The sequence below is a fragment of the Geodermatophilus sp. URMC 60 genome (assembly GCF_053502585.1).
On record NZ_CP199958.1, the window covers coordinates 4504126 to 4559992 of the forward strand.

General features: G+C 75.5%; 56 protein-coding genes (1 of these 56 cut by a window edge). 24 read left to right on the forward strand and 32 right to left on the reverse strand.

Features of this window, described 5'->3' with window-relative positions:
• The 3 genes in view from ACWIX3_RS21220 to ACWIX3_RS21230 are tightly spaced (at most 37 nt apart) and all read right to left on the reverse strand, a layout consistent with a single transcriptional unit that may run on beyond the window.
• Positions 1–390 carry the start of an NAD-dependent succinate-semialdehyde dehydrogenase gene (locus ACWIX3_RS21220; RefSeq protein WP_448609328.1) on the reverse strand. 1023 nt of this gene lie to the left of the window's left edge, so only the first 390 of its 1413 coding nucleotides appear in the window; it begins with the start codon at positions 388–390; the stop codon falls past the left edge of the window.
• A gap of 37 nt (positions 391–427) precedes the next feature.
• Positions 428–874, reverse strand: coding sequence for a cupin domain-containing protein (locus ACWIX3_RS21225; protein ID WP_448609329.1), 447 nt, complete (start codon positions 872–874; stop codon positions 428–430).
• Positions 871–1182, reverse strand: a complete 312-nt coding sequence (locus tag ACWIX3_RS21230; protein ID WP_448609330.1) for a putative quinol monooxygenase — start codon at positions 1180–1182, stop codon at positions 871–873. The genes ACWIX3_RS21225 and ACWIX3_RS21230 overlap by 4 nt, the downstream gene beginning before the upstream one ends.
• A gap of 71 nt (positions 1183–1253) precedes the next feature.
• Between ACWIX3_RS21230 and ACWIX3_RS21235 the strand changes: the two genes are divergently transcribed.
• Positions 1254–2315, forward strand: coding sequence for an Ldh family oxidoreductase (locus ACWIX3_RS21235; protein ID WP_448609331.1), 1062 nt, complete (start codon positions 1254–1256; stop codon positions 2313–2315).
• The gene (locus ACWIX3_RS21240) at positions 2312–3019 is read left to right on the forward strand and encodes a GntR family transcriptional regulator (protein ID WP_448609332.1); all 708 of its coding nucleotides are present in this window, start codon (positions 2312–2314) and stop codon (positions 3017–3019) included. The genes ACWIX3_RS21235 and ACWIX3_RS21240 overlap by 4 nt, the downstream gene beginning before the upstream one ends.
• 80 nt (positions 3020–3099) lie before the next feature.
• On the opposite strand, the gene ACWIX3_RS21245 is transcribed toward ACWIX3_RS21240, so the two are convergent.
• From ACWIX3_RS21245 to ACWIX3_RS21255, 3 genes are all read right to left on the reverse strand, one after another.
• Positions 3100–3495 carry a universal stress protein gene (locus tag ACWIX3_RS21245; protein ID WP_448609333.1) on the reverse strand — a complete coding sequence of 132 codons (396 nt, stop codon included), beginning with the start codon at positions 3493–3495 and terminating at the stop codon, positions 3100–3102.
• An 80-nt stretch (positions 3496–3575) separates the two neighbouring features.
• Positions 3576–4271, reverse strand: coding sequence for a response regulator (locus ACWIX3_RS21250; protein WP_448609334.1), 696 nt, complete (start codon positions 4269–4271; stop codon positions 3576–3578).
• Positions 4268–5872: an ATP-binding protein gene (locus ACWIX3_RS21255; RefSeq protein ID WP_448609335.1), complete on the reverse strand. Its 1605-nt coding sequence runs from the start codon at positions 5870–5872 to the stop codon at positions 4268–4270. The genes ACWIX3_RS21250 and ACWIX3_RS21255 overlap by 4 nt, the downstream gene beginning before the upstream one ends.
• Before the next feature lie 181 nt (positions 5873–6053).
• Between ACWIX3_RS21255 and ACWIX3_RS21260 the strand changes: the two genes are divergently transcribed.
• Genes ACWIX3_RS21260 through ACWIX3_RS21270 form a run of 3 tightly spaced genes read left to right on the forward strand, consistent with a single transcriptional unit; the run spans position 6054 to position 9177 of the window.
• The gene (locus tag ACWIX3_RS21260) at positions 6054–7061 is read left to right on the forward strand and encodes a Bug family tripartite tricarboxylate transporter substrate binding protein (protein ID WP_448609336.1); all 1008 of its coding nucleotides are present in this window, start codon (positions 6054–6056) and stop codon (positions 7059–7061) included.
• On the forward strand, positions 7058–7573 hold the full coding sequence (locus ACWIX3_RS21265) for a tripartite tricarboxylate transporter TctB family protein (protein ID WP_448609337.1): 516 nt from the start codon (positions 7058–7060) through the stop codon (positions 7571–7573). The genes ACWIX3_RS21260 and ACWIX3_RS21265 overlap by 4 nt, the downstream gene beginning before the upstream one ends.
• Positions 7573–9177 (forward strand): tripartite tricarboxylate transporter permease, encoded by a 1605-nt coding sequence (locus tag ACWIX3_RS21270; RefSeq protein WP_448609338.1) that lies wholly within the window; start codon positions 7573–7575, stop codon positions 9175–9177. Before ACWIX3_RS21265 ends, ACWIX3_RS21270 begins: the two co-directional genes overlap by 1 nt.
• 376 nt (positions 9178–9553) lie before the next feature.
• Here ACWIX3_RS21270 and eutC read toward each other — a convergent pair whose 3' ends face one another.
• From eutC to eat, 3 genes are read right to left on the reverse strand one after another with little or no spacing between them, the layout of a single operon-like run.
• Positions 9554–10309, reverse strand: a complete 756-nt coding sequence (gene eutC, locus ACWIX3_RS21275) for an ethanolamine ammonia-lyase subunit EutC (RefSeq protein ID WP_448609339.1) — start codon at positions 10307–10309, stop codon at positions 9554–9556.
• Positions 10306–11718 carry an ethanolamine ammonia-lyase subunit EutB gene (locus ACWIX3_RS21280; RefSeq protein ID WP_448609340.1) on the reverse strand — a complete coding sequence of 471 codons (1413 nt, stop codon included), beginning with the start codon at positions 11716–11718 and terminating at the stop codon, positions 10306–10308. Before ACWIX3_RS21280 ends, eutC begins: the two co-directional genes overlap by 4 nt.
• Positions 11715–13181, reverse strand: a complete 1467-nt coding sequence (gene eat, locus ACWIX3_RS21285; RefSeq protein ID WP_448609341.1) for an ethanolamine permease — start codon at positions 13179–13181, stop codon at positions 11715–11717. The genes ACWIX3_RS21280 and eat overlap by 4 nt, the downstream gene beginning before the upstream one ends.
• A 200-nt stretch (positions 13182–13381) precedes the next feature.
• Here eat and ACWIX3_RS21290 point away from each other — a divergent pair, with 200 nt between their 5' ends.
• Positions 13382–14107 (forward strand): GAF and ANTAR domain-containing protein, encoded by a 726-nt coding sequence (locus tag ACWIX3_RS21290; protein WP_448609342.1) that lies wholly within the window; start codon positions 13382–13384, stop codon positions 14105–14107.
• Positions 14108–14120: 13 nt separating this feature from the next.
• Here ACWIX3_RS21290 and ACWIX3_RS21295 read toward each other — a convergent pair whose 3' ends face one another.
• Both ACWIX3_RS21295 and ACWIX3_RS21300 read right to left on the reverse strand, forming a co-directional pair.
• On the reverse strand, positions 14121–15020 hold the full coding sequence (locus tag ACWIX3_RS21295; protein WP_448609343.1) for an SDR family NAD(P)-dependent oxidoreductase: 900 nt from the start codon (positions 15018–15020) through the stop codon (positions 14121–14123).
• Between the two features lie 85 nt (positions 15021–15105).
• Positions 15106–15498 (reverse strand): hypothetical protein, encoded by a 393-nt coding sequence (locus tag ACWIX3_RS21300; protein WP_448609344.1) that lies wholly within the window; start codon positions 15496–15498, stop codon positions 15106–15108.
• A gap of 94 nt (positions 15499–15592) precedes the next feature.
• Here ACWIX3_RS21300 and ACWIX3_RS21305 point away from each other — a divergent pair, with 94 nt between their 5' ends.
• The 4 genes from ACWIX3_RS21305 (at position 15593) to ACWIX3_RS21320 (ending at position 17663) form a co-directional block, all read left to right on the forward strand.
• A complete protein-coding gene (locus tag ACWIX3_RS21305) occupies positions 15593–16174 on the forward strand; it encodes a hypothetical protein (protein WP_448609345.1) in 582 nt (193 codons plus the stop codon).
• 91 nt (positions 16175–16265) lie between these two features.
• A complete protein-coding gene (locus ACWIX3_RS21310) occupies positions 16266–16535 on the forward strand; it encodes a DUF2277 domain-containing protein (protein WP_448609346.1) in 270 nt (89 codons plus the stop codon).
• An 83-nt stretch (positions 16536–16618) separates the two neighbouring features.
• On the forward strand, positions 16619–17158 hold the full coding sequence (locus tag ACWIX3_RS21315; RefSeq protein ID WP_448609347.1) for a hypothetical protein: 540 nt from the start codon (positions 16619–16621) through the stop codon (positions 17156–17158).
• 40 nt (positions 17159–17198) lie between these two features.
• Positions 17199–17663, forward strand: coding sequence for a PGPGW domain-containing protein (locus ACWIX3_RS21320; RefSeq protein WP_448609348.1), 465 nt, complete (start codon positions 17199–17201; stop codon positions 17661–17663).
• A gap of 53 nt (positions 17664–17716) precedes the next feature.
• Here the strand turns inward: ACWIX3_RS21320 and ACWIX3_RS21325 are convergent, their stop codons facing one another.
• On the reverse strand, positions 17717–17950 hold the full coding sequence (locus ACWIX3_RS21325) for a hypothetical protein (protein WP_448612494.1): 234 nt from the start codon (positions 17948–17950) through the stop codon (positions 17717–17719).
• Positions 17951–18068: 118 nt separating this feature from the next.
• On the opposite strand from ACWIX3_RS21325, the gene ACWIX3_RS21330 reads away from it, so the two are divergent.
• From ACWIX3_RS21330 to srmL, 3 genes are all read left to right on the forward strand, one after another.
• Positions 18069–18587 (forward strand): DUF6328 family protein, encoded by a 519-nt coding sequence (locus ACWIX3_RS21330; RefSeq protein WP_448609349.1) that lies wholly within the window; start codon positions 18069–18071, stop codon positions 18585–18587.
• Positions 18588–18706: 119 nt separating this feature from the next.
• Positions 18707–20152 (forward strand): hypothetical protein, encoded by a 1446-nt coding sequence (locus tag ACWIX3_RS21335; RefSeq protein WP_448609350.1) that lies wholly within the window; start codon positions 18707–18709, stop codon positions 20150–20152.
• 228 nt (positions 20153–20380) lie between these two features.
• A complete protein-coding gene (gene srmL / locus ACWIX3_RS21340) occupies positions 20381–21511 on the forward strand; it encodes a PheS-related mystery ligase SrmL (protein WP_448609351.1) in 1131 nt (376 codons plus the stop codon).
• 30 nt (positions 21512–21541) lie between these two features.
• Here the strand turns inward: srmL and ACWIX3_RS21345 are convergent, their stop codons facing one another.
• Entirely contained in the window at positions 21542–22234 is a 693-nt protein-coding gene (locus ACWIX3_RS21345) for a response regulator transcription factor (protein WP_448609352.1), read from the reverse strand.
• The gene (locus ACWIX3_RS21350) at positions 22231–23487 is read right to left on the reverse strand and encodes a sensor histidine kinase (protein ID WP_448609353.1); all 1257 of its coding nucleotides are present in this window, start codon (positions 23485–23487) and stop codon (positions 22231–22233) included. The genes ACWIX3_RS21345 and ACWIX3_RS21350 overlap by 4 nt, the downstream gene beginning before the upstream one ends.
• Positions 23488–23757: 270 nt before the next feature.
• Here ACWIX3_RS21350 and ACWIX3_RS21355 point away from each other — a divergent pair, with 270 nt between their 5' ends.
• Positions 23758–24150, forward strand: coding sequence for a DUF6223 family protein (locus ACWIX3_RS21355; protein ID WP_448609354.1), 393 nt, complete (start codon positions 23758–23760; stop codon positions 24148–24150).
• A 68-nt stretch (positions 24151–24218) separates the two neighbouring features.
• Here the strand turns inward: ACWIX3_RS21355 and ACWIX3_RS21360 are convergent, their stop codons facing one another.
• From ACWIX3_RS21360 to ACWIX3_RS21385, 6 genes are read right to left on the reverse strand one after another with little or no spacing between them, the layout of a single operon-like run.
• The gene (locus tag ACWIX3_RS21360) at positions 24219–24884 is read right to left on the reverse strand and encodes a glycosyltransferase (protein ID WP_448609355.1); all 666 of its coding nucleotides are present in this window, start codon (positions 24882–24884) and stop codon (positions 24219–24221) included.
• Positions 24881–25735: an NAD-dependent epimerase/dehydratase family protein gene (locus ACWIX3_RS21365; protein ID WP_448609356.1), complete on the reverse strand. Its 855-nt coding sequence runs from the start codon at positions 25733–25735 to the stop codon at positions 24881–24883. The genes ACWIX3_RS21360 and ACWIX3_RS21365 overlap by 4 nt, the downstream gene beginning before the upstream one ends.
• The gene (locus ACWIX3_RS21370) at positions 25732–26517 is read right to left on the reverse strand and encodes an aldolase/citrate lyase family protein (protein WP_448609357.1); all 786 of its coding nucleotides are present in this window, start codon (positions 26515–26517) and stop codon (positions 25732–25734) included. Before ACWIX3_RS21370 ends, ACWIX3_RS21365 begins: the two co-directional genes overlap by 4 nt.
• A 38-nt stretch (positions 26518–26555) precedes the next feature.
• Complete coding sequence (locus tag ACWIX3_RS21375) at positions 26556–27611, reverse strand: ABC transporter ATP-binding protein (RefSeq protein ID WP_448609358.1); 1056 nt, start codon at positions 27609–27611, stop codon at positions 26556–26558.
• 34 nt (positions 27612–27645) lie between these two features.
• The gene (locus tag ACWIX3_RS21380) at positions 27646–29205 is read right to left on the reverse strand and encodes an ABC transporter permease (protein ID WP_448609359.1); all 1560 of its coding nucleotides are present in this window, start codon (positions 29203–29205) and stop codon (positions 27646–27648) included.
• 23 nt (positions 29206–29228) lie between these two features.
• Positions 29229–30260: an iron ABC transporter substrate-binding protein gene (locus ACWIX3_RS21385; protein ID WP_448609360.1), complete on the reverse strand. Its 1032-nt coding sequence runs from the start codon at positions 30258–30260 to the stop codon at positions 29229–29231.
• A gap of 153 nt (positions 30261–30413) precedes the next feature.
• Between ACWIX3_RS21385 and ACWIX3_RS21390 the strand changes: the two genes are divergently transcribed.
• Positions 30414–31238: a GNAT family N-acetyltransferase gene (locus ACWIX3_RS21390; RefSeq protein WP_448609361.1), complete on the forward strand. Its 825-nt coding sequence runs from the start codon at positions 30414–30416 to the stop codon at positions 31236–31238.
• A 75-nt stretch (positions 31239–31313) separates the two neighbouring features.
• Here the strand turns inward: ACWIX3_RS21390 and ACWIX3_RS21395 are convergent, their stop codons facing one another.
• The 4 genes from ACWIX3_RS21395 to ACWIX3_RS21410 all read right to left on the reverse strand — a co-directional run bounded on the left by ACWIX3_RS21395 (position 31314) and on the right by ACWIX3_RS21410 (position 35063).
• Positions 31314–32291: a bacteriorhodopsin gene (locus ACWIX3_RS21395; protein ID WP_448609362.1), complete on the reverse strand. Its 978-nt coding sequence runs from the start codon at positions 32289–32291 to the stop codon at positions 31314–31316.
• 260 nt (positions 32292–32551) lie between these two features.
• A complete protein-coding gene (locus tag ACWIX3_RS21400) occupies positions 32552–33811 on the reverse strand; it encodes an RNA polymerase sigma factor (RefSeq protein WP_448609363.1) in 1260 nt (419 codons plus the stop codon).
• A gap of 19 nt (positions 33812–33830) precedes the next feature.
• Positions 33831–34256, reverse strand: a complete 426-nt coding sequence (locus ACWIX3_RS21405) for a YciI family protein (protein WP_448609364.1) — start codon at positions 34254–34256, stop codon at positions 33831–33833.
• Positions 34257–34370: 114 nt separating this feature from the next.
• Complete coding sequence (locus tag ACWIX3_RS21410; protein WP_448609365.1) at positions 34371–35063, reverse strand: maleylpyruvate isomerase family mycothiol-dependent enzyme; 693 nt, start codon at positions 35061–35063, stop codon at positions 34371–34373.
• A 260-nt stretch (positions 35064–35323) separates the two neighbouring features.
• On the opposite strand from ACWIX3_RS21410, the gene ACWIX3_RS21415 reads away from it, so the two are divergent.
• Positions 35324–35707, forward strand: coding sequence for a PaaI family thioesterase (locus ACWIX3_RS21415; protein ID WP_448609366.1), 384 nt, complete (start codon positions 35324–35326; stop codon positions 35705–35707).
• 197 nt (positions 35708–35904) lie between these two features.
• Positions 35905–37275 carry an FAD-binding oxidoreductase gene (locus ACWIX3_RS21420; RefSeq protein WP_448609367.1) on the forward strand — a complete coding sequence of 457 codons (1371 nt, stop codon included), beginning with the start codon at positions 35905–35907 and terminating at the stop codon, positions 37273–37275.
• Between the two features lie 96 nt (positions 37276–37371).
• On the opposite strand, the gene ACWIX3_RS21425 is transcribed toward ACWIX3_RS21420, so the two are convergent.
• The 6 genes from ACWIX3_RS21425 to ACWIX3_RS21450 all read right to left on the reverse strand — a co-directional run bounded on the left by ACWIX3_RS21425 (position 37372) and on the right by ACWIX3_RS21450 (position 41466).
• On the reverse strand, positions 37372–37605 hold the full coding sequence (locus ACWIX3_RS21425; RefSeq protein ID WP_448609368.1) for a hypothetical protein: 234 nt from the start codon (positions 37603–37605) through the stop codon (positions 37372–37374).
• A 218-nt stretch (positions 37606–37823) separates the two neighbouring features.
• Positions 37824–38246, reverse strand: a complete 423-nt coding sequence (locus ACWIX3_RS21430; protein WP_448609369.1) for a hypothetical protein — start codon at positions 38244–38246, stop codon at positions 37824–37826.
• A 173-nt stretch (positions 38247–38419) separates the two neighbouring features.
• Positions 38420–39391, reverse strand: a complete 972-nt coding sequence (locus ACWIX3_RS21435; protein WP_448609370.1) for a ferritin-like domain-containing protein — start codon at positions 39389–39391, stop codon at positions 38420–38422.
• A gap of 171 nt (positions 39392–39562) precedes the next feature.
• Positions 39563–39745 carry a hypothetical protein gene (locus ACWIX3_RS21440; RefSeq protein ID WP_448609371.1) on the reverse strand — a complete coding sequence of 61 codons (183 nt, stop codon included), beginning with the start codon at positions 39743–39745 and terminating at the stop codon, positions 39563–39565.
• A 126-nt stretch (positions 39746–39871) separates the two neighbouring features.
• Positions 39872–40336, reverse strand: a complete 465-nt coding sequence (locus ACWIX3_RS21445; protein WP_448609372.1) for an NUDIX domain-containing protein — start codon at positions 40334–40336, stop codon at positions 39872–39874.
• Positions 40337–40671: 335 nt separating this feature from the next.
• Positions 40672–41466, reverse strand: coding sequence for an enoyl-CoA hydratase/isomerase family protein (locus tag ACWIX3_RS21450; protein ID WP_448609373.1), 795 nt, complete (start codon positions 41464–41466; stop codon positions 40672–40674).
• A 205-nt stretch (positions 41467–41671) separates the two neighbouring features.
• On the opposite strand from ACWIX3_RS21450, the gene ACWIX3_RS21455 reads away from it, so the two are divergent.
• From ACWIX3_RS21455 to ACWIX3_RS21485, 7 genes are all read left to right on the forward strand, one after another.
• On the forward strand, positions 41672–42043 hold the full coding sequence (locus ACWIX3_RS21455) for a helix-turn-helix transcriptional regulator (RefSeq protein ID WP_448609374.1): 372 nt from the start codon (positions 41672–41674) through the stop codon (positions 42041–42043).
• 185 nt (positions 42044–42228) lie between these two features.
• On the forward strand, positions 42229–48369 hold the full coding sequence (locus ACWIX3_RS21460; RefSeq protein WP_448609375.1) for a DUF4011 domain-containing protein: 6141 nt from the start codon (positions 42229–42231) through the stop codon (positions 48367–48369).
• 212 nt (positions 48370–48581) lie between these two features.
• Positions 48582–49685: a serine/threonine-protein kinase gene (locus ACWIX3_RS21465; RefSeq protein ID WP_448609376.1), complete on the forward strand. Its 1104-nt coding sequence runs from the start codon at positions 48582–48584 to the stop codon at positions 49683–49685.
• A gap of 25 nt (positions 49686–49710) precedes the next feature.
• Positions 49711–49848, forward strand: coding sequence for a hypothetical protein (locus tag ACWIX3_RS21470; protein WP_448609377.1), 138 nt, complete (start codon positions 49711–49713; stop codon positions 49846–49848).
• 50 nt (positions 49849–49898) lie between these two features.
• Positions 49899–51020 carry a TRAFAC clade GTPase domain-containing protein gene (locus ACWIX3_RS21475; RefSeq protein ID WP_448609378.1) on the forward strand — a complete coding sequence of 374 codons (1122 nt, stop codon included), beginning with the start codon at positions 49899–49901 and terminating at the stop codon, positions 51018–51020.
• Positions 51017–52684, forward strand: coding sequence for a GAP1-N2 domain-containing protein (locus tag ACWIX3_RS21480; protein WP_448609379.1), 1668 nt, complete (start codon positions 51017–51019; stop codon positions 52682–52684). Before ACWIX3_RS21475 ends, ACWIX3_RS21480 begins: the two co-directional genes overlap by 4 nt.
• A 114-nt stretch (positions 52685–52798) precedes the next feature.
• Positions 52799–52969 carry a hypothetical protein gene (locus ACWIX3_RS21485; RefSeq protein WP_448609380.1) on the forward strand — a complete coding sequence of 57 codons (171 nt, stop codon included), beginning with the start codon at positions 52799–52801 and terminating at the stop codon, positions 52967–52969.
• A gap of 292 nt (positions 52970–53261) precedes the next feature.
• Here the strand turns inward: ACWIX3_RS21485 and ACWIX3_RS21490 are convergent, their stop codons facing one another.
• Both ACWIX3_RS21490 and ACWIX3_RS21495 read right to left on the reverse strand, forming a co-directional pair.
• Positions 53262–55481: a SpoIIE family protein phosphatase gene (locus tag ACWIX3_RS21490; protein ID WP_448609381.1), complete on the reverse strand. Its 2220-nt coding sequence runs from the start codon at positions 55479–55481 to the stop codon at positions 53262–53264.
• A 12-nt stretch (positions 55482–55493) separates the two neighbouring features.
• On the reverse strand, positions 55494–55844 hold the full coding sequence (locus ACWIX3_RS21495; protein ID WP_448609382.1) for an STAS domain-containing protein: 351 nt from the start codon (positions 55842–55844) through the stop codon (positions 55494–55496).
• Between the last annotated feature and the right edge of the window lie 23 nt (positions 55845–55867).

A 55867-nucleotide genomic window follows, 5' to 3' on the forward strand; every position in this document is an offset into this window, starting at 1 on the left:
CGGCATGACGGCCAGCACCACGCCCACCGGCTCGTAGCCGATCCAGCTGCGGTCGGCGGAGGTGTCCACCGGCTCGTCCGCCAGGAAGGCGCCCGCGTGCTCGGCGTAGTAGTCGCACGCGAGTGCGCACTTCTCCACCTCCGCGCGGGACTCGGCCAGCGGCTTGCCCATCTCCCGGGTGACCAGCAGGGCCAGGTCGTCGACCTCGGCCCGCAGGACCTCGGCGGCGCGGCGGAGAACAGCGGCCCGCTCGGGGTACGGCCGGGCCGCCCAACCCTCCTGTGACGCCGCCGCCCGGTCCAGCGCGGCGTCGATGTCGGCGTCGGAGAACGTGGGGTGCTCGGCGAGGCGCTCGCCCGTTGCGGGATTGACGGTGACGACGGCGCTCATGCCAGCTCCCCTGCGGGATTGACGGTGACGACGGCGCTCATGCCACCTCCCCTGAGGACGGCACGGCCCTGCGATCGCTCTCGGACAGGTGCTCGAAGGTCTCGCCGGTGGCGGTGATGGTCCGGGTGACGTCGCGGCCGCCGTAGACCCAGTAGATGGTCATCGAGCCCTCGCCGCGGTTGCGAAAGCAGTGCGGGACGCCGGCGGGGACCCAGGTCGCCTGGCCGGCGACCAGGTCGAACTCGTCGTCGCCGACGACCGCGGTGGCCTCCCCCTCGAACACCAGCACCGTCTCCTCGACGTTGTGCGAGTGCAGCGGGATGCCGGTGCCGGGCGAGAAGACGGTCATGCCGGTGGTGACCCGGTTGCCCTCGCAGTTCCACTTGCCGACGAACGGGATGGTGACGACGCCGTTGCCGCGGTCGAAGCGCTCGATGTCGTCGGGGCGCAGCACCATCGACGGCGGCGCGGGCTGGGTGCTCATGCGGACTCCTCGGAGGTGTGGGTGACCAGCAACTCGCCGGGGGTGTTGACCTGGCCGACGAGGACCTGCTCGGCGATCGCGCGCCACTGCGCGAAGTGCGGGGACGCCTTGTGGGCGGCGAACGCCTCGGCGTCGGTGTAGAGCTCGTAGAGGACGAAGCGGTGCGGGTCGTCGGCGACGGAGCAGACGTCGAACCGCAGACACCCCGGCTCGTCGCGGACGGACGCCTCCGCGTTGGCGGACATGCCGGCCAGGAACTGCTCCCGTCGGCCCGGCCGCACCTCCATCTGGACCACCAGGCTCAACACTCTGGACCTCCTCAGTGCTGTATGCAACTCTGTATACAGATCAGCACACGATACGGACAGGAGGCAAGACGGTGACCGCAGAGCGATTCGCACCGGAGGCGCTGAGGACGTTCGGCGGCCGGGTGCTGATGGCGGTGGGCGTGCCGGACGACGACGCCGCGCTCGTGACCGACAGCCTCGTGCAGGCCGACCTGTGGGGGCACGGTTCGCACGGCCTGCTGCGGCTGCCCTGGTACGTGGCCCGGCTCCGCAGCGGCGCCATGCGCGCGGTCACCGACCCCGCGGTGCTCACCGACACCGGCCCGCTGGTGCTGCTCGACGGTCGGGACGGCGTCGGCCAGGTGCTCACCGACCGGGCCCGGGCGCTGGCCACCGAGCGGGCGCGGCAGCACGGCGTGGGCGTCGTCGGCGTCCGGAACTCCAACCACTTCGGCACGGCCATGTGGTTCACCCGGCGGGCCGCCCGCGAGGGCCTCGTCGCCGTCCTGACCACCAACGCGAGCCCGGCGATGGCGCCGTGGGGCGGCCGGGAGAAGCGGATCGGCACCAACCCCTGGTCGATCGCCGCCCCCGGTCCCGACGGGCGGGTGCTCGCCCTCGACATCGCGAACACCGCGGTGGCGCGCGGCAAGATCTACCTGGCGCGCAGCCGTGGCGAGCCGATCCCGGGGTCCTGGGCGCTCACCGCGGACGGCGCCCCGACGACCGACCCTGCGGAGGGGGTGCTCGGCGTGGTCCTGCCGATGGCCGGGCACAAGGGGTACGCGATCGCCTTCATGATGGACGTGCTGTCCGGGGCGCTGACCGGCAGCGCCGTCGGGACCGGCGTGCACGGGCCGTACGAACCCGAGGCCCGCAGCGGGTGCGGCCACCTGTTCGTCGCCCTGGACCCCGAGGTCTTCGGCGACCGCGCGGGGTACGAGGACCGCGTGCGGCAGCTGGTCGAGGAGGTGACGTCGGTGCCGCTGGCGCAGGGGTTCGACGAGGTGGTCACGCCGGGCGAGGTCGAGGACCGCGCCGAGGCGGCCAACCTGGCCGCCGGAGGCGTCACCCTGGCCCGGGACGCGCTGGCCGAGCTCCAGCGACTGGCAGCCGAGACCGGCGTGCCGTTCCCGGGTGAGGTGCGGGCGTGACGGCCGACCCACAGCCCGAGGAGGCCAGCAAGGCCGACCTGGTCCACCGGCAGCTGCGGGAGGAGATCGAGCTCGGCGAGCTTGCACCGGGGACGCCGCTGTCGGAGCTGTCCCTCGTCGCGCGCACCGGGGCCTCGCGGACGCCGGTGCGCGAGGCGCTGCGCCGGCTGGCCGCCGAGGGGCTGGTCGACCTCGTGCCGCGGCAGGGCGCACGGGTGTCCCGGGTGTCGGCCCGCAGCGTGCGCGACCTGTTCGAGTTCCGCGCGCTGCTGGAGCCCGCGGCCGTGCGGCAGGCGACCGAGGCCGCGGCCGCCGACCCGGACCTGCACCGGGAGTTCGCCGCGATGCGCGACGCGTTCGCGCGCACGCTGGAGCAGACGCCGTCGACGGCGCGGTCCCGGTCGTTCTACGAGCTGGCCGACCGGTTCGACTGGGCGGTGATCGGCGTGACCCGCAACGAGCACCTGCGCCGCACCATCGCCGAGCTGCGGCCGCACACCGCCCGGCTGCGCAACCTCTCGCACCTGGACCCGCGGCGGGTCGAGGTCTCCGTCGGCGAGCACCTCGCGGTCTGCGACGCGCTGCTCGCCGGGGACGCCGACACCGCGGCCACCGCCCTCGCCGGGCACCTGGAACGGAGCCTGGAGACCATCTTCCGCAACCTGGCGAGCGCGCCCGGCGAGGGCGTCGACCTGCTGGGGTGAGAGGACTCCAGCAGATCCCGCAGCGGCCCCGTCCCGGGTCCCGCCCTGAGCTCGCGAAGGGTGGGGAGGACGGGGTCCTTCTAGTAGGCGGCCTTGACCGCCAGCACCGGGCAGTGCGCGTCGAGCAGGATCCGCTGCGCCTGGCTGCCGGTGATCAGCTTCCCGGTGGGCGTGCGGCGGCGCATGCCGATGACGATCAGGCTGGCCTTCACCCGGTCCGCGGCGTCCACGACCTCGTCCGAGGCGTCGTGGCCGGCCACCCGCTGGTCGATCTCGTAGACCACACCGGCCCCGTCGAGCTTGGCCCGCACCTGGTCGAGCACCCGCTCGGAGGCGAACCGGGGGTCGGCCAGCACGTCACCGCGGGCGCTGTTGACGATGTGCAGGGGCTGGTCGCGCAGCCTCGACTCGGCGATGGCGGCGTCGAGGGCGGCCTCGCCCTCGGGGGTGGGCACGTATCCCACGACGATGGTCATGGCCGGAGCCTAGGCAACGCGACGACGACCTCCTCGTTTGCGGGCGTAGCGGTCGTTGCGGTCGTTGCGTCCCCGTGGCGTCAGGGCGCGGAGTGCGGCGCGCGGAGGGTGAACCGCCGCTCCGGTCGGCCGGCGGTGCCGTAGCGCTGGCGGACGTCGGCCTCCTGCTGGGCGACCAACTGCTCCAGGTAGCGGCGCGCGCTCACCCGCGCCAGCCCGGTCCGCTCGCTGCACTGGGTCGCCGAGAGGCCGTCGCGCCCGGCCAGCTGCAGCGCCTCCCGCACCAGCTGGAGCGTCTCGGGCGCGATGCCCTTGGGCGTGACGGGCGCGGGTCGGCTCCCCCCACGGGCGCCGGCGAACACCCGGTCGACGTCGGCCTGTCGCGCCTGGTCCAGCGCGGCCAGCTCCGCCCGCACCGCGGCGTACTCGCGCAGCCTGCTCTCGAAGGTCTGCCGGTCGAAGGGCTTCACCAGGTAGTGCAGGACGCCGCCGTGCAGGGCGCTGCGGATGCTGTCGACGTCCCGGGCGGCACTGATGACGATGACGTCGACCGGTGCGCCGTCCGCCCGCAGCCTCCGGAGCACCTCCAGGCCGGTCATGTCCGGCAGGTAGACGTCGAGCAGGACCAGGTCCGGTCGCAGCCGTCGCACCGCCGCGAGCGCGTCGGCCCCGGTGGACGCCGTCCCCACGACCTCGAAGCCGTCGAGGGCGGTCACGAACCCGCCGTGCACCTTGGCGACCATGAAGTCGTCGTCGACGATCAGCGTCCGGATCATGCGTCCACCAGGGACGCGCCGACCGGGATGCGGGCGGTGAACACCGAGCCGTCCGCCGAGCTCGCCGTCACCTCGCCGCCCCGCCGGGTGCAGACCAGGTGCACCAGGGACAGCCCGATGCCCCGCCCACCGGGCACCGCTGCCTTCCCGGTGGACTGGCCCTTGGTGGACACGCCGCGGCGGAAGACCTCGGCCTCCATGCCCGGGGGGACGCCGGGGCCGGAGTCGCGGACGACGACGTCGACCTCGTCGTCCACCAGCCCCACGCCCACCTCCACCCACCGCTCGGCGGCGCCCGAGGCGGCGTCCATGGCGTTGTCCACGAGGTTGCCGACGACGGTGGCGACGTCCGTGCTCAGCTCCGGGCTCAGCACCGGAAGGGCGGAGTCCGGCGCGACGCGCAGGTCGACGCCGAGCTCGGCGGCCTGGCTGGCCTTGGCGATGAGCAGCGCGGCCAGCGCCGGGTCCCGGACGGCGTCGGTGACGGCGCGGCCGAACTCCGAGCGGGTGGAGCTGACCCGGTGCACGAAGCGGACCGCCTCCTCGGCCTCGCCGAGCTCGATGAGACCGGCGATGGTGTGCAGCCGGTTGTCGAACTCGTGGGCCTGCGCGCGCAGGGTGTCGGTGACGTGCCGGGTGAGCTCCAGCTCGCGGCGCAGCTCGAGCAGCTCGGTGCGGTCGCGCAGCGTGGCCACCGATCCCAGCGGGCGGCCCCGGCTGGTCAGGGGCAGCCGGTTGACCACCAGCACCCGCCCGGCGCTGCCCACGGCCCGGTCGCGCTCGACCCCGGTGGACAGCAGCGCGGCGCGCACCTCCTCGGCGACCCCCAGCTCCTCGAGCGTGCGTCCGAGGGCGTCGCCGGGGATGCGCAGCAGCCGGATCGCCTCGTCGTTGACCAGGGTCACCCGGCCGCGCAGGTCCAGCCCCACCACGCCCTCGCGGATGCCGTGCAGCATCGCGTCGCGGTGCTCGGCCAGCCCGGCGATCTCGGCCGGCTCCAGACCCAGCGTCTGCCGCTTCACCCGGCGCGCCACCAGCAGCGACCCGCCGATGCCCAGCGCGCTGGCCAGCCCCAGGTAGGTGAGCAGGTTGGGCGCGGCCGCCGCGAGGCCCCCGCGGACCCCGGGGTAGGGCCGCTGCACGGCGACCAGGCCGAGCACGCGGTCCCCACGTGTGGAGTAGACCGGCGCCATGGCGACCGCGACGTGGTCGCCGCGCACCTCGACGTCCCCCACCCAGGACCGCCCCTCCAGCACCCGGCTGGCACCCAGGTCGAGCCGCTCGCCCAGCAGACCGGGGTCGGCGCTGGCGAGGACGGTGCGGTCGGCCCCCGCGACGACGACGTCCGCGGACCCGGAGGTGCTGCGGCTGTCCTCCGCGGCGATGCGGACGTACTCCACCCGGCCCAGCTCCATCGCCGTGCGGGTGGCCCGGCTGTTGGCCAGCGTCTCGGCGATCTCCACCGCGCGGCGGCCCTCCACCTCCTCGGCCCGCTGCGTCGACTGGGCCACGGTGACGGCCGCGACGCCCACGAGGACGACGCAGACGATGACCACCTGCAGCGCGAGCAGCTGGCCGGCGAGCGAGAGCCGCCGGGTCACGGGCACTCCTGACTGGTCGGGGACGCGGCACGCCATCGGACCCGGGCCGGGCCTGCCGGCGCACGACGCCGTGCACACAACGACCACAACGCCCAATGCGCACGCAAGCGTGACACGCACCACGCACGTTGCGACCGTCCTTGCGAGCGGCGGACGTCCGCCGGACACACAGGAGGAACCCATGCGCAACGCTTCCCTGCGGAAGCTCACCGTAGGCACCGTGGCCGCCGGGCTGCTGCTGACCGGGTGCGGCACCACCGCCGAGGGCGGCTCCGCCGCCGGCGGCGGCACCCAGGAGGGCCCGGTCACCGGCCTGCGGGTGCTGGTCCCGAACTCGCCCGGCAGCGGCTACGACACCACCGCCCGCGCCTGGGCCCAGGTCGCCGAGGAGGAGGGGCTGGCCGAGCAGATCGAGGTGTTCAACCTCGAGGGCGCCGGCGGCACCGTCGGCCTGCAGCGCCTGGTCAACGAGACCGGCAACGCCGACATGCTCATGCAGATGGGCCTGGGCGTGGTGGGCGCGCAGTACAGCAACCAGTCCGAGGCCACCCTCGACCAGACCACGCCGATCGCGCGGCTGATCGAGGAGGCCGAGGCCATCGTCGTCCCGGCGGACTCGCCGTTCCAGACCATCGACGACCTGATCGCCGGGTGGAAGGCCGACCCGGGCAACACCCCCGTCGGCGGTGCGTCCAACCCCGGTGGCCCGGACCACCTGACCCCGATGCTGCTGGCGCAGGAGGTCGGCGTGACGCCGACCGCGGTCAACTACGTCGCCTACGACGGTGGCGGCGAGCTGCTCGCCGGCATCCTCGGTGGCGACGTGGCCTTCGCCGCGACCGGCATCGGCGAGGTCACCGAGCCCGCTGCCTCCGGTGACGTCCGCATCCTCGCGGTCACCAGCGAGGCGCCGGTCGAGGGCGTCGACGCGCCGACCCTCACCGAGTCGGGCGTGGACCTGACCTTCACCAACTGGCGCGGCATCGTGGCGGCCCCGGACATCACCCCCGAGGAGGCCCAGCGGCACGTCGACCTGATCACCCAGATGCACGACAGCGAGGCCTGGCAGCAGGTGCTCGAGGACCAGGGCTGGACCGACGCCTTCATCACCGGCGACGAGTTCAGCTCCTTCCTCGGCGAGGAGAGCCAGCGGGTCCAGGGCGTGCTCAGCGAGCTGGGCCTGACGTGACCGCCGCCTCCTCAGGAGGCGCGACCCGGGAGCAGGGCCGCTCCGAGTTCGGTGTGGCCCTGTTCCTGGGGGCGCTCGGCCTCCTCGTCGTCGTCTCCGCACTGCTGCTGCCGGAGAGCCGGATCGCCCGCGGTCCGGTCGGTCCGGCCGCCGTCCCCGTGGTCGTGGGCGGTCTGCTCGTGGTCACCTCGGTGTTCCTGGCCGTCGACGTCTGGCGCGGCGGCCGCGGGGAGCCCGAGGGCGGCGAGGACATCGAGCTCACCGGGGGCAGCGACTGGCGCACCGTCGCGATGCTCGCCGTGGCGTTCCTGGCGAACGCCCTGCTGATCGAGCCGCTCGGTTGGGTCTTCTCGGGCGCGATCCTCTTCTGGGGCAGCGCCTTCGCGCTCGGCAGCCGGCACTACGTGCGCGACGCCGTGATCGCCGTCGCGCTGTCCATCGGCAGCTTCTACCTGTTCGCCCTCGGGCTCGGCATCGTCCTGCCCCCGGGCATCCTGAGGGGGATCCTCTGATGGACGCCTTCGTCGAACTGGGGAGCGGCTTCGCCACCGCCCTGACGCCGACCAACCTCGCCTTCGCGCTGCTCGGGGTGCTGCTGGGCACCGCCATCGGCGTGCTGCCGGGCATCGGACCGGCCATGACGGTCGCGCTGCTGCTGCCGCTGACCCGCGGGCTGGACGTCACCACCGCGCTGATCATGTTCGCCGGCATCTACTACGGCGGCATGTACGGCGGGTCGACCACGTCGATCCTGCTCAACACCCCGGGCGAGAGCGCCTCGGTGGTCACCGCCATCGAGGGCAACAAGATGGCCCGCGGCGGCCGGGCCGCCCAGGCCCTGGCCACCGCTGCCATCGGCTCCTTCGTGGCCGGCACGATCGCCACGTTGCTGCTGGCCCTCGTCGCCCCGACCGTCGCCGACCTCGCCGTGCAGATCTCGCCCGCGGACATGTTCGCGGTCATGCTGCTGGCGTTCATCGCGGTGACCTCGGTGCTCGGCAGTTCCCGCGTGCGCGGCCTGGCCTCCCTCGGCCTGGGCCTGACCATCGGCCTCATCGGCATCGACGCCACCTCGGGCCAGCAGCGGCTCACCTTCGGCATCAGCGAACTCGCCGAGGGGATCGACGTCGTCGTCGTGGCGGTCGGCCTCTTCGCCGTCGGCGAGGCGCTGTGGACCGCGGCCCACCTGCGCCGCCGCCCGGTCGAGGTCATCCCCGTCGGCAACCCGCGGATGAGCCGGTCGGACTGGAGCCGGTCGTGGAAGCCGTGGCTGCGCGGCACCGCCATCGGCTTCCCGTTCGGCGCCGTTCCCGCCGGCGGCGCGGAGGTGCCGACGTTCCTCTCCTACGTCTCCGAGAAGCGCTTGTCCAAGCACCCGGAGGAGTTCGGCAAGGGCGCCATCGAGGGCGTCGCCGGCCCGGAGGCCACCAACAACGCCTCGGCCGCCGGCGGCCTGGTCCCGCTGCTCACGCTCGGCATCCCGACCACGGCGACCGCGGCGGTCATGCTCGCCGCGATCGAGAGCTACGGCATCCAGCCGGGGCCCCGGCTGTTCGACACCGAGCCGGCACTGGTGTGGGGCCTGATCGCCAGCCTGTTCATCGGCAACGCGGCGCTGCTGCTGCTGAACCTCCCCCTGGCGCCGCTCTGGGCCCGGCTGCTGCGCATCCCGCGCACGTACCTGTACGCGGGGATCCTCTTCTTCGCCAGCCTGGGGGCCTACGCCGCGAACGCGAACGTGTTCGACCTGTTCATGCTGCTGGTCATCGGCGCGCTCGGCTTCATGATGCGGCGCTTCGGCCTGCCGCTGCTGCCGGCGATCATCGGGGTCATCCTCGGCCCGTTCGCCGAGGAGCAGCTCCGGACGGCGTTGCAGATCAGCAACGGCGAGCTCAGCGGGCTCGTCGACCCGGTGGCGGTCGTGGTCTACGTCATCGTGGTGCTCATCCTGCTGTTCCCGCTGATCCGCCGGGTGCTGCCGAAGAAGGCGCACGTGCCGGTGCTCGACGAGGCGGTGCACGAGATCGAGGAGGCGCACCACCACCACGGGACGACCGACGCGATCTCGGTCGAGGCCCGCAAGCCGGCTGACCGGGGCGGGCCCGGCGGCGTCTGACACGGCGCAGGCAGAGGGGGAGGGAGGCGGTCGGCCTCCCTCCCCCTCTGCCGTTCCTGCTGACCGGAGCCCACCCGCACCGGGACGGAGGGCGACCGCCACACCCGGCCGGCACGGCTCCCCTTCCCCGACGGCGACGGCGGGCCGACACTGCTCGCGCCCGCCGGTGTCGCCGGGTGTCGTACTGGGTCGTCCGCCCGGCGACGCCGACGCGGTCCTCCACCCTCACGGGGGACGACCGCGAGGAGGCAGCCATGACGACGCAGACGGGCACGGCGCCCTCCCTGGATGCGCACGTGCACGGGTTCAGGGACGGCCGGGTTCCGTGCCGCGTTCGACGACCAGTACGCGGTCGACGCCGTCCTCGGGTGAGGCGTCAGCCGGCGCCGGCGGGCAGCGCCGGGCCCTCGTCCTTGAGCACCACGCCCGAGGCGCCGAGCTCGCGGGCCGCGCCGAGCAGCGCAGCCACGGTGTCGGCGGCCTGCGCGTAGGACAGCCCGTGCGGCGGGCGCACGTTGGAGACGCAGTTGCGCTCGGAGTCCACCCGCCCCGGCCGCGGGCCCCACGTCAGGTAGACGCCGAGCGAGTCCGCCGACGACAACCCGGGCCGCTCCCCGATGAGCACGACGACGGCCCGTGCGCCCAGCGCCTCCCCCACCGCGTCGCCGAGCGCCACCCGCGCCTGGTGCGCCAGCACCAGCGGCGCGACCGACCAGCCGGGCAGCCGCGCGAGCAGCGCGGTCACCAGGCCGGCGGCGTGCTCGTGCACCGCGCGCGGGGAGAGCCCGTCGGCGACCACCACCGCCAGGTCGGCACCGGCACGCGGCAGCTCGGTGCCGGCCGCGAGTTGCCGGCCGAGGTCGGGCCGCTGCAGGTAGGTGGCGCGGTCGGGCGCGGCCGAGTGCACCTCGAGCAGCTCGACACCCGGGAGGTGGGCGCGGACGAGGTCCGGGTCCAGCGGCTGGTGGACCGCGTCGCGGGCGGCGGCGTGCGCGGCGCGGAACTCCAGCTCCCGCGCGGTGGGCAGCGCGTCGCCGGCCCGGCCGAGCGCGACCCGGGCGCGGGTGGCCGCGCGGAGCACCGCCCACGGGTCGTCGCCGGGCGGCAGCGGCGCGTCCAGGGCCGAGCTCATGCCGACGCCGCCGCGAGGAGGGCCCGCGCGGCGGGCGCGTCGGCGGTCAGCTCGCGCACCCGGCCGGCGTCGTCGAGCAGGTCCATCCGCGCCAGCCACGCCTCGAACTCCGGCGCCGGCCGCAGCCCGAGCACCGAACGGGTGGTGAGCACGTCGGAGAAGGCCAGCGACTGGTAGTGCAGCATCACGTCGTCCATCCCGGGGACGGCGATGAGGAACGTGCAACCGGCCGCCCCGAGCAGCAGCATCAGCGAGTCCATGTCGTCCTCGTCGACCTCGGCGTGGTTGGTGTAGCAGACGTCCACGCCCATCGGCAGGCCGAGCAGCTTGCCGCAGAAGTGGTCCTCGAGCCCGGCGCGCAGCACCTGCTTGCCGTCGTAGAGGTACTCCGGGCCGATGAACCCGACCACCGTGTTGACGATCAGCGGGTCGAAGCGCCGCGCGACGGCGTAGGCGCGGGCCTCCAGCGTCTGCTGGTCGACCGGCCGGCCGCCGATGCCGCGGTGCGCGTCGGCCGACAGCGCCGAGCCCTGCCCGGTCTCGAAGTAGGTGACGTTCGAGCCGACCGTGCCGCGACCCAGCGCCAGCGCCCCGGCGCGGGCCTCGGCGAGCAGGTCGAGGGTGACGCCGAAGCCGCGGTTGGCCTCCTGCGTGCCGGCGACCGACTGGAACACCAGGTCCACCGGCGCGCCCTGCTCGAGCGCCCGCAGCGTGGTGGTCACGTGCGCCAGCACGCAGGACTGCGTCGGGATGCCATAGCGGCTGATCACCTCGTCGACCAGCTCCAGCAGCGCCACCGTGCGGGCCGGTGAGTCGGTGGCCGGGTTGATGCCGATGACGGCGTCCCCGCAGCCCTGCAGCAGACCGTCGACGATGGACGCGGTGACGCCCAGCGGGTCGTCGGTCGGGTGGTTGGGCTGCAGCCGGGAGGCCAGCCGGCCGGGCAGCCCGAGGGTGCTCCGCAGCCCGGTGACCACCCGGGTGCGCCGGCCGACGGCGACCAGGTCGGCGTTGCGCATCAGCTTCGAGGTGGCCGCGACCATCTCCGGGGTCAGCCCGGAGGCCAGGCCGCTGATCGCCGTCTCGTCGCCCGCCGCGGCCCAGGCGAGCAACTGGTCGCGCAACTCCCCCACGGTGAGCGAGGCGACCGGCGCGAAGGCCACCGGGTCGTGGGTGTCGAGGACCAGCCGCGTGACGTCGTCCTCGTCGTAGCCGACCACCTGCTCGTCGAGGAACGTGGCCAGCGGCAGGTCGGCGAGCACGGTCTGCGCGGCGACCCGCTCGGCGGCCGACTCCGCGGCACACCCGGCGAGGACGTCGCCGGAGCGGGCCGGCGTCGCCTTCGCCATCAGCTCGACCAGCGTCGGGAACTCGTACGCGTGCCCCCCGACGGTGCCCCGCCGTCTCATCGGACGTCCTCCTCCGCGTCGGCCAGCAGCTCGAACTCCTCCTCCGGCGCGGAGGCCACCAGGTGGTGGCGGCTGTAGAGGGCGAAGTACGCGAGGAAGGCGGCGTACGCGACGAGCGTCCACAGCGCGGCGGTGACGTCGACGAGGAAGGTCGCCACGACCGCGGCCGCGGCGAGCACCAGCGCCAGCCCGGTGGTCGCCGTCCCGCCCGGCGTCCGGTACGGGCGCGCCAGGTCCGGCTCGCGACGGCGCAGCACGATGTGGCTGACCATCATCAGCACGTAGGACACCGTCGCCCCGAAGACGGCCATGTTGAGCAGCATCGCGCCCTGGCCGGTCAGCGAGAGGACGAAGCCGATCGCGCCGGGGACGAGCAGCGCGAGCATCGGCGCCCTGCGGCCGTTGGTGATCGACAGGGCGCGCGGCAGGTAGCCGGCCCGGGAGAGCGCGAACGTCTGCCGCGAGTAGGCGTAGATGATCGAGAAGAAGCTGGCCACCAGACCGAACAGGCCGGCGTAGTTGACCACCCGGGTGAGGCCCTCGGGGGCGCCCGCACCGGCCAGCGCGTCGACCGGCGGGTTGCCCGACGCCGCGATCGCCGCCGATCCGGCCGCGCCCGGGGTGAACACCAGCATGAGGACGGCGAGGACGACGAGCACGCTCATCGCCGCGACGATCCCCCGCGGCATCGACCGGGCCGGGTCGCGGGCCTCCTCGGCGGCCAGCGGCACGCTCTCCACGGCGAGGAAGAACCAGATCGCGAAGGGGAACGCGGCCCAGATGCCGATCAGCCCGTAGGGCAGGAACGCCGAGGCGCCGGCGGCGTCGGTGGGCGCGATGTCGAGCAGGAGGTCGCTGTCGAACCGCGGGATCGCGCCGACCAGGAACACCACCAGGCCGGCGAGCGCGACGACGGTGACGGCGAACATCGCCTTGAGCGCCTCGCCCACGCCCAGCAGGTGGATGCCGACGAACAGCGCGTAGACGGCGAGGTAGACCCACCAGCCGTCGGTGATGCCGAACAGCCCGAGCGACTCGACGTAGGCGCCGATGAAGGTGGCGATCGCGGCCGGGGCGATCGCGTACTCGATGAGCACCGCGACGCCGGTGGCGTAGCCGCCCCAGGGGCCCAGCGCGCGGCGGGCGAAGGTGTAGCCGCCGCCGGCGGTCGGGAGCGCCGAGCCGAGCTCGGCCAGCCCGAACACCATGGCGGTGTACATGACCGCCATCAGCACGGTGGCGATCAGCAGCCCGCCGAACCCGCCCTCGGCCAGGCCGAAGTTCCACCCGGCGTAGTCGCCGGAGATGACCGCCGAGACGCCGAGGCCGGCCAGCAGCAGCCAGCCCGCCGTCCCGGTGCGCAGGCGGCGCCGCTCGAGGTAGCCGGCGTCGACCCGTTCGGCCTCGACGCCCGCGTGCGCGGACCTCGACGGAGTGGGGCGGGCAGTGGGATCGGCGGTCACGGGCGCCTCCGGGAGTCGGCCCGCCGGAGGCGGGGAGGGCCAGCGTCGTCCCACGTCGGTGCCGGGTCAACGGGCTGCGCGGGGGGCAACACGCCGTTCACGACGGCGTTCCGCGCAGGCGTGTGCCAGCCGCTCGGCGTGCTGGATACTCGTTCGGTCGGGCACCACGGGATCGGCCGCGACGCGGAGGACGGGCAGCAGTGACGCCGGGACGGGACACGCGGTCGGACGACAGCGAGCTGCTCGCCCTGCTCGCGGCGGGAGGTGACCTCACGTCCTTCCTGGACGACCTGGTGCACATGGCCGTACGGCAGGTCCCGCCCGCCGAGGCCTGCGGGCTGACCCTGAACCGCGACGCCACGGGGGTGACCGTGGCCAGCACCGGCCCGCTGGCCGAGCGGGCCGACGAGGGTCAGTACGAGGTGGACACCGGCCCGTGCCTGGAGTCGATGCGCACCGGCACCGTCGTCCGCGTGGACGACATGGTCGCCGAGGACCGCTGGAGCCCCTTTCCGGCGCGGGCCGCAGAGCTCGGCGTCCGATCGTCGCTGTCGCTGCCCCTGGTGGTCGAGGGCCGCAGAAGCGGCGCGCTGAACCTCTACGCCACCCGGCCGAGGGTGTTCGGCGCCGACGACGAGGCGACCGCGTCCCGCTGGGCCGGACAGGCCACGGGCGCGCTGACGGTGGCGCTGCGGATCGCCGACGGCCAGCACCGCGCCCGGTCCCTGCTCGGTGGCCTGGACACCCGGGCCACCATCGGCCAGGCGGTCGGCCTGCTCATGGCGCAGGAGCGCTGCACCGCGGAGCAGGCCTTCGAGCTGCTGCGGATCGCCTCGCAGCGGCGCAACGTCAAGCTCCGCGACGTCGCCGCGGGCATCGTCGCCGCGTTCGAGGAGGGCCTGGCCGACCGGCCCGGGCGCTGGTGAGCGCCCCCGCCGCTCAGATGCCGTGCCAGCGGCCGTCCTTGGCGTTGCGCTCCTGCCGCGGGGCGAACACGTTGCCCTCGGTGGGCGGTGCGCCGTCCCCTGCCAGGGCGAAGACCCGGAAGAGCGGCCCGACCAGCGCGTCGTAGACCGCCGGCAGCAGCCGGAAGCCGGCGATGACCACCGGGTTGGCGAACCCCGACTGCACCAGCCGCCGGGGCCGGTCCAGCCGGGCCACGACCGCGCGCGCCACCCGCTCCGGCGAGTACACCGGGGGCGGCGGCCGGCCGGTGCTGCCGGCCCACGTCGCACCCTGGTAGTAGATCGGGGTGTTGACCCCGCCCGGCGCCACGGCGGATACGTGCACACCGGGCACGTCGCGGGTCTCCTGCTGCAGCGTGCGGACCAGGCCGAGCTGACCCCACTTGGCCGCCGCGTAGGTGCCCATGAGCGGTGCGGTCACCGAGGCCAGCAGCGAGCTGACCACGACCAGGTGACCGGCGCCCTGGCGGCGGAAGACCGGCAGCACGGTGCGGGCGATGTTGGCGGTGCCGTGCAGGCTCGTGTCGACGACGGCCTCGAAGGCCGCGCGGGGCACGTCCTCGATCCGGCCGTAGGCCATGGTCTGCGCCGAGTGGACGACGGCGTCGAGCCGGCCGAGGCGCTCGACGGCGGTCTCGACCACCCGCTGCACGGCGTCGGCGTCGGTGACGTCGGCGGGGCAGACCAGGACGTCGGCCGCCCCCTTCTCCCGGACCTCGGCCGCGGTCTCCTCCAGCGCCTCGCGGCCCCGCGCGACGAGCACCAGCCGGGCGCCGCGAGCGGCCAGGGTGTGCACGGTCGCCCGGCCGATCCCGCTCGAGGCGCCGGTCACGAGGACGGTCAGCGGGCGGGACGGCGTTCCGGGCGGGGGCATGCGGCTCCTCGGGCTCGGGAGGGGGCTGGGCGCGGACGGCTCCCGTCCGCGTCGGTGGAGTCGCTCTACCCACGCGCCTCCCGGGTCATGCGGGCAGGACGTCGTACAGCCAGCCGGGGCCGGTGACGGCCGCGCGCTCCGGCAGGCGGGCGCGCAGGCCGCGGTCGGCGGTGACAACCAGCAGCTCCCGGCCCTCCTCCGCCAGCCGCGCGGCGGACGCGGCGAGGGCGTCGTCCCCGCTGCCCTCGGCCCGCACCAGGGTCACCCGGTGCGGCGCGCCGACGTCGCGCGCGGCTCCCTCCACGACCGCCACCACCTCGTCGCAGCGGACCGCACCGCCGCCGGGCCCGGGCAGCTCGCGGCCGGTCAGCGGGGCCAGCCGCGTCAGCAGCCGGGAGGTCGCGCCGGCGCGGTCGCGCCACCACCCGTCGGGCCGGGAGCCGACCACGTTCGCGGTGTCCACCAGCAGCACGACCACCGCCGTCACCTCCTCCCCGGCGCGCCGTTTCCCGCGGCCCGCACCGGGAACTCCGCGCGCACGTCCGGCTCCGATCTTCCCCAGGAGGCCCGCCATGGCGCGCACCGACCACCCCCTGCCCGGAACCGGCGGCGCGGCACGAGAGGCCACCTTCCGGCAGGCATTCGCCGTCCAGCGGTCGGAGTTCGGCGGCATCAAGTGGGGGGCGGCCTTCTTCGGCTGGCTGTCGGCGACCGGCCTGGCGGTGCCGCTGCTCGCGCTGGTGTCGGCGGCCGACACCGGGCTCGGGCTGACCGAGGGCGCGTCGGCCGAGGCCATCGGGCTGCGCGGGGCGGTCGCGCTGCTCGTCGTCCTCTTCGTCTCCTACCTGGCCGGCGGGTACGTGGCCGGGCGGATGTCCCGCTTCAGCGGCCTCCGCCAGGGGCTGGCCGTCTGGCTGGTCGGCCTGGTCGTCGTCCTGCTGCTCTCCGGTGCCGCGGCCGGGATCGGCAGCGAGTACAACGTGCTGGCCCGGCTGGAACTGCCGCGCATCCCGGTCGGGGAGGGCACGGCCACCACCACCGGTCTGGTGACGCTGGCGGCGGTCGCGGGGGCGAGCCTGCTCGGGACGCTGCTCGGCGGCGCACTCGGCACCCGTTACCACCGCAAGGTCGACCGGGCCGGCTCCGCCGGCTGAGGCTCCGGGCCGGCTCCGCCGGCCGAGGCTCCGGGCCGGCTCCGCCGGCTGGGCCTCCCGGACGGCGTGCGGCGCTCCTACGCTCGCGCACATGTGCCGCAACATCCGGCCGCTGGCCAACTTCGAGCCGCCCGTCACCGATGACGAGGTGCACGCCGCCGCGCTGCAGTACGTGCGCAAGATCAGCGGGACGGCGAAGCCTTCGCGCGCCAACGCGGAGGTGTTCGACCGCGCCGTCGCGGAGGTCGCCGAGGCCTCCGCCCGGCTGCTCGCCGCGCTGGTCACCACCGCGCCGCCCAAGGACCGCGAGGAGGAGGCGACCAAGGCGCGCCGCCGGGCGGCGCTGCGCTACGGCACCTGAGACCGATCACGCACCATCGAGTGTGGATCTCCGAGACGGGGTAGAGCGACTCCACTTACAGACCCTCCAGGAGGAGCTCAGCAATGGCGCGCAACACCCTGTCCCGCTCGCTGCACGACGTCGGACTCGCCGCCTGGTTCGGTGGCACGCTGGCCAACGCCGTCGCGCTCAACGCCGCGGCCGGTGAGACCGGCAGTGCCTCGGACACCGGCCGGGTGGCCAACGCCGGATGGGACCGGTGGACGCCGGTCAACGCCGCGGCCATCGGCGCACACCTGATCGGCAGCGTCGGCCAGCTGCGGGCCAACCGGAGGCGCGTGGCCGACCAGCAGGGCGTGGCCGGCATGAGCGCGCTGAAGACGGCGCTGACCGCGGCCGCGCTGGGCGTCACCGCCTACAGCCGGGCGCTGGGCAGGGTCGTCTCCGACGCCGGCGCCACCCCGTCGCGCTCGGGCACCAAGGCGAGCAAGCGGGCCAAGGCCGAGGTCGCCGCGGCCCAGGCCAAGCTCGACCAGCTGCAGTGGGTGATCCCGGCCCTGACCGGCACCCTCGTGGCGATCAGCTCCTACGCCGGGGAGCAGCAGCGGCCCAGCGAGGTCGCCCGCGGGCTCGCGTCGCGCTGACCGCACTCCCCCGCACTTCTCAGTGGATCCAGGAGTCCCAGTGACCCGCACCCTCGACGCCCGCGACCGGAGCCACACCGGCGGCGGCGCCACCCGCTGCCCCGACTGCACCGACGGGCTGGGCCAGCCACGGACGGTCGAGCCCGGGTCGTGGCGGGACCGCATCCGGGGCAACCCGGGCCTGGCCACCGCCTACCGGGTCGCGGTCTTCTTCGCCGGGCTGCTGTTCGTCCTGCTCGGCCTGGCCCTCACCGTGCTGCCCGGGCCGCTGACCATCCCGCCGATCCTGGTCGGGTTCTGGGTGTGGTCCACGGAGTTCGAGTGGGCCCGGCGGTTCTTCGTGGCGTTCCGCCGCAAGGCCCGCGACGCCTGGACGCACGCCAAGCAGCACCCGGTGAGCTCGGCCGCGGTGACGATCGGCGGCCTGGTCGCGGCCGGCGTCGTCTTCTGGGCCGTGGGCCACTACGACCTGGTGGACCGGGCCATGTCAGCCGTCGGGGGCTGACCCTCTGCACGAGGCCCGGTGGACCGATCCGGTCCACCGGGCCTCGTCGCGTCTCAGCCCCGTCCGACCTCGCTGGGGTCGGGAGTGCGGAACGGTGGGTCGTCGTCCGCGCGGTCCCCGGCGGTGCCCTGCGCACCGGCCTCCGGCGCACCCGCCTCCTCGGGCCGGTCCGGGTCCTCGCCCCCGATGCCGAAGCCATCGGCAGGCGCCGGAGCGCCCGTACCGGGGTCGGCCGCGGGGATGCCGTCGTCCCCCTGACCGAGGTTGGGCTCCATCGGCGTCCACATCGACACGTCGTCCTCCTGACGGGTGGGGGGGCAGACGAACCGCGGTTACCCGGCCCGGCCGGGTGGCACCATCCCGACCCCAGGTGAACAGTGGGTGAACGGACGGGTGGTGGGCACCATGACGGACGTGCGACCCGCTCAGCGGCGCGGCGACTCGCAGGGTGAGCCCGGAGAGAGCCGCAAGGAGCGGATCGACCGCGAGCTGATGGAACTGCTCAACGAGCTGCGGGTGGCGCTGCCGGGTGTGCAGTTCCTCTTCGCCTTCCTGCTGATCGTGCCGTTCCAGCGGGAGGGCACCCCGTTCAGCGACTTCCAGCGGGACGTCTACTTCGTGACCCTGCTGGCCGCCGCCGTGGCGACCGGGCTGCTCATCGCACCCGCGGCACAACACCGGGTGCTGTTCCGCCAGCACGACAAGGAGGCGCTGCTGCGGCGCAGCAACCGGTCGGCGTTCCTCGGGCTGACCGTGCTGGCCGTCGCGATCGTCGGCGCGGTGCTGCTGGTGACCGACGCGGTCTTCGACCTGACGCTGGCGTGGATCACCGCGGCGGCCATCGCGGTGTTCCTCGTCTGGTGGTGGATCGCCGTCCCGTTCTGGAAGCGGGCTCACAACAGGCAGGACGAACCGCCCGCCTGACCTACGCCTCGGCCGACGGGTGGCCGAGCGCCCGGCAGATGGCGTCGGTGATGGCGTCGGGGTCCTCGTGCTCATAGAAGCGCAGCACCCGCGCGGGAAGGGTCGCCTAACCTGCTCGCGTGAGCACGACGGCGGAACGGGTGTCCGCACCGCCGCACCAGGTCCGCACGCCGTCGTCGTCCGACCGCTGGTCGGTGCTCGAGATGCTGCCGCCGCTGACCGTCGTCCTGCTCGGCACGGTGCTGCTCCTGCCGGGGCACGGGCTGTGGTTCGACGAGCTGTTCACCGCCGAGGTCGGGCGCCGGTCGTACGGCGAGATCCTCGCCGCGATCGTCGAGGGACGCGGGACGACGAGCTACCTGGCCGACGTCCCGCCGTCGTACAACGCGCCGTACTACTTCGTGGTGCACACGTGGGTGTCGCTGCCGGGGATCGGCGGGGACACCTCCCTGCGGGTGCTGTCGCTGCTGGCGACCGCGGGCGGACTGGCGTCGATCACGCGGGCGGTGGTCCGGCTGACCACGCGGGCGGCCGGGGTGCTGGCCGGGGTCGTGCTGGCGGCCGGCCCGCTGCTGCTCGAGCAGGCGGTGGAGGCGCGCCCGTACGGGCTGGCGGTGCTGGCGACCGGCGGGGCGCTGCTGGGGCTGGTGCGCTGGCTGCAGGGGTCGCCGCGGGGACTGCTGCTGTTCGGGCTGGCCGGCGCGGGGATGGGGCTGGCGCACTGGTACGCGGCTACCGTGCTGGCGGCGTTCGTCGTCGCGGCGCTGCTGCTGCGCGGGCTGCGGGCGTGGCCGGTGGTGCTCACCGGTGCCGCGGCGGTGCTGCCCGTCGTCGGGCTGGTCGGGGTGAACCTGCTCAACGGGACCGGCGCGCGCAACGCCGAGCACCTGCGCGACACCGAGGGGGCGCTGGCCGACCTCGCCGTCGAGGCGTGGGCCGGCGGGCTGCGGCCACTGCTGTTCCTGACCGTGGGGCTGGCCGTGCTGGGCGGGTTGCGGGGCGCCGGGGCGCGGGTGGTCGGGGTCTGCTGGGTGCTCGTGCCGCTGGGGCTGCTGCAGCTGGCCGAGCAGCTGCGGCCGGTGTACCTGCCGCGCTACCTGCTGGCGGGGTTGCTGGGGCTCGGCGTGCTGGCGGCGGTGGGGGCCCTGACGCTGCCGCGGGCCGCCCGGGTGCCGGTCGCCGGGCTGCTGGTGGTGTGCTCGCTGGTCGCGTCGTCGCCGCTGGCCGAGCGCGAGCCGCGGGAGCGGGCGGACGACGTGGTGGCGCTGCTGGCGGAGCGGCACCGTGCCGGCGAGCCGATCGTCGCCGCGGACCAGCGCTCGGCGACCGGCCTGGACCACTACGTGCGGACGGCGGCGCCCCACCTGCGGCCCGACGTCGTCCTGCCGCCGGACGACGCCCCTTCCGCTGCGGACCGGGTGTGGCTGGTCCGCCGGGTGATCCGCGGCGAGGTGGTCCCCACCGACGACGACGGGATCCTGCTCCACGCGGGGCTGCGGGTGGTCGACGAGTACGCGTTCGAGGCCTCGAAGACGGACCTGCTCGTCCAGCTCTGGGAGCGCTGAGACCCGCTCGGTGGGCCGGCGGTGGCCGGCGCTGCGGGGGCGCGGGAACTCAGGGGACGTCTTGCTCGGCGAGCGCTACCGTCGGTCCGTGCCGATGTACCGGACCTCCTTTCCCCGCCCCCGGCTGCCGAGCAGCCGTGGGGGCGCCGAGGTCTGCCGGTAGCCCGTTCACGGAGCCGTCGGCTGGGGGTGACCCCACCCGCACCGACGACCCCGAAGGGGGCTTCCGTGACTCCCCTGCTGTCTCCGCACGAGCTCGAGGTCGCGCTCGAGCTGCGCGACCTGTCCGACCCCGCCGGCGGTCCGCACGCGATGCAGGTGCTCCTCGACGAGGTGCTCGCCGCCCTGACCAGCGCCTGGCACTGCGCCCTCGACGTGCAGCGGCGGCGGCCGCTGGTGAGCGTCGAGGACAACTACGACCGCCTCGGCTACGCGGTCGCCGACGTCACCCGGGACGCCCGCTACACCCGCTACGCCGCCGAGACGGTGGTGCTGCGCAGCCACACCAGCGCCGGCGTCCCGCCCGCACTGCGCGCGCTCGCCGCCGACCCCGAGGTCGACGTGCTGCTGGCCCTGCCCGGCCTGTGCCACCGCCGGGACAGCATCGACCGGCTGCACGTGGGCACGCCCCACCAGGTGGACCTGTGGCGCATCACCGCCACCCGGTGCACCGGCCGGCGGCTGAGCACCGACGACCTCGAGCAGATGGTCGCGCTGGTGGTCGGTGCCGTCCTGCCCCGGGCGCGCTGGCGCACCTCTCCCGCCCACCACCCCTACACCACGCACGGTCTGCAGGTGGACGTGCGCACCGCCTCCGGCTGGGTGGAACTGGCCGAGTGCGGCCTGGCCGCCGAGCACGTCCTCACCGGCGCCGGTCTCGACCCCGACCGCTACAGCGGCCTGGCGCTGGGCATGGGCCTCGACCGGGCGCTCATGGTGCGCAAGGGCATCGAGGACATCCGGGTGCTGCGCTCGACCGATCCGCGCATCGCCGCACAGCTGCTCGACCTGCGACCGTGGCGGCCGGTGTCGTCGCAGCCACCCGTGCGCCGGGACCTGTCCATCGTCGCCGACGCCCCGGTCGATGCCGAGCTGCTCGGGGACGCGGTCCGCGCCGCTCTCGGCCCGGCGGCCGAGGACCTCGAGTCGGTGACCGTCCTGACCCGCACCGCCTACGCCGACCTCCCCGAGGCCGCTCGCCGGCGGCTCGGGCTGCGCGAGGACCAGGTCAACGTGCTGCTGCGGCTGGTGCTGCGCCCACTGTCGGGGACCTTGACCGACCAGCGCGCCAACGAGCTGCGGGACCAGGTCTACGCGGCCGTCCACCACGGCCCGCACCGGGAGTGGGCCGGTCACTGATGCCCCCGCTCCTCCCGGCCCGTTCCGTCGCTACGGGGTGATGAGTCCCGTCTGGTAGGCGATGACGACCAGTTGGGCGCGGTCCCGGGCACCGAGTTTTCCCATGGCATGGCTGACGTGGGTGCGGGCGGTGGCCGGGCTGAGGAAGAGCGCGGCGCCGATCTCGGCATTGCTCATGCCCCGACCCACGAGTGCCAGGACCTCACGCTCCCGTTCGGTGAGGACTGCGAGCCGGCGTTCGGCGGCCTCGTCGGCTGTCCGTCGTGCGGTGAACTGGGCGATGAGGCGGCGCGTGATGCGCGGAGCGAGCAGAGCGTCTCCGGCGGCGACCACGCGGATGCCGTGCAGGAGCTCGGCCGGGCCGGCGTCCTTGAGCAGGAACCCGCTGGCGCCGGCCTGCAGGCCCTCGAAGACGTGGGCATCGGTGTCGTAGGTGGTCAGGATGAGGACGCGAACTCGGTGGGAGCCGTTCCCGGCAGCGATCCGTCTGGTGGCCTCGATGCCGTCCATCCTCGGCATGCGGATGTCCATGAGGACGACGTCCGGCCGCGTGGCGCGGACCTGCTCCACGGCTTCGGCGCCGTCGGCGGCTTCCCCCACCACCGTGATGCCGTCCTCGAGATCGAGCAGGAGCCTGAAGCCGGACCGCACCAGCTGCTCGTCGTCGACCAGCAGCACCGTGATCGGAGCGTCGTCGCCCGGCGCGCCCGTCGTGGCGTTCACACGTTCCCGGTTCCGGTCGGGGCCAGGGGCAGCCGGGCGGTGATCGCGAAACCCCCGCCCGACAGCGGGCCGGCGTCGAGATCTCCGCCCAGGAGCTGACAGCGCTCGCGCATCCCGAGGATCCCGCGGCCCGGCTCGTCCGGGTGGGCGGGCCCGTCTCCCGCTCGGTCCCCGCCCGTGGCGGGGGCGGCGGCACCAGTGGCCGGAGTCCCTCGCGGGCCCTCGTCCGTCACCCGGACCTCCACGGCGTCGGCGCCGTAGTCCAGTGCGACCGTGACCCGCGTCGGTCCGACGTGGCGGATCACGTTGGTGATCGCCTCCTGCAGGATCCGGTACACGGCGCTGCCCACAGCGCTGGGGACCGGCGGAGGTGGTGAGGTCTCCTCCAGGTGGATGCTGAGCCCGGCTCCGCGCGCCTCGGTGGCGAGCTCGCCGATCTGCCCGAGTCCGGGGTGCGGGACGCGACCGTCGTCGGTGCCGCGGAGCACCCCGAGGACGGCCCGCATCTCCTGCAGTGCCCGGGAGCTGGTCTGCTCGATGGCCGCCAGGGCCTCGCGTGCTCGCTCCGGTCGCCTGTCGAGCACGTGTGCGGTGACGCCGGCCTGGACGTTGATGACGGCGATCGCGTGCGCGACGGTGTCATGGACCTCGCGCGCGATCCTGAGCCGTTCCTGGTCGACCCGGGCGCGGGCTTCCTGCTCGCGGGTCCGTTCCGCCAGCTCCGCGCGCTCCAGCGCTTCGGTCGCGATGAACCTCCTCGAGCGGACGCTCTCGCCGAGCGCGGCACTCATGACCGAGGCGCCGATCCGGAAGAAGACCCAGCCGATGGCGGCCGGTGGTTCGACGTCGGCGGCAGCGACCAGCCAGCACGTGGCCAGGACCGCGATCCCCGTCCCGGCCGTGATCAGCGAACGGCGTCCGTCGCCGAGGGCGGTGAGCGTGTAGAGGGCCACGAACAGCCCGAGCCATCCGGGCCCGTCCGGGAAGTCGAGGGCGTAGTAGGCCAGGCTGGCGAGCGCGGTCGTGACGAACACCGGAACGGGCCAGCGGCGGCGCAGGGCCACGACCGCGCCGCCGACGATCAGCAGGACGTATCCCAGATGCCCGAGGTCGGCCAGGGGACGCAGCACCGATCCGGAGTCCCCGGAGGTGCGGGTGACGGTGCCCTGGACCTGCATCCCGGTGATGAAGAGCGCCAACAGCAGGTCCTGCGCCCAGGCAGGCAGGCGGACCAACCCGACGCGGTCCCGCATGCCGGGAGCATAGGGATGCGGGCCGGGGACGGAACTCCTCCCGGCTGCGCGGCCTCCTACGTCGAGCGGCGCGGTCCGGCGCGTGCCGACCACGTCGAACTGCGCACCCGCTGCCGCCCGCCGACGGAGGACGCCCCGGTTCCCGGACGGGACGATCGTCCGCGTCCGTCCGACGACGGGAGCCGGCCCGACCCACGGGTCGACGACGACCCGGAACCCGCGCCGGTGCACACGCCCCTGGCACCCGTCATCCGACCGAAGGGATCCTCGATGTCCGTTCTGCACGTGCTCGCCGCACCGGCGGCCGCGCACGCCTCCGTCGCCGCCGGTGGTCTCGACATCGGCTCCGGACGACTCGTGCCCACCGTGGCCGCGGTCGCCGGACTGATCAGCGTGGTCGTCGGGGGGCTCGCTCTGGCCCGCCGCGGTCGTGTCGGCACCGGCAACGGGCTGGCCGGAGCCGTCGTGGCCCTGGTCACGGGGTTGGTCAGCGCGGTCGTCGGGGGGCTGCACGCGGCCGACTCCGCCGGTGGTCTCGGCACCGGCAACGGGCTGGCCGGGGCCGTCGTGGCCCTGGCTCTCGGGTTGACCGGCATGGTCGTCGGTGGGCTGGCCCTGGCCCGCTCCCGCCGCTCCGCACGGATGGCGACCACCGCGCGGTAGTCCGGCGCGGCACCGGACCAGCAGGCCGCCGCCACCGGGAAGACCGTCGGCGACGCACGAGGCCGGCTCTACCGCCGGCGCAGCGCCCAGGTGAGCGAGCGCACCGACTGGGTCAACCGCGCCCGCGCCGTCCACGCCGACCGCCCCTCCGGCCGCGGGTGCCGCACCACGGGCACGCTGGTCACCGGGAGGCGGGCCACGCCCACGGCGAGCACCACGCTCGGTGTGCCCGCGGCCAGCACCGCCGCACGCACCCGCTGCCCGAGGGCGAGGAACGCGCCGGCGTCCGGCGGCAGACCGGTCAGCCGCGCGGCCACCCGGCGGTGCAGCGCACCGGTCGCCCGCCGCACTCGCGACTCGTACGCTCCGCGCCGGCCGGCGAAGACCGCCTCGACGTCCCCCACGGCCAGCCGGTCGAGCAGCAGCGGCACGGCCTCCGGTGGGTCCTGCAGGTCGGCGTCCATGCACACCCACACGTCGGCGTCCGGCTCGTCGGCGAGGCCCTGCCGCAGCGCGGCGTGCTGCCCGCCGTTCACGACCAGCCCGGTGACGGCGACCTGCGGGTGCTCGGCAGCGAGGCGCAGGGCGACGTCCGCACTGCCGGCCGGGCAGGCGTCGACCACGAGCCGCAGCCGCCAGTCCCGGTCGCCCAGCGCCGCACCCAGCCGCTCGACCAGCGGCGCGAGCGTCGCCGCGTTCCGGTACACCGGCACGACGACGGCGACGCGCGTCACGACAGCGCGGCCCAGGTGCGGGCCAGACCCTCGGGCAGGTCGACGGAGGCCCGCCAGCCCATCAGGTCCCCCGCCAGCGACGGGTCGCTGACCCAGCAGTCGGTGTCCCAGTCGCGGCCCGGGTGCGCGCCCGCCGCGACGGCGATCGGCCGGCCGGTCACCCGCGACGCCACCGACACCAGCTCCTCGGTCGAGGTCTGCACGCCGGTGCCGATGTTGAGCACCTGACCCGGCGGCAGGTCGTCGGCGAGCGCGGCCCGCACGCACGCGTCCACGACGTCGCCGACCCACACCCAGTCCCGCCGGCTCACCCGCGCCGGCAGCGGGACGACGGCGCCGGTGCGCGCGGCCTCCAGCACGACCGGCACGAGCCGGGTCGGGTGGTCGCCGGGCCCGTACACCTGGAACGCCCGCAACACGACCGACCGCACCCCGCGCTCGGCCGCGGCGGCCTGCAGCAGCAGCGAGCCGGCCGCCTTGGTGGCGCCGAAGAAGCCGCGCGGGTGCAGCGCGGCGTCCTCGGTCAGCGGCACCGGCGCGGCGGCGTACTCGGTGGAGGACCCCAGCCGCACCACCGCCCGGCACCGGTCGGGCAGCGCGTCCACCAGCCACGGGCTGGTGTTGACCGCGACGGTCGCCGCCCGCTCCGCAGGCGTCGCCTTCCGCCGCGCGGCCGCCAGCGAGAAGACGACGTCCGGGTCGGCCGCCCGCACGGCAGCCGCACCCGCGTCCCGGGACGCGAGGTCGACCGACGCACGCGTCAGGGGGACGACGTCCCAGCCGTCGCCGCGCAGCCGCGCGACCAGGTGCCGGCCGACGAAGCCGCCGGCACCGGTGACCAGTGCCCTCACGCCGGCTGCGCCGCCGGCACCCCGGTCACCGCGGCGACGAAGGCGGCCCGGCGCTCGGCCACCTCGGCGGCGGTGGCCGTCGCCAGCCCCGTCAGGACGGCGAGCAGCCGCGGCACCTCGACGAACGGGTCGCGCCCGGCCATGTCGGCGGTGAACGAGCGCCGCAGGAAGGTGAAGTCCGTGCCCAGCCGGACCAGCTCAGCGGCGAGCAACCAGGCCGGCACCGGCGCGCCGCCCTCGGGCAGGGTCAGCCCGCCGACGCCGAACGCGCCGGGCACCACGGACCGGACGGCGTCCACCGTGCCGTCGACCAGCGGTGTGAACAGCTGGTCCGCGCCGCGGTCGATGCGCAGGTCGTTGAGTCCGACGTAGACCCGCGACAGCGGACGGCGGGCCAGCTGCGCCGCCCGCGCCACGCCGTCCTCCGTCTCGACCAGGATGCCGAGCCCGCAGCGACCGGCGACCAGGTCGAGGGTGCGGTCGACCTCCGCGGCGGTGCGCACCATCGGCAGCAGCAGCTCGTCGGCGCCGCGCGCGACGGCGTCGTCCACCTCGGCGGCCGTCCACGGGCCGAAGCCGTTGATGCGGCAGATCAGCCGACCGTCGGTGGCCGCCCGCATGCGGCTGAGGTCGGCGGGGGTGTCGCCGTTGATCTGGGTGCCCTCGCCGAGCTGACGGCGGTGCTTCCCGCGGCGCTCCCAGTCCACGACGATCCCGGCGCCGCCCGCGGCGACCACGTCGGCGCCCCAGCGGGGGTCCACCGTGAAGAGGAAGAGGTCCACGCAGGTGAGCTTAGGCACACCTAACCCACAGCGAACACTCAGGCCGGCACACGCGCGACGTCGTCCCCGGGGAACGGCAGCGCCGCGCCGAGGACGCCGACCGTCACGTCGTCCCCCGCCGCCGGCAGGTCCCAGCCCTCCAGCCGGGCACTGAACGCCACCCCGGAGGACAGCTCGAGGCGCACCCGCGCGTCGTGGCCGAAGAAGTCGACGCCGCGCACGCGGGCGCGCGGCCCGGCACCCCCGGCCGGCCCGAGCCGCAGCTGCTCCGGGCGCAGCAGCACCCGCACCGGCCCGTCGGGGCAGGTCCGCTCGAGCTCGAGGACGCCGAGGGCCGAGTGCGCACGACCGGCCCGGACGTCGGCGTCGAGCACCACCGACTCCCCCACGAAGGTCGCCACGTCGAGGTCCTGCGGGCTGCGGTAGAGGGTGCGCGGATCGGCCAGCTGCACCAGCCTGCCGCCGCGCAGCACGGCCACCTGATCGGCCATCGACAGCGCCTCGGCCTGGTCGTGGGTGACCAGCACGGCGGTCGCGCCGGCCGCGGTCAGCGCGTCGGCGACCGCCTGCCGGGTCTCCTCCCGCAGCGAGGCGTCCAACGAGGAGAACGGCTCGTCGAGCAGCACCAGGGACGGCGCCGGCGCGAGCGCGCGGGCCAGCGCGACACGCTGCTGCTGGCCGCCGGAGAGCTGGTGGGGCGAGCGCCCGGCGAGGGCGGCGTCCAGGCCGACGAGCTCCAGCAGCGACGCCACCCGGCCGGCGTCGCGGCGCTGCCGGCGGGGCAGGCCGAAGGTGACGTTGCCGGCGACCGACAGGTGCGGGAACAGCCCGCCCTCCTGCGGCACGAAGCCGATGTGCCGGCGCCGCGCGGGCACGCTGCGGCCCGCGCCGGCCACCGTGCGGCCGCCCACCTCGACGGTGCCGCGGTCGGGGTCGTCGAAGCCGGCGACCAGCCGCAGCAGCGTCGTCTTGCCGCAGCCGGAAGGCCCGAGCAGCGCGGTGAAGCTGCCCTCGGGCACGTCCAGGTCCACGCCGGTGAGCACGGGCGTCGTCCCGTAGGACTTGGTCACGCCGGTGACCGTCAGGGAGCTCATGGCAGGGGTCCTCGTCGGGTCGGGGGGCGGGGGCTCACGTCGTCAGCCCCCGCCGGGCGTCGCGGGAGAGCAGCACGGTGGCCGGCGCGGAGAGCAGCACCATCACCACCGCGTAGGGGGCGGCCGCGCCGTACTCCAGCGCGCTGCTGGCCGACCAGAAGGCCGATGCCAGCGTCGTGGTGCCGATCGGTGCGAGCAGCAGGGTGGCGGTCAGCTCGGTGACCACGGCCAGGAACACCAGCGCTGCACCGGCACCGAGGCCGGGCGCGAGCAGCGGCAGGGTGACCCGCCGCAGCCGGTCGGCCGCCGAGGAGCCCAGCGAGGCGGCGACGTCGTCGTAGAGCGGCGGCGCCTGCTCGACGGCGGCACGCACGGTGACGATCGCGCGGGGCAGGAACAGGATCGCGTAGGCGGCCAGCAGCACCGGCACCGTCTGGTAGGCCCACGGCGTCACCTCGAGGGAGACCGTCACCAGCGCGAGCGCGATGACGATCGCCGGCACCGAGCTGCCCAGGTAGGTGCTGCGCTCCAGCAGCGTGGCCACCCGGCCCCGGGCGCGGACGGCGAGCCACCCGGTGGGCAGCGCCATCGCGGTGGTGGCGACGGCGGCGACCGCGGCCAGCCCGAGCGTCGTCCCCGTGGTGGTGGCCAGGGCCGCGGGGTCCAGGGCGGTCGACGAGCCGCGGACCATCCACAGCGCCAGGCTGCCCAGCGGCACGGCCAGCGACAGCGCGACCAGCCCGCCCAGGGCCAGCAGCGCGGGGGCGGCGAGGACACCGAGCCGGACCGGCCGCCCGGCGCGCGCCACCCCCGCCCCGGTGCGGGCGTAGCCGCGCCGGCCGCGCAACCGGAGCTCGGCCAGCAGCAGGCCCAGGCACAGCAGCAGCAGGACGCCGGCCAGCGCGGTCGCGCCCGGCCCGTTGAAGGTGGCGCGGTACTGGTCGTAGATGGCGGTGGTGAACGTGGGGTAGCGCAGCATCTGCAGCGCGCCGAACTCGGCCAGCACGTGCAGTGCGACGAGCAGGCTGCCGCCGAGCACCGCCACCCGCAGCTGCGGCAGCTGCACCCGCCGGAACACCGCCCAGCCGGGGAGGCCCAGGCCGCGGGCGGTGTCCTCCAGCGCCGGGTCCAGGCCGCGGAAGGCGGCGACCGCCGGCAGGTAGACGAAGGGGAAGTAGGACAGCGTCACGACCAGCAGCGCGCCGCCGTAGGTGTCCAGCCCGGGCAGCAGCGAGATCCAGGCGTAGCTGTTGACGAACGCCGGCACGGCCAGCGGCGCGACCAGCAGCACGTGCCAGAACCGCCGTCCCGGCAGCGCCGAGCGCTCCACCAGCCAGGCCGCGCCCACCCCGAGGACGGCGCACAGCAGCACCGTGCCGATGACCAGCCGCGCGGTGTTGCCCAGCAGCTCGGCCACCCGCGGGCGGAACACCAGCTCCCGGAGGCCCGCCCAGCCGACCTCGGCCATCCCCGCGACGACGAAGGTCAACGGCACCAGCGCGAGCAGCGCGACCGCCGCGGCGAGCAGCAGGGTGAGGGGGGACCGCGTGCGCAACCGGCCCGCGACGGCCGGCCGGGCCGTCGTCCCGGGCACGGCGACCGGCGACGCGGGAGCGCTCAGAGCAGCCCCACGTCCTGCATCAGCTCGGTGACCCGCTGCTGGTCGAGCGAGCCCGGGTCGACCTCCGGCGCCTGCAGCTCCTCGAGCGGCGGCAGCACCTCGGCGGAGGGGACGCCGTTGCCGACGGCGTACTCGAGCGCCGTGCTCTCGGACAGCCGCTGCTGCGCCTCCGGTGCGGTCAGCCAGGCGACCAGCCGCTGGGCCTGCTCGGGCTGGTCGGACGACGCCAGGACCCCGGCGCCTGAGACGCTGAGGAAGGCGCCCGGGTCGCCGTTGCGGAAGAAGTGCAGGTCCGCGTCGTCGCCCTTCAGCGCGTTCTCGGCCTGGTCGCGGTACCAGTAGTAGTGGTACATGACGCCGGCGTCGATCTCGCCCTCGTCGGCGGCGACCATCACCGCGGAGTTGCTGGGGTAGACGTCGGCGTTGCGCTCGAGCCCCTCCAGCCAGGCCCGGGTGGTCTCCTCGCCGCGCAGCGCCAGCACGCCGGCGACGATGGCCTGGAAGTCCGCGCCGCCCGAGGCGATGCCGATCCGGCCCTCCCACCCGGGGTCCGCCAGGTCGAGGATCGACGCCGGCAGCTGGTCCTGCGGCAGCTGCGCGGGGTTGTAGACCAGCACGGTCGAGCGGGCGGCGAAGCCGGTCCAGTTGCCCGAGGAGGGCCGGTACTGCTCGCCGACCTGGTCCAGCGTCGCCTGGTCCAGCGGGGCGAGCAGGCCCTCGCGGTCGAGGACGTCGATCGACGGGCTGTTCTCGGTGAGGAAGACGTCGGCCGGGCTGGCCTCGCCCTCCTGCACGATCTGGTTGGCGAGCTCGGCGTCGTTGGCGTCGCGGAACTCCAGCGCGATGCCGGTCTCCTCCGTGAAGCCCTCGAGCATCGTGCGGACCAGGCTCTCGTGCTGGGCGCTGTAGACCGTCAGCGTCTCCGCGGCCTCCGCGTCGTCCCCGCCGCAGCCGGCCAGCGCCCCGGCCGCCACCAGGGCGGTCAGCGCGGCAGCGGTGCTCCGCCCGAGCCTGGTTCCTCCGAGCACGTGGGCCTCCTCGCCGACGGATCGCCGGACCCCGTGCCCGGCAGGGCCGCCCGCAGGGCGGCGTCGTCCGGAGGACAGGTTAGGCACACCTCACCCGTAGGTGTACCACGGGTCCACGGCAGGCGGTCCCGCCCGATCGGCTACAACTCCCGCATGACCGCTGCACCGCTCCGCATGCGCACGGCCCGCTTCGCCGAGCTGACCGGCGCCGAGGTCTACGGGCTGTGCCGGCTGCGGCTCGACGTCTTCGTGGTCGAGCAGCAGTGCCCGTACCCGGAGCTGGACGGCCGGGACGTCGAGCCGGCCACTGTGCACCTGTGGTTCGAGGACGACGACGGCGGCATCGCGGCCACCATCCGCATCCTCGACGACGGCGCCACCCGCGCCATCGGCCGGGTGGCGACCGCGGCCGCGCACCGCGGCGAGGGGCTGGCGGCGCGGCTGATCGAGGCCGGGATCGTGCTGTGCGACGGCGTTCCGATCACACTCGGCGCACAGGCCCACCTGGAGGGCTGGTACGCGCGGTTCGGCTTCGTGCGCAGCGGTGCGGGCTACGTGGAGGACGGCATCCCGCACGTCCCGATGCGCCGCGAGCCGAGGGCCGGGGACCCGCCTGCCTCACCGTGGCGGCCCCGTCCAGAGGCTCGCCGCGAGCCTGCGAGCGGTGAGGAGGACGGGGTCCTTCTCCTGCTGCGGACGGCGGCCGACCGGCTGGAGGCGCTCGCCGCCCGGACGACTCCCGGCGACTGGCGGACCGGCGGGCTGCTGGCCTCCCGACCCGAGGTGGTCGCGCACGCGGCCGACGGCGGTACCGCGCACGTGGCCGAGGCGCGGGCGGGGACCGGCGCGTGGATCGCGGCGCTCTCCCCCGCCCTGGCCGCGCCCCTGGCCGGCTGGCTGCGGGCCACGGGGGCGAGCGGGCCGGTCGACCCGGCCGCCGAGGCCTTCGCCCGGGCGCTGCTCGCCCGGCTGCCCTGAGCGACCGGCCCCACCGCGGCCCCGTCCGGAGGCGCGCCGCGAGCTCGCCGGCAGTGAGGAGGACGGGGTCCTTGCTCAGGTGTCCTCGCGGCGGCGACCGGTCGCGGCCGGAGCAGCGTCGGACCGGTAGCGGACCTCACGCCCCGGGGAGGCGCCGAACCGGTCGACCACCGCCGGGGCGACCCGCCCGAGCTCGGGCAGCACGCCGTCGCTCTTGTGCACGTTGCTCGACCACACCGGTTCGGGGTGCGTGTCGACCCCGGCCGCGACGTCCTCGGCGGTGCGCAGCTTGGCGACCTTGTGCACCAGGACGCCGAAGCCGACCTTGGCCACGACGTCGGCCGCGGAGTAGCCGACCTGCATGGCGGTGAACCACGCGGGGGTGACGTCGGCGAAGACCGGCACGGCGTAGACCAGCGGGTAGACGCCGAAGCTGCTGAGCAGCACGATCGTCGCGTTCCGCAGGCTGGTCGCCGCCTCGGTCCCCATCGTCGGCAGCGACCGGCGCACCGCACCGATGAGCGCGACGTAGAGGTAGACGAAGAACGCGGTGCTGATCAGGCCCCACACGACCAGGGCGGTCCGGTCCCGGCCCTGGTCGAGCACCTGCGCCCCCAGGTAACCGGTGGCGATCATCAGGAAGGCCGCAGCCATGGTGCTGGAGCGCAGCCGGCGGGCGGCGGCGCCGGCGATCGAGCAGACGGCCAGCAGCTCGACGGTCAGCAGCGGCACGGTGACCGACCAGTCGATGTAGCGCGTGCTCTCCGTCGTCCGCGCCTCCTCGTTCGGCACGTACACGCCGTCCTCGAGCCGGAAGCCGCTGTCCCAGTCGAGGTAGAGCAGCAGGTAGGCCACCGTCGCCACCGCGGCCAGGCAGAGGGCCGCGTACGACGAGGGGCGGTAGCGGGCGGAGATCTCGTCCCGGCTGGTCAGCGAGTACAGGAAGTAGGCGAGCAGCGCGAAGCCGGCGCCGAGGATCGCGTACTGGACCACGTCGTACAGGCCCAGCGGCATGGTCTGCAGTTCGGGCACGGGCGGTTCGTTCGGATCCACGGGCCACTCCGGGGGCTGGGGGCGGGAGGCCCCGTGCCGGTACCCGCGCCGGTGCGGAGCGCAACCGCCGGGACCCGGGATCGGGAAGGACGCCCGGCGCCCCCGTGACGCCGGATGCACCGCACTGTACGAGACAGCGAGGTTCAGTTACGACCGGGGCCCGAGGAGCGCCCTGGGGATCGTGCGCCGGATGCGGTCCCCCGCCGGGCCGAGACCACGCTCGGCGCACGACGACGTGGCGGCTCGTCACGAGCCGGTCCTCACCCGGACGGGCAGGCCGCGGCGCGGTCGAGCAGCAGGGCGCGCTCGCGCTCGTTGCGGGTGAGACCGGCCGCCTGCTCGAACTCCGCCCGCGCCTCCGCCGTCCGGCCCAGTTGCAGCAGCAGGTCGCCGCGGGCGGCCGGGAGCAGGTGGTAGCCGCGCAGCGCCGGGACGCCGGTCAGCGCGTCGACGAGCGCCAGGCCGGCGGCCGGGCCGTAGGCGCGGGAGACCGCGACCGCCCGGTTCAGCTCGACCACCGGGGACGGCGACAGCTCGGCCAGCGCCTCGTAGAGAGCCGCGATGCGTGCCCAGTCGGTCTCCTCCGCCGTCCGGGCGCGGGCGTGGCAGGCCGCGATCGCCGCCTGCAGCCCGTACGGCCCCAGCCCGGCGCCGGTCCGTTCGGCCCGCTCCAGCGCGGCCAGGCCGCGGCCGACGAGGACGTGGTCCCAGCGGCCGCGGTCCTGGTCCAGCAGCAGCACCGGCTCGCCGTCCGGGCCGGTGCGGGCCCGCATGCGGGAGGCCTGCAGCTCCATCAGCGCCACCAAGCCGTGCACCTCGGCCTCCCCCGGTGTCAGGCCGGCGAGGATGCGGCCCAGCCGGAGCGCCTCGGAGCACAGTTCCGGCCGGGTCCAGTCGCGGCCCGCCGTCGCCGCGTAGCCCTCGTTGAAGACCAGGTAGACGACCTCGAGCACCGAGGCGAGCCGGGCCGGCAGGTCCGCGGCGGTGGGCAGCTCGAAGGGCACCCCCGCTGCGGCGAGGGTGCGCTTGGCGCGGACGACGCGCTGCGCGACGGTCGACTCGGGGACGAGGAACGCCCGGGCGATCTCGGCGGTGGTCAGCCCGCCGAGCAGCCGCAGGGTGAGCGCCACCCGGGCCTCACGGGAGAGCACCGGGTGGCAGGCGGTGAAGACCAGGCGCAGCAGGTCGTCCTCGACCACCTCGTCCAGTGCGGCGGCCCAGTCCGGTTCCTCCGCCTCGGCCAGTTCCCGGCCCAGCAGCGCGGTCTTGCGCTCCAGCCGCTCGGCACGCCGGAACACGTCGACCGCCCGGTGCTTGGCGGTGGCCATCAGCCAGGCGGCCGGTCTGTCGGGGACGCCGGTCTGCGGCCACCGCTCCAGCGCCGCGACCAGCGCGTCCTGGGCCAGCTCCTCGGCCAGGCCGACGTCCCCGGTGACCCGGGCGAGGGCGGCGACGAGCTTGGCGGACTCGATCCGCCAGACGGCCTCGACGACCCGGTGCGCCGCCGTCCCGTCGCTCACCGCCGCCCCTCGCCCGTGGTCACGAGCCGTGCTGCTGCTCGACGGTCGCCCGCATCCGGTCCTCCTGCTCGCGCAGCTCCGGGGTCATCGCGTCGCCGAAGTCGTCGGCCTCGAAGACCTGCCGCACCTCGACCTCGCCCTCGCGGAACGGCGCCCGCCGCACCCACTGCTCGACCTCCTCGCGCGAGCTCACCTGCAGGATCCAGTAGCCGGCGATCAGCTCCTTGGTCTCGGTGAACGGGCCGTCGACCACGGTGGTGTTCCGGTCGGCGTCGTAGTGCACGCGGAACCCCCGGGAGCTCGGGTGCAGGCCCTCACCGGCCAGCATCACGCCGGCCTTCACCAGCTCCTCGTTGTAGGCCCCCATCTCGGCGAGCTCCTGCTCGGTCGGCATGGCGCCGTTCTCGCTGTCCTGGTTGGCCTTGACGATCACCATGAAGCGCATCTCGGGTCCTTCCTCGGGTGGGATCGGTCGCGGCCCGGTCGGCCGGCGGTGCACCGTCCCCCACCCCCACGTCGAACGGGGACGCCCGGGTTCGACACGGGCGGCGGGATTTCCTCAGAGCCAGCGGGGCAGGTCCGGCAGGTCGCCGTCCGCGGCGAGCTCCTCCCCGCGGTTGCGCCCGGTCAGCCAGCCGGTGACCGCCGGCAGCGGCCCGGAGACCGCGACCGCACCGCTGCCCCACTCCCGGTCGCCGGCGAAGAGGACGATGTCGGGCGTCTCGCCGCGCCGGGCCCAGGAGGCGAGCACCTCCTCGCAGATCGCCGCCTGCACCTCCTCGTCGACGTCGGCGAAGCCCACGCCGGCGTCGAGGTCGACGGCGTGCACGACCACCTCGACGCAGCGCATCCACGGCACCTCCGTCGCCGGCACCTCGCGGTCCTGCATGGTGCGCACCGTCGCCGACCAGGCCTGCTCCGGCAGCCCGCGGACGGCGTCGGCGAAGCGGGCGGTGGCGGCGAGCAGCTCGGCGCGCAGCCGCTGCGCGTCGAGCGCCGCGGTCTCCTCGATGCCGGCGTCGCGCGCCTCGCGCGAGGGGTACATCCGCGTCTCGGTCCCGGTGCGCGCCCAGGTCAGCAGGTTGCCCACCGCGTCGGCGTTGCGGGCGACGTGGGCGACCACGTGCCGGCGGTCCCAGCCGGGCAGCAGCGAGGGGCCGTCGAGCTCCTCGTCGGTCAGCCGGCCCAGCGCGGTGCCGAACAGCCGCTCCCCGTCGACCCAGCGGTCCAGGACCTGCTGCGGTGCGCTCACGCCAGCTCCTCCCGACGACGCCGGCTGCGCCGGCGGGACGGCCCCGATGCTAGGGCGTGCCCGACGGACCCATGTCGACGGACCCATGCCGACGGAGGCGCCGGACAGGTGGTTGCTCCGCACCCCCGTGACCGCAGCGGAGCGCCGCCCGGGCGGCGCCACCGAGGCCGGAGGTCCGTCGCACACGCCCTGGGCCCCGGCGGCCGCGGCACGAGCCCCGCCGGTGCGTCGGCGGCACCGTGGGCGGGTAGCGCGACGGCATGAGCGAGCAGACGATCCCCGAGGGCTTCGCAGGACGGATCGGCGCGCGAGTCGAGGACGCCGACGACGGCGGCGCGCAGATCGCCTTCGAGGTGCGCGACGAGCACCTGAACCCCGCGGGCACGCTGCACGGCGGTGTGGTGGCGACGCTGGTCGACACCGCGATGGGCCAGGCGGTGCGCACCACCACCGGGGACGGCGAGGTGCCGGCGACCAGTCAGCTCACCGTCACCTACCTGCGGCCGGGCAGGCCGGGCGCGCTCGTCGTGACCGGCCGGGTCCGCACCCGCGGGAAGCACCTCACCGTCTGCGAGGCCGACGTCGAGCAGGACGGCGAGGCGCTCGCGCACGCCGTCGCCACCTTCGCCCTGCTGGAGCGCTGAGCCCCAGACGGCACGGTCGATGGTCCCTGTCCGCGGGAGTGCGGCCTCACTACGGTCGGCTCCGGCCGGCGACGACGGGGGCTGCGCCGGGCCAGGAGCTCAGGCGTCGCAGCCCCCGGGCCGGCAGCCGCCCGCTCCCGGCCGCTCCGCACCCCCGCCGGCGTCGTCCACCGTTCCGGACGACTGCTGGAGGGGCCATGACCACGCAGGTGCCAGGCACGCTCGCCGACCGCTTCCGGGGCCAGGTGATCCGGCCCGAGGACCCGGACTACGAGGAGGCGCGGCACGTCTACAACGCCATGATCGAGGCCCGCCCGCACCTGATCCTCCGCTGCGCGGGCACCGACGACGTCGTGGCCGCCGTCCGGTACGCGACGGAGACCGGCCGCGCGGTCGCCGTCCGGGGTGGCGGGCACTCCGTACCGGGCTTCGGCACCGCGGACGACGCCGTCGTCGTCGACCTGTCCGCGATGCAGGCGGTGGACGTCGACCCGGGCGCCCGGTCGGCGTCCGCGGGCGGCGGGACGACGTGGGGCCGGTTCAACGACGCGACCGCCGCCTCGGGGCTGGCCACGACCGGCGGGATCATCTCGACCACCGGCATCGGCGGGCTGACCCTCGGCGGCGGGATCGGCTACCTGACCCGCGGCGCGGGCCTGTCCTGCGACAACCTGACCGCGGCCGAGGTCGTCACCGCCGACGGCCGGGTGGTGACCGCCGACGAGGACGAGAACGCGGACCTGTTCTGGGCGCTGCGCGGCGGCGGCGGCAACTTCGGCGTCGTCACCCGCTTCACCTACCGGCTGCACCCGGTCGACGTCATCTACGGCGGGCCGATGTTCTTCGAGCTCTCCGACGCCCCGGCGGTGCTGACGTTCTTCCGCGAGTTCATCCGGGACGCGCCGCGCGAGTACGGCGGCTTCCCGGCGTTCCAGATCGCGCCGCCCCTGCCGTTCGTGCCCGAGGACCGGGTCGGCGAGCCGTTCGCCGCGGTGGTCTCCTGCTACAACGGCCCCGCGGAGGAGGGCGAGCGGATCATCGACGGGCTGCGCGAGGTGGCGGCGCCGGTGGCCGAGCACGTCGGGCCGATGCCCTACCCGGCGCTCAACAGCGCGTTCGACCCGCTGGTGCCGCCGGGCCTGCAGCACTACTGGAAGGCCGCGTTCGTCACCGAGCTCACCGACGACGCGATCGCCGCGCACGTCGAGCACGGCCCGCGCGTACCGGTGGTCAACTCGACGGTGCACATCTACCCGATCAACGGCGCGGCGCACGACGTGGCGCCGGATGCGACCGCGTTCGGGCACCGGGATGCGAACTTCGCGACGGTGATCGCGGGGATGTGGCCCGATCCGGCCGACAACGAGGCGAACACCCGCTGGGTCCGCGACTACCACGCCGCCATCGCGCCGCACTCCCAGGCCGGGGGCTACACCAACTTCGCCTCGGCCGACGACGCGGCCAAGGTCGCCGAGAACTACGGCGCCAGCTACGAGCGGCTGCGCGAGGTCAAGCGGGCCTGGGACCCGGGGAACCTGTTCCGCCACAACCAGAACGTCGCGCCGTAGCCGCCCCCGCGTCGCGTCCTGACGCGGAGCCGAGGGCCACCGGGACGACGAGGGCCGGGGCCGGACGACGTCCGGCCCCGGCCCCATCGCGGGAACTCAGCCGCTCATGCGCGAGCGCAGCAGCGCCTTGCCCCGCTCGGCGCCCTTGCGGCTGTCGCTCTGCGCCTTGCGGAACAGGTCGGCGAGCTCGTTGTCACCGTCCCGTTCCGCGTCCTGGATGTAGGTGTCCAGCCGCAGCGCGTTGCTCAGGCACTGCTCGGTGAACCAGATGAGGTTGTAGTCCTTGTCCTTGGTGCCGGTGACGTCGCCGGTCTCCGTGGCTGCGCTCATCGCGTCCTCCTCGACGGTTGCTCGGGCTCTCGCGCGCCGGCGCTCCCGTGGCGGTTGCCGGGGACGACGCCAGCAGGGCCAGTGCAGCGGATCCGGTCCCGGAGCGGAACCGGGGCGTGCGCGCCGAGTGCCCGTCGGCACGGCTCTCCTGCGGTGCCCCGGCCCCGTCCAGGGCACCGCCCCGAGCTCGCGAGGGGTGGGCAGGACGGGGTCCTCCCTCAGCGCGGGCGGGCGCCCGCGAGCTCACGGGCGGCCGCGGCGGCGTCGGGGTCGAGCACGCGGGAGCGCTCCTGGCGCTCGATGAGCTGGTGGTAGCGGGTCCAGGCCTCCTCGGGCCGGACGTCGAGCGCCGCGGCGATCTGCTCCCAGGAGGCGCCGCCGCGCAGCGCGGCGCGGAAGCCGGTCAGCTGGCTGTCGCGGGCCTTGTGCGCGACCACCTCGCCGAGCGCGAGCAGCTCCAGCGACTCGGGGACGTCGAGCGAGGTGGTGGCCTCCTTGAACGAGGTCCAGTCGTCGGCGTCGACGTCCTGCGCGGTGTTCAGGGTGGTCTCCCCGCTGTCCCGCCGGGCCAGGAAGTCCAGGCGGGTGACGGCCGTCGTCAGGGAGAACTCCTGCTCGAGGGCGTCGGGTGTGATGCTCATGCGGCATCCCATCCCCGAGGCGCTGGGCAGGTCAAACGCGGTGCGACCGAGATCTCCCCGATCCAGCGAGCCCCGACCGACCGCGCCCGGGCGTACACGTGCAGCCCCTCCCCGGACAGCCGCGAGGGCCCGCTCCCAGATGGGAACGGGCCCTCGCGAGGGGTGGTGCGACGTCACTCGGAGACGCCCACGGCCTCCTTGGCCAGCGCGGCCAGCTGCGTCTGCGTGGCGTTGACGACGCTGGTCCGGTTCTTGTGGGTCTCCTCGTAGCGGATGATCACCCGGACGTCGTGGGCGCTCTTGAGCTCCTTGACCGCCTTGATCGCGTCCTGGGTGGACAGCGAGTCGTAGCCCTTGATCGGCAGCTCGTCGGCGCTGACGTCGCCGAGCTCCTCACGGGCGGCCTTGGCGGCGTTGGCGGCGTCCTTGTTGCCCTCGCGGCGGGCGATCCGCTCGGCCCGGCGCAGCGCGGCGCTGCGGCCGACGGTCAGGGTCTCGCGGACGGCGTCGGTGAACGACGAGGCCTTGTCGGTCGCCTCGCTCAGCCGCTCGCCGGCCTGCTCGCGGCGCTGGTGCACCGACTCGACGACCTCGTTGACCCGGTTGGCCCAGAAGCGGACCGGGGCGTTGGCAGCGCGGGCGGCGGTACCGGCGACCCGCTGCAGCGCGGTGGCCTGCAGCGCGGCCGGGCCGCCCATGGCCTCCTCGGCGAGGACGACGGTCAGCCACTCGACGGTGGCCTTGTGCGCGGTGATGAGCCGCTCGGCGAGCTGGCGGACCTTCGGCAGCTCGGCCTGCTCGGCGAGCACCTTCAGGTAGGTGGCGCGGTCGTGCAGCTGGTGCTCCAGGTTGAGGTCCTGCAGCAGGGCCTCCTCGAGCGGCTCGGCCTGCTCGAACCCGGCCTTGAGGACGGCGGAGAGGCGGCCCACCACGGGGGTCACGACGTCCGGCACGCCACCCAGGGCGCGCAGCTGGTCGGTGATGTCCCGGGTCCGCTCGGCGGCGTTGTCGGCGTTCTGGGTCAGCTCACGGGTGACGGCCTCGGTGCGGGCCTGCGAGACGCGAGTGCGGGCGACCTGCTCCTCGGTCTGGGTCAGCAGCACGAGGGCGCGGAGCTGGTTGATGATCTTGGCGTTGTCGGTCATGACGGGGGGAACTCCAGACATCGGGGATGACCTGACGTCTTCAGTCTTGCCCGGCGCGAGCCGTTTGCTAACTCCTGCAAGCGTAGTGCTTGCTGTGAACCGCATCACGACATGCCGACGTGTCGACACGTCGCCTCCGCCCGGGCCGCGCTGCGGCCCGGGCGGCACCGCTCAGCGGGCGGGGACGGCGGGCCTGGACGGGCGGTCCAGGCGGAGCACCGGCTGGGTCAGCTCGTCGGCCAGCGGCGAGCGCGGGCGCGGCGACGGGGACGGGGACGGCGGGAGCGCCGTGCCGCAGCCGACGCAGAACCGGCCCTGCTGGTGGGCCGCACCGCACTTCGCACACGCCGACATCGGCGTCCTCCTCAGTCCTCGGGAAGTCCGGCGACTTCGCTCGGCCGGACCCTGCCAGGACGGCGACCCGCTCCGGTGCGGGGTGGGGCGGGTGGGACGAGCTGTCGTCCAACCGTTGCCGGGCGTTCACGCCAGCAGGTTGAGCAGCCGGTCGAGGAGCGGCACCTGGCCCGTGACCAGCTTCTCGCGGGCCTCGTCGACGGTCAGCCAGGCGGCGCGGTCGATCTCGGGGAACTCCTGCACGCGGCCGGAGCGCGGCGGCCACTCCAGGGAGAAGGTGTTGCTGACCGCGGCCGCCGCGTCGAGGTCGCCCTCCGCGGACCAGACGGTGAGCCGCTTGCCGCCGGACTGCCGGACCTCACCGAGCGGGACGAGGTCGGTCGCCGGCGCCGGGAACCCCATCTCCTCGGCGAACTCGCGCAGCGCGACGTCGCGCGGCTCCTCGTCGGGGCCGTGCTCGCCCTTGGGGATCGACCAGGCGCCGGCGTCCTTGCGCGCCCAGAAGGGGCCGCCCATGTGGCCGACGAGCACCTCCACGCCGCGCTCGGGGTGACGCCGGTAGAGCAGCAGACCCGCGCTGGTCCTCGGCATGCCGCTCCCCTCGTCCTCCGCAGGCTCAGCCCCTGCTTACAGGAGGGAGCAGGGGCCGAGCACGCGGGGAGGGCAGTCGCCGGCCTCGGTGGACTCGGCGGGTCGCCGCAGCCCAGCCGACTCCCCACCGAGGCGAGCTCCCCACCGAGGCGAGACCGACGACGCCTGCCACGGCGACCGGCACGCCGATCCGCAGCCACGTCCCCGGGCCGCCGGGCGGGGCAGAGGAACCGCCCGGCGGCGCATACCGGGCACCCGGCCGCTGCTGCGGGAGCCGGGCGCCTCCCGCCCCAGCCGCCCCACCCCTCCTCGCCTCCGGAGGGCGGCGTGCGGGGTCAGCGCCCGGTCCAGCGGGCCGCGCGCTTCTCCCGCTGCGCCGCGATGCCCTCCTTGCGGTCCTCGGACAGGTACGGGTTCGGGCCGACGTCGAGCCGCAGCGCCTGCCACAGCGGCAGCTCCAGGCCCTTGACCGCGGTCGCCTTCATCCGGCGCACCGACAGCGGGGCGTTGGCCGCGATCGCCTCGGCCAGCCCGAGCGCGGTGGGCAGGACGTCGTCCGCCGGCACGAGCCGGTTGACCAGCCCCCACCGCTCGGCGACCTCGCTGGTCACGTACTCGCCGGTGTAGAGCAGCTCCAGCGCGATCCCCATGGGGATGCGCTTGGGCAGGACGACGGAGCCGAAGTTGGCGCCCATGCCGATCTTCGCCTCGGGCAGCCCCATGCGGACGCCGGACGCGGCCACCCGCAGGTCGCAGGCCAGCGCCAGCTCGAAGCCGCCGGCCACGGCGGCCCCGGCGATCGCGGCGACCACGGGCACCGGCACCTCGGTGACCACCTCGAACAGCGCGCGGGTCGGCCGGTCCATGGGTGGGCGGAAGCGCTCGCCGCGGCGGTCCTGCTCGCGGATCTCGTCGAGGTCGAACCCGGCGCAGAAGGCCGGCCCGTTCGCGGCGAGGACGACCGCGCGGACGTCGCCGTCCTCCCCGCAGCGCAGCAGCTCCTCGACCAGATCGGCCTGCAGCGGGCTCGACAGCGCGTTGCGGCGCTCGGGCCGGTCCAGGGTGAGCACGCGGACGTGCCCGCGTGCCTCGACGACGAGTCCCGACTCCCGGCGCTGCGCATCGGCCATGCCAGCAACCTGCGGCACAGCACCGCACCGCCGCAACCGCGGCCGGGACGCCCTCCGGTGTGCGGTCCCGGCACCGCGCCCTCCGGGCGGCCGCCGTGCCACCGGAGGATCCACAGCCGGCGCCGCGGAAGTATCGTGCCCCATAGTGGCGTGCGCCACAGGTCGGGTCGCGCCCGGCCACCCGGCGATCGGCGGAGGTGCAGTCGTGCCCACCGACACCCTCGAGCGCGGGCAGCGGCGCCGCGAGCGCTCCGCCCGTCCCCGGCTGGCCCCGGTGGTGGCCTACCTGGAAGCCCACGCCGACGAGCCGCTGACGCCGCAGGAGCTGGCCCGCGTGGGCTGCATGAGCGTCCGCGCGCTGCACGCGGCCTTCCAGCAGGCCCTCGGCGAGACGCCGATGTCCTACCTGCGGCGGGTCCGGCTGGACCGCGCCCGCGCGGAGCTCCTGCGCAGCGACCCGACGCGGGTGCGCGTGACCGACGTGGCGGTGCGATGGGGGTTCTGCCCCCAGAGCCGCTTCGCCCAGCAGTACCGCGACCGGTTCGGCGAGCTGCCCAGCTGCACGCTGCGGTCCTGACGACGGCCGGGGCCGCGGACCGGGCGGCGACCGCCGACCTCCATCGGCACGCGGCCGCGGCGTCGTGACCCTCCGCAGGTGCTCTTGACCGGATCCGGAGCCAGTCCCGCCCCAGCCGTCACACCCGCCGCAGACGCCTCCGCGGCTGAGGGGACCGTTCCGTCCGGACCGGTAGACAGGACGCCATGAGCACCACGGACGTCCGGCCCTCCGTCCCCAGCACCCGGCCGGCCGTCGCGATCCAGGCGACCTCGACGCCGGTGCTCAGCTACGCGCTCGCGCACAACCGCGTCCCGGTCGTCTCCCGCCTGGCGTTGACCAACCACGGCGGCGCGGTGCATGGCGCGACGGTGCGGCTCGGGGTCCGCGACGCCGAGGGTCCGATCGGCAACCCGGTCGAGCTGCTGGTCGACCTCGACGCCGGCCAGACCACCGTGCTCAACGACATCGGCCTGGTCATGGACCCCGCCGCGATGCTGCAGATCGAGGAGCAGCGGCCCGGCTCGATCGAGATCGACCTGCTCGTGGACGGCGAGGACGTCGGCGGCACCGCCGTCCCGGTGCAGGTGCTCGCCGCCAACCAGTGGCTGGCCGCGCCGGTGCCGCTGGCACTGGAGATGCTCGCCGCGCACGTGCTGCCCCACCACCCCAGCACCACCACGCTCATCGGCGAGGCCGCCGACCTGCTCGAGCAGCGCACCGGCAGCGGGTCGGTGCAGGGCTACCAGTCCGGCCCCGAGCGGGTCGACGAGATCGTCGCCGCGCTCGCCGAGGCGATGCAGCGCCGCGCCATCCGCTACACCGAGCCCCCGGCCGGCTGGGGAGACGTCGGGCAGAAGGTGCGCACCCCCGGCGACGTCCTCGACGGGCGGGTCGGCACCTGCCTGGACACCGTCGTCACGCTGGCCGCCGCGCTGGAGCAGGCCGGCATCCGGCCGCTGCTGTGGGTGGCCGAGGGCGTCGGCGGGGGCGTGGGGACAGGACACGCCTTCCTCGGCTACTGGCGCGAGGAGCGCAGCGCCGAGAGCGTCGCCACCACCGACGTCGCGCCGCTGGTCAACCTCGTCGACCACGGGCTGATCCGGCTGGTCGAGACCACGCTGCTCACCAGCCGCGGCTCGGCCGGCGCCGACCTGCACGCCCCCGCCTACAGCGCCTGGCTGGCCGGCGCCGGCGACCTGGACCGGGTCCTGGGCGTCACCGACGTCCACCGCGCCCGGCGCGACGGCATCGTGCCGCTGCCGGCCCGCACCCGCGGCCGGGACGGCGCGGTGCAGGTCGTCGAGTACCGGCCGGCGGTGCACGGCGTCGCGGCCCGGCCGGTCGAGCGGACGCCGGCGACACCGGCACTCGGCCGCCCGGAGATCCCGGCCCGCGTGCAGCAGTGGAAGAACAGCCTGCTGGACCTCTCGCTGCGCAACCGGCTCATCAACTACAGCGAGCGGGCCGGCCTGCCGCTGACCGTCCCCGCGTCGCACCTGGCCCGGCTCGAGGACCTGCTGCACAACGGCACCGCCGTCCAGCTGCTGCCCAACGACCGGATCGCCGCCGTGCACCGCGAGCGCGGCGGTGCCTCCGACGTGGCCACGGCGCGCGACCTGCCCGACGCCGTGCTGGCCGAGGTGCTCGTCGAGCGCCGCGCGGTGCACGCCGAGGTCAGCGAGGGCGGCTACCTGCCGCGGCTGCGGAACCTCGCCTACAAGGCCAAGACGGTGCGCGAGGAGACCGGCGCCAACAACCTCTACCTAGCCCTGGGCAGCCTGGTGTGGGAGCTCGACGGCCGGCCGCTGCGCTCCCCGCTGGTGCTGGTGCCGGTCACCCTGACCCCGACCAGCCGCAACGGCGTCTACCGGCTCGCGCTCGACGACACCGGGTCGAGCACCCCGAACTACTGCCTGCTCGAGAAGCTGCGGCAGGTGCACGGCCTCGCCGTCCCCGGGCTGACCGAGCCCGGCCCTGCCGTCGACGAGGGGACCGGCGCCGGCATCGACCTGGACGAGGCGCTGCAGGCCATGCGCCAGGCGCTGGCCGACGCCGGCCTCCCCCACCGCGTCGAGGCCACCGCCGACCTCGCCGTCCTCCAGTTCGCCAAGTACCGGCTCTGGAAGGACCTCGACGAGCACTGGGCCGACCTCACCGCCAACCCACTCGTGGACCACCTCGTGCACCGGCCCACGGAGGCGTTCACCGACCCGGTCCCGGACACGGCGGGCGCCACCGACCTCGACGGGCTGGCCGCAGCGTGCCCGGTGCCCGCCGACGCCTCGCAGCTGCGCGCGGTCGCCGAGGCCGCCGCCGGCCGCACCTTCGTGCTGGAGGGCCCGCCCGGCACCGGGAAGTCGCAGACGATCACCAACCTGCTCACCCGCGCCGTCGCCGACGGCAAGCGGGTGCTGTTCGTCGCCGAGAAGCGCGCGGCCCTGGACGTCGTCGCGCGGCGGCTCGAGGCCGTCGGCATGGGCCCGTTCGCACTCGACCTGCACGACAAGGGCGCCAAGGCCTCGACGGTGCGCGCCCAGGTGCAGGCCGCGCTGGAGCACGCGGTCGCCGCCGACGACGCGAGCTCGGCGATCGAGGGGATGGCCGCCGACTCCGAGGACCTGCGCTCGGCCCGCCGCACCCTGGCCTGCTACGCCGAGCGGCTGCACGCGGAGAACGCCGCCGGCCTGTCGTACTACACGGCGCGGACGGCGACGCTGGCCCGGCGGGACGGTGTCCCCACCCTGCCGGTCTCCCCCGCGTTCGTGGCCGCCGCGTCGGCCGGGACGCTCACGGCGGTGCGCCGTGCGCTCGCGCTGCTGCCCGACATCGCCGACCTCGTGCGCCCCTCGCCCCGGCACGCGTGGGCCTTCGTGGACACCGCGCAGGTCGACCTGCTGGCCGCCCAGCAGACCGCGGCCGCCGCCGACCAGGCCGTCCGCGACCTGCCCAGCGAGCCGCACCTGGCGCGGGTGCTGCGCGAGGTCCGCACGCCCGCGGACCTCGACGCCCTGGCCCACCTGCTCTGCGGCCCGGCGACGACGCTCGACGTTCTCGACGAGGTGCCGACCGAGCGCTGGAACGTGGCGACGACGACCGTGCTCGGCGAGGTCGCGGCGTTCTCCGGCGCCGTCCACCCCGGGATGGAGCTGGCCACGCCGGCCGCGCTCGAGCTGCCGCTGGCCGACCTCTACGTCGCCGCGCAGACCGCGCAGGCCGGCCGGTTCACGGCCCGCCGGAGGGGGCTGCGAGCCGTCCGCGACCGGCTGCAGCCGGTGCTGCGGCCGGGCGTGAAGGTCAAGCTCGGCGACGTCCCGGAGCTCACCGCCCAGCTGTGGCGGCTGCAGACCGCCGCGCAGGGCATCGTCGCGCGCGCCTCGGTGATCCCGGGGCTGGCCGTGCCGCCCACCTGGAACCCGCTGGCCGAGCCGGAGCTGCTGGTCGGCCAGGTCGAGTGGCTCGAGCGGGCCGGCACGGCCACCGACAGCGCCAGCGAGTTCGCCGTCGCGCTGCGCCGCTGGGTCGTGCAGGGCGAGGGCCCCGACCCGGCCGCCGGCGCCGCCGTCGCCCGGTTGCGCGACGCGGTGTCCGCGCTGCTGCGGGTGTGCCGCAGCAATCCGCGCCGGCTGGCCGAGTGGGCCGGCGACGACGGCCTGGTGCTGCGCTGGCAGATGACCCGCCCCGAGCGCGGCGTCGAGCACACGGGGCTGATGTCGCTGCGCCGGTGGGCCGACCTGGTCGACACCCTCGAGCCGCTGCGCGCCGCCGGTCTGCACGAGGCGCGGGCGCTGCTGGTCACCGGCGAGCTCCCCGCCGAGGACGCCGTCCGGGCCTTCGAGCGCGGGCTGGCCCGGGCGTCGGTCGCCGAGCGCCGCGACGCCACCGGCCTCGACGACTTCGACGCCGAGGCGCACGAGCGGGCGATCACCCGCTTCACCGCCGCCTCGCGGGCGGTGCGCGCACACCTGCGCTCGACGCTGCCCGCCTCGGTGCTCGCCGCCCGGTCCCTCGACACCGCCGGCGGCGACGGCGAGGTCGGCGCGCTGCAGCGGGAGCTGGCCAGGGCCCGCGGCGGCCTGGGCGTGCGCGCGCTGCTGGCGCGCCACGGCCGGCTGGTCACCACCGTTCTGCCGTGCGTGCTGGTCAGCCCGGACTCCGTGGCACGGTTCTTCCCCGCCGAGGCCGGCCTGTTCGACCTGGTGGTCTTCGACGAGGCCTCGCAGATCCGGGTGGCCGACGCGGTCGGCGCGCTGGGCCGGGCGAAGGCGGCGGTCGTCGTGGGCGACAGCCGGCAGATGCCCCCGACGTCGTTCGCCGAGCCGACCTACGGGGTCGCGGAGGACGACGCGGTCGAGCTGCTGGGCACCTCGGTCGAGGACGAGGAGTCGATCCTCTCCGAGTGCGTGCAGGCCCGGGTGCCGCGGCAGTGGCTGTCCTGGCACTACCGCAGCCAGGACGAGTCGCTCATCGCGTTCAGCAACGCCAACTACTACGACAACCGGCTCTCGTCGTTCCCCGCGCCGACGCACGGCCGCCCCTCGTCGGACGTCGACGGCCGCGGCATCTCGCTGGTCCGGGTCAACGGCACCTTCCACCGCACCGGCGCCGGCCGGCTGCTGCGCACCAACCCGATGGAGGCCAAGGCGGTCGTCGCCGAGGTGCGCCGCCGCTTCGACGCCGTGCCCCTGGATGCCGGGGTGGGCGGGGATGGCACGGCGCTGCCCTCGATCGGCGTGGTCACCTTCAACGCGCAGCAGCGGGCCTACATCGAGGGCCTGCTGCGCGACGCCGGCGACGAGCGGCTGGTCGAGGCGCTGGACCGCACCGACGGGGAGGGGCTGTTCGTCAAGAACCTGGAGAACGTGCAGGGCGACGAGCGCGACGTCGTGCTGTTCTCCACCGGCTTCAGCGTGGACGACCGCGGGGTGCTGCCGCTGAACTTCGGCCCGCTCAACCGGGTCGGCGGTGAGCGGCGGCTCAACGTGGCGGTCACCCGCGCCCGTCGGCAGGTCGTCGTCTTCTCCTCGTTCGACCCCGCGCAGCTGCGCGCCGAGCAGACCTCGTCGGTCGGCGTGAAGCACCTGCGCGCCTACCTCGACCTGGCCGCGCTGGGCACCGACGCGCTGCCGCGCGACGCCCGGCCGGTCGCCGTCCCGGACCGGCACCGCGAGGAGATCGCCGCGGCGCTGCGCGACCGGGGGCTGAGCGTGCGCACCGACGTCGGCCTCTCGGACTTCCGCGTGGACCTGTCGGTGGCCCGCGCCGGGACGCCGGACGAGCCGGTGATGGCCGTGCTGCTCGACGGCCCGGCGTGGGCCCGGCGGCGCACCGTCGGCGACCGCGACGGCCTGCCGGTCGAGGTGCTGTCGGGGATGCTCGGCTGGCCAGCCGTCGAGCGGGTCTGGCTGCCGACCTGGCTGCGCGACCGCGAGACGGTGCTCGACCGGCTGGTCGCCGTGGTCGAGGCGGTGCCGGTCGCTGCTCCGGCGCCGGCCGCTCCGGCCACCGTCGTGGTGGAGGACCAGGGGCCGGTGGACGCCGTTCCGCCGGTGCCCGCGCCCGCCGGGCCGCCCGCGCCCGAGGTGCGCGCGGTCGTGCCGCTGCGCGCCGCGCCGCCGGTCGTCGTGGAGACCGTGCTGCCCGAACCCGAACCCGAGCCCGAACCCGTCGTGGCCGCCTCCGCGGAGATGGCCGGGATCTCGCCGGCAGTGCCCGCGCGGACCCCCGGAGAGCCGGTGCCCGCCTCCGGCACCCGGCCGGCCCGGCGCACCCCGCGCAAGTCCGCCGCTCCGCTGCTGGACGGCGAGGCCCCGTTCGCACCGTGGACGCCGAAGGGCGGCCTCGAGCGCAAGGCCCTCGACTCGCTGGACGACCCGCGGGCCGCCCGCACCGTCCGGCGGGTGCTGACTGCGGGCGTCAGGGCTGAGGGCCCGGTGCACCGCGACCGGCTGGTGCGGGTGGCCGCGGGCGCCTTCGGGCTGTCCCGGGTCAGCGAGGCCCGCCGCGACGCGCTGCTGCGGCTGCTGCCCGAGGGCGTCCTCGACGGCGAGTTCGCCTGGCCGGAGTCGCTGGACCGCGCCGGCTGGACCGGCTTCCGCCGGCAGGCCGCCGGCGCCGACCGGCCGCTGGAGCACGTCGCGCCGGAGGAGGTCGGCAACGCCATGTCCGCGCTCTGCCGGGCGGCGGGCGAGCTGGTCGAGGAGGAGCTGTTCGTGCGCACCGCCGAGGTCTTCGGCTACCGCCGCCGGACGCCGTCCCTGGCCCCGCTGCTGCAGGCCGCGCTGGCCCGGGCGCTGGACGCCGGCCGGCTGGTGCGCTCGGAGTCCGGGGTGCTGACCGCCGGCTGACCCCCGCTGCAGGGTCCCGCCCCGAGCTCGCGGAGCGCGTTCCGCTGCCGGCGTCTCAGGGGCGGAATGGGGGACGTCCCGGATGTCCCGGGCACCGGGGTGCGGGCACCCTGGCGGGGCCGGGCGGACACAGGGGCGGCCGACTCACACCTCGCTCCCAGGCAGAGGACCTAGCCTCGGCCCCACCGCCGTCGATGGGAGGCCGCACGACCGTGGACGAGGCGCTCGACCCCGCCGGAGCGGTCGCCGACCTGGCCGGGACCCGCCAGATCGGACTGCTCGAACCCGGGGACCCGGACCGGATCGGTCCCTACGACCTGCTGTGCCGGCTGCCGCGCGGCGGCCAGGGCGCCGACGTCTTCGTCGGGTCGGCCGGGCCGGAGGGCGCGCTGGTCGTCATCAAGCGGCTGCCCGAGGGGGCGCCGGAGCTGGCCCGCAAGCGGCTGGCCCGGGAGGTGGAGAACGCCGCCCGGGTGAAGAGCTCCCGGGTCGCCAGCATCGTCGACCAGGACCTCGACGCCGAGGCGCCCTACTACGTGCAGCAGTACGTCTCCGGGACGCCGCTGGATGAGTTCATGGCGCACCGCTCCGGCGGGCTGAACGCCGAGGAGCTGCGCCGCATCGCGATCGGGCTGCTGCGCGCGCTGCGCGACGTGCACGCCGCGGGCGTCGTCCACCGCGACGTGAAGCCGGGCAACATCATCATCTCCGGGGACGACGTCTGGCTGGTCGACTTCGGCATCAGCCGCTACATCGGCTCCGAGCCGTCGTCGGGCACCGCGACCACCGGGATGGCGGCGCTGGGCACGAAGCTGTTCGCCAGCCCCGAGCAGCTCGCCGGGGCGGTGCTCACCGAGGCCAGCGACGTCTACAGCTGGGGCATGGTGATCGCCTACGCGGCCGGCGCGGTGCACCCCGTCGACCCCGACGACACGATGCCCGACTCCGACTACTACCTGGCGCTGCGAGCGGGCCGGCTGGACCTGACCGGGGTCCCGGCCAACCTGCTCGACAGCGTGGAGAAGGCGCTGCGGTTCAACCCCGAGCGCCGCCTGACGGTGGCCCAGCTGGCCCGCCAGGTGGAGCAGCGCACCCGCTGGCTCGGGGAGACCTCGGAGATCCCCGACCCGCGGACGACGATGCTCGACCTGCGCTCCCTCGGCGCGGTCACCGAGGCGGCGCGCTACGAGCTGGCCCGGCTGGAACGGGCGGTCGCCGACACCTGGACCGGCTTCGCCGTGGCCGCCGCGGTGATGGTGCTGCTGGGCGTCGTCGCCGGGCTGCTGCTCGCCGTCCTGTACCACGTCGTCTTCTGAGCCCCGACCCTCGAGGAGGAGCACCGTGTCCGGGATGTACGAGCGCGCGCTGGCCCAGCAGCGGCTCGACGCGCGCCGCCAGCGGTTCCGGGAGCGGCAGCGCGTGCTGCTGGCCGTCCTCGCCGCGAGCACCATCGTCTTCTTCGCGCTGTTCGTCCGCTGACGATGCGCCGCCGCGTCTGCCCCCGCTGCCTGGAGCCCCTGACCGCGCCCGTGTGGCGCGACGCCACCGGTGCACCCACCCGGCCGCCGGTCGAGCGCCGCACCCGCTGGCAGCGGCTGCTCGACCCGCTGCGCACCGACCCACAGCCGGTGCCCACCGTCCGGGAGGCCGCCGGCGCGGCCGCGGCCAACGTGGTGCCGACCTGCCCGCGCGGGCATCGGCTGCCACCGGAGTACCTCGACCGGCCGACGATCGTGGTGGGCCTGGTCGGGCTGACCGGCGCGTCCAAGAGCACCTACCTGACGGTGCTCATCGACCTGCTGCACGAGGGCGCACTGGCCCCGCTCGGCGTCTCCGTGGAGATGGACGAGGAGAGCGCCGCCCGCTTCGACGACCACCGCTACCGGCTGCTGGTGCAGCGCCAGCAGCTGCCGCTGACCCTGCCGCTGCTGGGCGAGGGCAGCTCACCCGAGCCGTTCATGCTCGTGCTGCGCGGCACCGGCCGGAACGGCGCCGAGCGCGCGGTCAACCTGGTCTTCTTCGACGCCTCCGGCGAGCAGCTGTACCGCAGCGAGGACATGGGCCTGTACGGCAGGTTCCTCTACGCGGCGACGTCGCTGCTCGTCGTCCTCTCCCCCGGCGTCTTCCCGCGGCTGCGCTCGGTGGCCGACCCCGGCGAGGACTCGATGGGCCTGGCCCGGCACACGCAGATGGTGGTCAACCTGGCCAACGTGCTGCGCGCCGCCCGCAACCTGCCGCCGGACGCGCACGTGGACGACGTGGCGACCGCCGTCGTGCTGAGCAAGGCCGACAAGCTCCGCGGGGTGCCCGACTTCCCGGCCGAGACGCTGCGCGACCCCGACCTGCGGGCGATGCCGCTCGCGCACTGGTTCGCCGACGTGCGCGCCAACAGCTCCCGGCTGGTCGACTTCCTCGAGGTCAGCGGCGGGTCGAACCTGCTGACGGCGGTGCTGCACCGGCTGCCCCGGCCGACCGTGCACGCGGTCTCGGCGACCGGCGCCGACGCCCGGGACGGCGGCTACCCGCGGATCGCGCCGGTCGGCGTGCTCGACCCCCTGCTGGTGCTGCTGGCCCGCTCGGGCTTCCTCTCCGAGGAGGGGCTCGACCCCGAGGAGTACGGCGCGGGCCTGCGCGGCGAGTGGTCCCGGTGAGCGGGCGGGCCTGCCCGCAGGCGCTCTACACCTCGGCCACCCGCACGCTGGAGGGTCCGGGGTTCGGCGTCTACGCGCACTCGGCCGACTGGCCGGCCGAGGTCGGCCGCACCCGCAAGGTGCTCGGCGCGCTGGTCGGCTCCCGGCCCGAGGACGGCGAGGCCTACGGGGTGCTCTCCCGCGGCGCGGGCCGGGTGCTCTACCGGGCGGTGGCCGCCCGTGCCGACGGCTTCGGCCGCCCGGGCAACTACCTGGTGCACCTGCTGTGGGACGGGAGCGGCCGGCTGGGCGTGCGCGAGCTGCTCGCGCTGCGCCGGGCCGGGCGGTTCCTCGACGCGCTGCCCGAGGACTCCGCCCCCACCGCCGAGCTGCCGCCGCTGCGGGTGGCGATCGCCGACCGGGCCGCACCGGCGCTGACCCCCGACGAGGTCGACGCGCTCACCCCGCCCCTGGCCGGGCTGCTGGCCACCCTCGCGGCGGGCTCGGGCAGCTGCGCGCTCCCGGTCCGGACGGCGTCGGGGCGGGAGGTGGCCGAGGTGCTCTTCGCCGTCCTGCCGCGCGCGCTGACCAGCGGCGTCTCGCTGCACACCGGAACCCGGGGGGACGACGGCGACACCGCGCCGGTCGCCGTGCGGCTCACCGACGCACCCGCGCGGACTGCGGCCGCGGCGCACGACACCGAGCGCGCCCGCACGCTGCTCGAGGCGGCGAGCAAGGCCGAGCTCGCTCCCGACGAGCTGGCCGACCTGCGCCGCCTCGACGCGTGGCTGTTCGCCGACACCTGGTCCGAACAGGACGCCGCCGGGTTGTCGGCCGACCAGGTGGCCAGCGTGCTCGAGTCGTCGGCCGCACCGCGCTGGCTGGCGCGCGGGGGCAACGTGGCCGCCGCGCTGGACCTCGCCGGGGACAGCCCGGCCGTCGAGACGGCGCTGCGGGCGGCGGTCGACCGGTGGCCGACGGTCGCCGAGCTGGTGCGGGGCCGGGTGCTGGCGGCGCTGCTGGACGAGGTGTTCGACGGCGCCGCGGGCCCGGCCGAGCTCGCCGTCGAGGTGGCCGGGGTCGGGCAGGCCGACCTGTGCGCGGCTCTGGCCGGCGAGGTGCGCCGCGGGCGCCGGATCGCCCGGCTGGACCGCGCCGCCGGCCTGCTGGTCGAGCAGGCGCTGACCCTCGGCGTCGACCTGCCGCTGCTCGGGCTCACCGGCCAGAACTGGGAGCTGGCGCTGCTGGCCACGCGCCGCGAGGTCGTCGGCGACGCGCTGGTCGCCCAGTGGCGGTCGTCGGGCGGGTGGACGGCGGCGCACGGCGAGCTGCTCGGGCACCTGCTGGTCGCCGATCCGGGTTGGCTGTCGCGGCTGGGCGACACCGTCCCGGTGCCGGCGCTTCCGCCGGCGCTGCGGTGGGCCGCGCTGCGCATGGACGTGTCCGGCGTCGAGGAGCTGGCCGCCGCGGTCGCGACCGGGGCGGGCGCCGGCCGCGGGTGGGCGCTGCGCGAGGTGGTGTTCGGCTCGGAGCTGCCCGCCGGCGAGGTGGACCAGGTGCTCGGCCGGCGGCTGGAGCTGCTGCTGGTGGACGACGGCTGGCCGCAGGAGGTGGCGCGGTCCTTCGCCCGCAGCCGGGGCGGCGACGACGCGTCGTCCCGCCGCCGCCGTCGCCGGGGTGACTGATGGAGGACCCCCTGCCCCAGTGGTCCCACCCGCCACAGCCGCCCCCGGCCACCTCACGCGCCTCCGGCCCGTCTCCTAGCCTCGGTGGGGACCACGCACGGAAGGACTCTCATCGTGGCCAAGCACCTGCTGGACGAGACCGCCGAGTTCAGGCTCCCGACCTCCGGACGGCACGCGGCGGACGGTGGCGACGACGCGGCCGACCGCACGCAGCGGTTCGACGCGGGTGTGCGTCGCCAGCCGCCGGTCCCGGGCCGTCCGGACGCCGACGGCCGCGCTCGGTAGCGGCACCACCGCTGCAGGAACGAGCCGCCTCGGCGGCAGTACTTCCGCGAACCTCCACCCCTGCTTCGCATGCGAAGCAGGGGTGGAGGTTGCCGGAGGGACGTCGGTCCGGGCGGCTCGGTCGGCGGATGGTGAGGAGGCCGGCGGTCACGGTGGTCCCCGCCACGCCCGGCGCACACCTCCACGCGACCTCCACCCCTGCTCACCGTGCGGGGAGCGGCGTAGGTCGGATCCACCGCTGCCCACCAGGGGGGCAGGGGCGGAGGTCGGGGAGGGAGCGGTCCGGCGCGGCTCAGGTGCGCCCGAGGCCGACCAGGGTGACGTCGTCGGTGTCCGGCGGGTCCAGGGCGGCCAGCACGTCGTCCAGCAGCGCCTCGGGCTCGCCGCCGGCCGCGACCGTGGCGCACAGCGCGTCCAGCCGGTCGGGCAGCGGGACGTCGCGGCGCTCCACCAGCCCGTCGCTGTAGAGCAGCAGCCGGTCGGGCCCGGCCAGCCGGACCCGGGTTTCGGCGTAGTCGACCTCGTCGAGCAGGCCCAGCGCCGGACCGCGCCCCTCGGAGAGCAATCGCACCCCGTCGGCCGCGACGTGCAGCACCGGCAGGTGGCCGGCGTTGGCGACCGCGACCTCCCCGGTCTCCGGGTCCAGCTCGGCGACGACCGCGGTGGCCAGCTCCCCCGGCAGCAGCGCGGCGATCACCTCTCCCAGCCCCTGCAGCGCGGCGGCCGGGCCGCGGTCGCGCAGCAGGTGGGCGCGCAGCGCGTGCCGCAGCTGGGCGGTGACCGAGGCGGCGGCCAACCCGTGCCCGGCGACGTCGCCCAGCACGATCGCCAGCCGGCCGCTGGGCAGCGGCACCAGGTCGTACCAGTCGCCGCCGACGACGTCCGCGGCGCTGGGCCGGTACCGGGCGGCCAGCGCGACGCCGGGCACCTCCGGCAGTGCTTCGAGCAGCAGGGTGCGCTGCAGCGCCGCGGCCAGCCGGTCGTCCTCCCCGGCCCGCAGCAGCGCCGACTCGGTGAGGTGCGCGGCCAGCTCCTGGGCGGCCTCGACCTCGTGCGCGCGCCACGGCGTCGCCGTCCCGCGCACCGTCTCGCGCCACGCGGCGAACGAGCGGCGCGGGGACAGCCGCGGCCCGGACTCCGTCTCGACGGTCTTGGGCGTGTGCGGGTTGCCGCCCCAGGTGACCTCGCGGGGGGTCTCCGGCCGGAACCAGGCGAGGAAGTCCCCGCGCCCGCCGCCCACCTCGACGGCGAGCAGGCCGCTGGCGGTGTCGGCGACGTCGGCCGCCTCGGGCACCACGCTGCCGAGCGCGTCGGTCGCCGAGCGCACCTGCGCCAGCAGGGCCGCGACCAGCCCGGGCACCCGCTCGGCCGGCGGGGTGCGGCCGAGCAGGTGCAGCCGGCCGTCGAGACGGACGGCGGCGCCCGCGGCGGGCAGCAGGTCCAGCACGGTCGGCGTCCCCTCGGTCAGCGCCTGCGCCGGGGTCCGGGGGGCGCGGCCGAGCGCGGCCACCAGCTCGGCCCGCCGCTGCGCCACCGCCACGACGCGGCCCTGCTCACCGTCCTCGACCGTGGTGTGCAGCAGCAGCGAGGCGGTGCGGCCGAGGAATTCCGCGGCCACCCGGTCGGCGTAGGAGGGGCGGTGCGGGCCGCTGTAGTGATGGCACGAGATGAGCCCCCACAGCCGGCCGCGGTCGAGCAGCGACACCGACATCGACGCGACCACGCCCATGTTGGCCAGGTACTCCAGGTGCACCGGCGAGACGCTGCGCAGCATCGCCCCCGAGAGGTCCAGCGGGTGCCCGGTGACCGGGTTCGCGGCCGGCTCGAGCGGCACCCTCCGGTAGGTCGCGTCGGGGATCAGCCGCAGCCAGTGGGTCGCGTAGAGCGCGCGGGCCTGGGCGGGGATGTCGCTGGCCGGGTAGCGCAGGCCGAGGAAGGGCTCGAGGTCCTCGCGCCGGTCCTCGGCGACCACCTCGCCGTTCCACTCGGGGTCGAAGCGGTAGACCATCACCCGGTCGAAGCCGGTGAGCGCCCGCACGTCGCGGGCCAGTGAGGCGGTCAGCTCGTCGAGGGTGCCGCCGGCCGACAGCCGCTGCAGCACCAGTGCCAGCCGGGCGTGCCAGACCGCGTCGGCCTGCTCGGCGCCGGCGAGCGGCTCCCACTCGGTGAGCAGCAGGCCGTCGGCGCGGTGGACGACCAGGTCGACGTCGGCACCGCCGACGGTCACCCGCAGCGGGTTGAGCTCGACGAGGTCCCCGGCCAGGCCGGCGCGCAGCCGGTCGAGGTCGGTGGGGGCCAGCACGTCGGCGAGGGACGCCGGGGTCGCGCCCAGGACGTCGGCCGCGTTGGCCGAGGCCACCACGACGGCGAGGTCGGGCTCGGTCACGGCCAGCAGCGCGCCGTGCGGCTGGATCGCACCGGGGACGGCGATCGGCTCGTCCGCGCAGCGCTGCAGGGCGTCCTCGTCGACCCCCGAGACGTCAGTGGGAGGCGTGCTCGCGGTCAGCGTCATCGCCGGCCGACCCTACGGACCGACCTCGTTCCCCGTCAGGCTGGGCGACTCGACGATGGGCACGATCGCCCGCAGCTCGAGCAGGTCCACCACCAGCCGCACCGGCCGGTTGGCGCGGGGGCAGACGACCTCGAGCGCGACGCGCTCGCGGGCGGCGCGGCGGGCGATGCGCGCCAGCTCCCGGGCTCCGGAGCTGTCGAGGAAGGTCGTCTCGGTCAGGTCGACCACCAGGGACTGCGGCTGCTGGGACAACTGTGACTCCGCGGCCTCCACGAGGCGCGGGGCGGTCGCCAGGTCCAGCTCTCCGCGTACTGTCAGCGCCGGCCGCCCGAGGACCGTGGTCCGTTCGACGTCGAACTGCACCGATCGATCCTCCCATTCGAGAA

Bases quoted from the DNA above. Each gene is read 5' to 3' on its own strand.
- ACWIX3_RS21490 (WP_448609381.1), bottom strand. From the start codon at position 55,481: ATGACGCTGACCGCGAGCACGCCTCCCACTGACGTCTCGGGGGTCGAC.
- ACWIX3_RS21425 (WP_448609368.1), bottom strand. From the start codon at position 37,605: ATGAGCGCAGCCACGGAGACCGGCGACGTCACCGGCACCAAGGACAAG.
- ACWIX3_RS21435 (WP_448609370.1), bottom strand. From the start codon at position 39,391: ATGACCGACAACGCCAAGATCATCAACCAGCTCCGCGCCCTCGTGCTG.
- ACWIX3_RS21430 (WP_448609369.1), bottom strand. From the start codon at position 38,246: ATGAGCATCACACCCGACGCCCTCGAGCAGGAGTTCTCCCTGACGACG.
- ACWIX3_RS21450 (WP_448609373.1), bottom strand. From the start codon at position 41,466: ATGGCCGATGCGCAGCGCCGGGAGTCGGGACTCGTCGTCGAGGCACGC.
- ACWIX3_RS21350 (WP_448609353.1), bottom strand. From the start codon at position 23,487: ATGCGGGACCGCGTCGGGTTGGTCCGCCTGCCTGCCTGGGCGCAGGAC.
- ACWIX3_RS21270 (WP_448609338.1), top strand. From the start codon at position 7,573: ATGGACGCCTTCGTCGAACTGGGGAGCGGCTTCGCCACCGCCCTGACG.
- ACWIX3_RS21295 (WP_448609343.1), bottom strand. From the start codon at position 15,020: ATGCCCCCGCCCGGAACGCCGTCCCGCCCGCTGACCGTCCTCGTGACC.
- ACWIX3_RS21280 (WP_448609340.1), bottom strand. From the start codon at position 11,718: ATGAGACGGCGGGGCACCGTCGGGGGGCACGCGTACGAGTTCCCGACG.
- ACWIX3_RS21405 (WP_448609364.1), bottom strand. From the start codon at position 34,256: ATGCGCTTCATGGTGATCGTCAAGGCCAACCAGGACAGCGAGAACGGC.
- ACWIX3_RS21305 (WP_448609345.1), top strand. From the start codon at position 15,593: ATGGCGCGCACCGACCACCCCCTGCCCGGAACCGGCGGCGCGGCACGA.
- ACWIX3_RS21445 (WP_448609372.1), bottom strand. From the start codon at position 40,336: ATGCCGAGGACCAGCGCGGGTCTGCTGCTCTACCGGCGTCACCCCGAG.
- ACWIX3_RS21440 (WP_448609371.1), bottom strand. From the start codon at position 39,745: ATGTCGGCGTGTGCGAAGTGCGGTGCGGCCCACCAGCAGGGCCGGTTC.
- ACWIX3_RS21315 (WP_448609347.1), top strand. From the start codon at position 16,619: ATGGCGCGCAACACCCTGTCCCGCTCGCTGCACGACGTCGGACTCGCC.
- ACWIX3_RS21260 (WP_448609336.1), top strand. From the start codon at position 6,054: ATGCGCAACGCTTCCCTGCGGAAGCTCACCGTAGGCACCGTGGCCGCC.
- eutC (WP_448609339.1), bottom strand. From the start codon at position 10,309: ATGAGCTCGGCCCTGGACGCGCCGCTGCCGCCCGGCGACGACCCGTGG.
- ACWIX3_RS21390 (WP_448609361.1), top strand. From the start codon at position 30,414: ATGACCGCTGCACCGCTCCGCATGCGCACGGCCCGCTTCGCCGAGCTG.
- ACWIX3_RS21460 (WP_448609375.1), top strand. From the start codon at position 42,229: ATGAGCACCACGGACGTCCGGCCCTCCGTCCCCAGCACCCGGCCGGCC.
- ACWIX3_RS21325 (WP_448612494.1), bottom strand. From the start codon at position 17,950: ATGTGGACGCCGATGGAGCCCAACCTCGGTCAGGGGGACGACGGCATC.
- ACWIX3_RS21250 (WP_448609334.1), bottom strand. From the start codon at position 4,271: ATGATCCGGACGCTGATCGTCGACGACGACTTCATGGTCGCCAAGGTG.
- ACWIX3_RS21225 (WP_448609329.1), bottom strand. From the start codon at position 874: ATGAGCACCCAGCCCGCGCCGCCGTCGATGGTGCTGCGCCCCGACGAC.
- ACWIX3_RS21330 (WP_448609349.1), top strand. From the start codon at position 18,069: ATGACGGACGTGCGACCCGCTCAGCGGCGCGGCGACTCGCAGGGTGAG.
- ACWIX3_RS21310 (WP_448609346.1), top strand. From the start codon at position 16,266: ATGTGCCGCAACATCCGGCCGCTGGCCAACTTCGAGCCGCCCGTCACC.
- ACWIX3_RS21245 (WP_448609333.1), bottom strand. From the start codon at position 3,495: ATGACCATCGTCGTGGGATACGTGCCCACCCCCGAGGGCGAGGCCGCC.
- ACWIX3_RS21420 (WP_448609367.1), top strand. From the start codon at position 35,905: ATGACCACGCAGGTGCCAGGCACGCTCGCCGACCGCTTCCGGGGCCAG.
- ACWIX3_RS21415 (WP_448609366.1), top strand. From the start codon at position 35,324: ATGAGCGAGCAGACGATCCCCGAGGGCTTCGCAGGACGGATCGGCGCG.
- ACWIX3_RS21375 (WP_448609358.1), bottom strand. From the start codon at position 27,611: ATGAGCTCCCTGACGGTCACCGGCGTGACCAAGTCCTACGGGACGACG.
- ACWIX3_RS21355 (WP_448609354.1), top strand. From the start codon at position 23,758: ATGTCCGTTCTGCACGTGCTCGCCGCACCGGCGGCCGCGCACGCCTCC.